Annotated in this window: 33 protein-coding genes and 1 pseudogene; 13 read left to right on the forward strand and 21 right to left on the reverse strand. The window is 41.0% G+C overall.

Annotated elements, in window-relative coordinates; genetic code table 11:
• Window positions 1–3,466, reverse strand: a 3,466-nt coding sequence (locus OGM63_RS23315; RefSeq protein ID WP_263748055.1) for a GAF domain-containing protein, incomplete at its 3' end; no start/stop codon positions are given.
• Between the two features lie 1,688 nt (window positions 3,467–5,154).
• Here OGM63_RS23315 and OGM63_RS23320 point away from each other — a divergent pair.
• On the forward strand, window positions 5,155–6,516 hold the full coding sequence (locus OGM63_RS23320) for a Sll1247 family protein (protein ID WP_263748056.1): 1,362 nt from the start codon (window positions 5,155–5,157) through the stop codon (window positions 6,514–6,516).
• A gap of 294 nt (window positions 6,517–6,810) precedes the next feature.
• On the opposite strand, the gene mutL is transcribed toward OGM63_RS23320, so the two are convergent.
• The 3 genes from mutL to OGM63_RS23335 all read right to left on the reverse strand — a co-directional run bounded on the left by mutL (window position 6,811) and on the right by OGM63_RS23335 (window position 12,440).
• On the reverse strand, window positions 6,811–8,562 hold the full coding sequence (gene mutL, locus OGM63_RS23325; RefSeq protein ID WP_263748057.1) for a DNA mismatch repair endonuclease MutL: 1,752 nt from the start codon (window positions 8,560–8,562) through the stop codon (window positions 6,811–6,813).
• Window positions 8,563–8,694: 132 nt separating this feature from the next.
• The gene (locus tag OGM63_RS23330) at window positions 8,695–10,854 is read right to left on the reverse strand and encodes a lipoxygenase family protein (protein ID WP_263748058.1); all 2,160 of its coding nucleotides are present in this window, start codon (window positions 10,852–10,854) and stop codon (window positions 8,695–8,697) included.
• 539 nt (window positions 10,855–11,393) lie between these two features.
• A complete protein-coding gene (locus OGM63_RS23335) occupies window positions 11,394–12,440 on the reverse strand; it encodes an adenosine deaminase (RefSeq protein ID WP_263748059.1) in 1,047 nt (348 codons plus the stop codon).
• Window positions 12,441–12,989: 549 nt separating this feature from the next.
• Between OGM63_RS23335 and OGM63_RS23340 the strand changes: the two genes are divergently transcribed.
• Window positions 12,990–14,273, forward strand: a complete 1,284-nt coding sequence (locus tag OGM63_RS23340; RefSeq protein WP_263748060.1) for a glutamate carboxypeptidase — start codon at window positions 12,990–12,992, stop codon at window positions 14,271–14,273.
• Here the strand turns inward: OGM63_RS23340 and OGM63_RS23345 are convergent.
• The gene (locus OGM63_RS23345; RefSeq protein ID WP_263748061.1) at window positions 14,250–15,989 is read right to left on the reverse strand and encodes a hybrid sensor histidine kinase/response regulator; all 1,740 of its coding nucleotides are present in this window, start codon (window positions 15,987–15,989) and stop codon (window positions 14,250–14,252) included. The two genes, OGM63_RS23340 and OGM63_RS23345, sit on opposite strands and share 24 nt — an antisense overlap.
• Window positions 15,990–16,098: 109 nt before the next feature.
• Window positions 16,099–16,233 (reverse strand): hypothetical protein, encoded by a 135-nt coding sequence (locus tag OGM63_RS23350; RefSeq protein WP_263748062.1) that lies wholly within the window; start codon window positions 16,231–16,233, stop codon window positions 16,099–16,101.
• A 532-nt stretch (window positions 16,234–16,765) separates the two neighbouring features.
• On the opposite strand from OGM63_RS23350, the gene OGM63_RS23355 reads away from it, so the two are divergent.
• From OGM63_RS23355 to OGM63_RS23375, 5 genes are all read left to right on the forward strand, one after another.
• Complete coding sequence (locus OGM63_RS23355; RefSeq protein ID WP_263748063.1) at window positions 16,766–18,109, forward strand: adenylosuccinate synthase; 1,344 nt, start codon at window positions 16,766–16,768, stop codon at window positions 18,107–18,109.
• 141 nt (window positions 18,110–18,250) lie between these two features.
• The gene (locus OGM63_RS23360) at window positions 18,251–18,850 is read left to right on the forward strand and encodes a 50S ribosomal protein L25/general stress protein Ctc (protein ID WP_263748064.1); all 600 of its coding nucleotides are present in this window, start codon (window positions 18,251–18,253) and stop codon (window positions 18,848–18,850) included.
• A 97-nt stretch (window positions 18,851–18,947) separates the two neighbouring features.
• On the forward strand, window positions 18,948–20,489 hold the full coding sequence (locus OGM63_RS23365; protein ID WP_263748065.1) for a bifunctional aminoglycoside phosphotransferase/ATP-binding protein: 1,542 nt from the start codon (window positions 18,948–18,950) through the stop codon (window positions 20,487–20,489).
• A gap of 10 nt (window positions 20,490–20,499) precedes the next feature.
• Entirely contained in the window at window positions 20,500–21,009 is a 510-nt protein-coding gene (locus OGM63_RS23370) for a hypothetical protein (RefSeq protein WP_263748066.1), read from the forward strand.
• Between the two features lie 304 nt (window positions 21,010–21,313).
• Entirely contained in the window at window positions 21,314–22,021 is a 708-nt protein-coding gene (locus OGM63_RS23375; RefSeq protein WP_445974567.1) for a YdcF family protein, read from the forward strand.
• Window positions 22,022–22,054: 33 nt separating this feature from the next.
• Here the strand turns inward: OGM63_RS23375 and OGM63_RS23380 are convergent, their stop codons facing one another.
• From OGM63_RS23380 to OGM63_RS23390, 3 genes are all read right to left on the reverse strand, one after another.
• The gene (locus tag OGM63_RS23380) at window positions 22,055–22,237 is read right to left on the reverse strand and encodes a hypothetical protein (RefSeq protein ID WP_263748068.1); all 183 of its coding nucleotides are present in this window, start codon (window positions 22,235–22,237) and stop codon (window positions 22,055–22,057) included.
• Between the two features lie 96 nt (window positions 22,238–22,333).
• Entirely contained in the window at window positions 22,334–22,513 is a 180-nt protein-coding gene (locus OGM63_RS23385) for a hypothetical protein (RefSeq protein WP_263748069.1), read from the reverse strand.
• A 7-nt stretch (window positions 22,514–22,520) separates the two neighbouring features.
• Window positions 22,521–25,112 carry a heavy metal translocating P-type ATPase gene (locus OGM63_RS23390; protein ID WP_263748084.1) on the reverse strand — a complete coding sequence of 864 codons (2,592 nt, stop codon included), beginning with the start codon at window positions 25,110–25,112 and terminating at the stop codon, window positions 22,521–22,523.
• A gap of 430 nt (window positions 25,113–25,542) precedes the next feature.
• Between OGM63_RS23390 and OGM63_RS23395 the strand changes: the two genes are divergently transcribed.
• The gene (locus tag OGM63_RS23395; protein WP_263748070.1) at window positions 25,543–25,956 is read left to right on the forward strand and encodes a heavy metal-responsive transcriptional regulator; all 414 of its coding nucleotides are present in this window, start codon (window positions 25,543–25,545) and stop codon (window positions 25,954–25,956) included.
• A gap of 131 nt (window positions 25,957–26,087) precedes the next feature.
• Here OGM63_RS23395 and OGM63_RS23400 read toward each other — a convergent pair whose 3' ends face one another.
• On the reverse strand, window positions 26,088–26,831 hold the full coding sequence (locus OGM63_RS23400; protein ID WP_263748071.1) for a hypothetical protein: 744 nt from the start codon (window positions 26,829–26,831) through the stop codon (window positions 26,088–26,090).
• Between the two features lie 249 nt (window positions 26,832–27,080).
• Here OGM63_RS23400 and OGM63_RS23405 point away from each other — a divergent pair, with 249 nt between their 5' ends.
• Complete coding sequence (locus OGM63_RS23405) at window positions 27,081–28,523, forward strand: RtcB family protein (protein ID WP_263748072.1); 1,443 nt, start codon at window positions 27,081–27,083, stop codon at window positions 28,521–28,523.
• 211 nt (window positions 28,524–28,734) lie between these two features.
• Window positions 28,735–29,901 carry a DNA polymerase III subunit beta gene (gene dnaN / locus OGM63_RS23410; protein ID WP_263748073.1) on the forward strand — a complete coding sequence of 389 codons (1,167 nt, stop codon included), beginning with the start codon at window positions 28,735–28,737 and terminating at the stop codon, window positions 29,899–29,901.
• 156 nt (window positions 29,902–30,057) lie between these two features.
• On the opposite strand, the pseudogene OGM63_RS29655 reads toward dnaN, so the two are convergent.
• From OGM63_RS29655 to OGM63_RS23435, 6 genes and pseudogenes are all read right to left on the reverse strand, one after another.
• Window positions 30,058–30,756, reverse strand: a pseudogene (locus tag OGM63_RS29655) (sensor histidine kinase); the annotation flags it as partial.
• Window positions 30,713–32,947: a GAF domain-containing protein gene (locus OGM63_RS23415; protein ID WP_318528535.1), complete on the reverse strand. Its 2,235-nt coding sequence runs from the start codon at window positions 32,945–32,947 to the stop codon at window positions 30,713–30,715. The gene OGM63_RS23415 and the pseudogene OGM63_RS29655, both read right to left, overlap by 44 nt.
• A 255-nt stretch (window positions 32,948–33,202) precedes the next feature.
• Entirely contained in the window at window positions 33,203–34,393 is a 1,191-nt protein-coding gene (locus OGM63_RS23420) for a TRC40/GET3/ArsA family transport-energizing ATPase (protein WP_263748074.1), read from the reverse strand.
• 42 nt (window positions 34,394–34,435) lie between these two features.
• The gene (locus OGM63_RS23425) at window positions 34,436–34,825 is read right to left on the reverse strand and encodes a C6orf136 family protein (protein ID WP_263748075.1); all 390 of its coding nucleotides are present in this window, start codon (window positions 34,823–34,825) and stop codon (window positions 34,436–34,438) included.
• Between the two features lie 26 nt (window positions 34,826–34,851).
• Entirely contained in the window at window positions 34,852–35,421 is a 570-nt protein-coding gene (locus OGM63_RS23430; RefSeq protein WP_263748076.1) for a hypothetical protein, read from the reverse strand.
• A 91-nt stretch (window positions 35,422–35,512) separates the two neighbouring features.
• Entirely contained in the window at window positions 35,513–35,680 is a 168-nt protein-coding gene (locus OGM63_RS23435; protein ID WP_263748077.1) for a hypothetical protein, read from the reverse strand.
• Window positions 35,681–35,869: 189 nt separating this feature from the next.
• On the opposite strand from OGM63_RS23435, the gene OGM63_RS23440 reads away from it, so the two are divergent.
• Window positions 35,870–36,358, forward strand: a complete 489-nt coding sequence (locus OGM63_RS23440) for a HugZ family pyridoxamine 5'-phosphate oxidase (protein WP_263748078.1) — start codon at window positions 35,870–35,872, stop codon at window positions 36,356–36,358.
• Window positions 36,359–36,507: 149 nt separating this feature from the next.
• On the opposite strand, the gene OGM63_RS23445 is transcribed toward OGM63_RS23440, so the two are convergent.
• Window positions 36,508–37,455 (reverse strand): RpnC/YadD family protein, encoded by a 948-nt coding sequence (locus OGM63_RS23445; RefSeq protein ID WP_263748079.1) that lies wholly within the window; start codon window positions 37,453–37,455, stop codon window positions 36,508–36,510.
• A 468-nt stretch (window positions 37,456–37,923) separates the two neighbouring features.
• Here OGM63_RS23445 and OGM63_RS23450 point away from each other — a divergent pair, with 468 nt between their 5' ends.
• Window positions 37,924–41,844, forward strand: a complete 3,921-nt coding sequence (locus OGM63_RS23450) for a CHAT domain-containing protein (RefSeq protein ID WP_263748080.1) — start codon at window positions 37,924–37,926, stop codon at window positions 41,842–41,844.
• Between the two features lie 210 nt (window positions 41,845–42,054).
• Here OGM63_RS23450 and OGM63_RS23455 read toward each other — a convergent pair whose 3' ends face one another.
• The 4 genes from OGM63_RS23455 to OGM63_RS23470 all read right to left on the reverse strand — a co-directional run bounded on the left by OGM63_RS23455 (window position 42,055) and on the right by OGM63_RS23470 (window position 45,403).
• Window positions 42,055–42,957: a tetratricopeptide repeat protein gene (locus tag OGM63_RS23455; RefSeq protein WP_263748081.1), complete on the reverse strand. Its 903-nt coding sequence runs from the start codon at window positions 42,955–42,957 to the stop codon at window positions 42,055–42,057.
• Window positions 42,958–43,236: 279 nt separating this feature from the next.
• Window positions 43,237–43,575: a cytochrome c6 PetJ gene (gene petJ / locus OGM63_RS23460; protein WP_263748082.1), complete on the reverse strand. Its 339-nt coding sequence runs from the start codon at window positions 43,573–43,575 to the stop codon at window positions 43,237–43,239.
• Window positions 43,576–43,764: 189 nt separating this feature from the next.
• Complete coding sequence (locus OGM63_RS23465) at window positions 43,765–44,259, reverse strand: GNAT family N-acetyltransferase (RefSeq protein WP_263748083.1); 495 nt, start codon at window positions 44,257–44,259, stop codon at window positions 43,765–43,767.
• A gap of 127 nt (window positions 44,260–44,386) precedes the next feature.
• On the reverse strand, window positions 44,387–45,403 hold the full coding sequence (locus tag OGM63_RS23470; protein WP_445974568.1) for an RpoD/SigA family RNA polymerase sigma factor: 1,017 nt from the start codon (window positions 45,401–45,403) through the stop codon (window positions 44,387–44,389).
• Window positions 45,404–46,349: 946 nt separating this feature from the next.
• Between OGM63_RS23470 and priA the strand changes: the two genes are divergently transcribed.
• Window positions 46,350–47,759, forward strand: a 1,410-nt coding sequence (gene priA / locus OGM63_RS23475) for a replication restart helicase PriA (RefSeq protein WP_263748086.1), incomplete at its 3' end; no start/stop codon positions are given.

Consider the following 47,759-nt stretch of genomic DNA (forward strand, 5'->3'; position numbering starts at 1 on the left):
ATAGCGCTTGACGAAAGTCTGGCATTTTTTTTCCTGGTTGTTTTACAGGGATGTCGATCAAAAACTCAGCCCCCTCTTCAGGTTGGGACAGACATTGTAATTTGCCTCGGTGCTTTTCGACAATTTGGTAACTAATTGAGAGTCCTAAACCTGTGCCCTTACCCACCTCTTTTGTTGTGAAAAAGGGGTCAAATAGCTTCGCGTTTACTTCTTGGTTCATGCCAATTCCATTATCTTTGATGGAAATTTGTAGCCAATCATTTTCTAAAAGCTGGGTTTTGATTGTAATGATCGGATGATGTTTTTCCTTAGCAGATTTAGCAGATTGACGGCACGACTCTTCTACTGCGTCAATTGCATTGGAGAGTAGATTCATAAAGACTTGATTGAGTTGTCCGGCAAAACACTCTACCACCGGTAACTCACCATAATCCTTGATCAAATCAATGCCTGAATGTAATGAATTAGGCTTAAGACGATGCTGCAATATTAACACAGTGCTATCGATTCCCTCATGGATATTAACGGCTTTTACCTCGGCTTGATCCAAACGAGAGAAGTTTCTTAACGAAAGAACAATCTCCCGAATGCGTTCAGCACCTAATTTCAGCGAAGAAAATAGTTTAGGCAAATCTTCCGCGATGAACTCTAAATCTGCCACTATTGCTTGTCGTTTAATTTCTGGTTCTGGTTCAGGATAGTAATGTTGATATAGATTGAGCATCTTAATCAAGTTTTGCGTGTACTCATGAATATGGGCGATATTGCCGTAGATAAAGTTGACAGGATTATTAATTTCATGTGCTACCCCAGCGACTAATTGTCCTAAACTCGACATTTTTTCACTTTGAATTAAATGAGTTTGAGTCTGCCTTAAATGGTCGAGTGTTTCGGAAAGTTGTGTGGCTTGCTGCTGTGTGTGTTTGAGCAGTACCGCATGTTCTAGGGCAACTCCTAACTGAGAGGCAATTTGGCTGAGAAATTCAATTTCAAATTCTTGCCACTCACGGGATTTTTCACATTGATGAATACACAATAAGCCCCATAGCTGATCTTGCTTAATCATGGGAACTACCAAGTTTGCCCTGATTCCGAAGCGAGACAGCATTGATATATAACACTCGTCTAGCTCGGAGTTATAAATATCACTAACAGCATGAATATGACCTTGGCAAAATTTCTCAGTATACTTCTCACCGACACAGCGATCGTAGACTTTTGCGGTTAAGGTTGATGGCAAACCAGAGACAACATCTTCGGCAATAACTTCCCCACCCTCATATTCAGAGTCGGAGTAGAAACGAAAAACAACAACACGGTCGGCATTGAGTACTCTGCGGAGTTCTTGCGTGGTGGTTTCAAAAATCTCGTTCAACTCAAGGGATTCCCGAACTTTGGTAATGACACTCGCTAGGGTTTGCTGCTGTTCTGCGACACGAGCCAATTGTATGGATTGCGATCGCACTTGTTCTAAATACTCAGCTTGCTGCACCGCTACTCCCAGTTGAGTTGCGATTTGCGTCAAAAACTCTACTTCCATTGCTTCCCAATGCCGACTGTCTGAGTGTTGATAAGCACTCAATAAGCCCCATAAATCTTGCCCGACAAAAATCGGCGCAATCATAAACGCTTTAACATGAAATTGTTCGAGTAAATCAATGTGACATTGGCTAAATTCCATGCTATGCACATCATCAACCACAAAGGGTTCATTATGGCGATAGCGTCCACCTTGGGTTTGTTGTAAGTAGGTGTCGTCCCATACTATGCCGACTTCAAGTTCGGTGCTTCTCTGCCATAGGGGATTTACAGATTCATAATCGCTGACAAATTCACCTCCCCAATCGGCATTAAAGCGATAAACTGCGACGCGATCGCTTTTGAGTAATTGACAAACTTCCTCTGTTGTGGTTTTGAAAATATTTTCCACATCCAGCGATTGGCGCATGTTGGCTATGATCCCAGCCAAAGCTTGTTGCCGTTCAACCGATCGCTGTAACTCAATAGTTGAGCGTTGCAAGTCGATGTTAGTTTGTTGCAGTTGGGCAGTGCGATCGCGTACTTGTTGCTCTAAATTTGTATTGAGAGTTTGTACCTGTTGGTAAAGTCGGTATTGCCTCACAGCAGTGGAAAAGCGCTCACCTAATGCTTGCGCTAGCTTGACATCTGATTCTCCCCACTGTTGTGCCTGCCCAGTTTTCAATTCGCGCCACGCTTCAAACGACTGACGCGCCATCATTTGGCGAGAATCAGTAGAAAAACAGCCAGCCCAAATCGTTTCAATATCTACCTCATCTCGGAAAATACTTAAGCAGCCAACGACAGTGGAACCATGCTGAAGCGGTACAATTAACAAGCCGCGAATTTGGGTTGCTTGGAAACAAGGAGTGAGCGAGCGAAATAAAGGTTCTTTATAAAGGTCGGCGATCGCCCACAAATTTGAGTCTGAAGTTAGTTCGTTGGGTGGAGCACTCAAAGCATAAACGGCTCTCATCCAGTTTACCGACCATGATTTAACACTGGGCTGTTCTGGATTGCCGACGGGCAACATAGAGGCAGAATAAAGATATTTCTGCCACAAGCGATGCTCCTCAATATATCTACCTTGTCCGCCATCGAGTTGGGTAGGCTGCACCCCGCAGGTGTAGATTTCTGCGCTTTGCTCGCCGTCTCTTAGCAAGTAGAGCCGTCCTCCAGAGCCAGCAAAGGCAGCCACCGTTTCTTCTAGGGCAGTTTCAAGCTGAACCATCGGGGTGGTATACAATTGCTCGGTAACTTGGTTAATAATGGCTTCTAGGCGGGCTTGCTGTCGCACTTGGTTGAGCAATATCGACTGAGAAATAGCGATCGCCACTTGATCGACTACAGACTGAATAAATAATAATTCCTGCTCTGTTACTATCCGTGGTTCTGAGTGGTGAGACACCAACAGCCCCCATAATTGAGATGATTGCTGTAAAGAAGGTAAAGAATCTTGACCGGTTTCCTTGCTTTCTAAAACAATCGGCACCACAACCGAAGATTTTACACCCATTGCCGTTAAATATTCTACATGGCAAGGATCGACCGGGCGATAGCGAATATCTTGCTGGTCTAAAAATTCGCCTGTTTCTGGGCAATTTAGAGGACTGATACCGATTTCGTGTGTTGTCAAATCGACTACTGTGCGCTGGCGTGCCCGAACATACAATTCACGCGCGTAGGGGGGAATGTCATCTGCGGGAAAATTCAGCCCTAGCAAAGGAGGTAAACGTCCTTCCTCAATTGATTCGGCAATTACTAATCCATGACTGTCAGGTTGAAACTGGTAAATTTTTACGCGATCGGTGCCGAGAAACGAACGTACTTCCGCAACCGTCGCCGATAAAATTTCTTGAAGTTCTAAAGATTGCCGAATGCGATTTGCAATGCGGTGTAAAAAAATCTCTTGAGTATGACCTACATGCTTAGTAAGCGGATCTCCCATACGTTTTAGTCTTATTGAATATCTAAAAATTTTGGGTTTGGATATATTACTATTTTCGTTATAAGTATTAATCTGAAACACTCGTAAAAATACGTATAATAAATTTGGAAATGAAACTACGGCTAATTTAAATTGCGTAGCTTTGGCATCAAATCGCGATCGCTGTAGAATTTACTTAGAACAGTGAAAGCCTTTGTCCTATATAGGTTTGATGATTTACTACGTGCCCATTGCCAAAAATCCCACTTACCACTATGACCGGAAGCCAGAAAAAAAAATTTTGAATTTGGTTGGACAAAAGACGCAATTGATGGTGGAATAGATAAGGAGCTTTCCTAAGTTGACAATAAAATAGACAAAAATCGACATATATCGAAAAATATTGACTATCTTTTGTTGCTAAAAACCAGGAATTAATGTATAATCATTAATTATCTCAAGTATTTAACAAAACTATTGCTGACGCGAAAACAAAGCTTGGATAGTGATAGTTTTTTGGGATTTAAACAACAAAGTTAAAATCGCGTTTGGCTAAAGCGTGAAAGCTTACTGAGGGATAACCGCTCCCATGCTCCCATTGAAGTAAGAAGTAAGTGTCTAGACTTGTCTAGTATTTATATAGCAGGCATTTGCTGCCTCAATAAAATAAGCAAATCCCAAATAGCTGATGGGGGTGTGGCGGAATGGTAGACGCTACGGACTTAGCTAACTGAGCCTTGAAGGAGAAATCCCTCAAGTGAACGCTCTCAAACTCAGGGAAACCTAAATCTGGCAACAGACATGGCAATCCTGAGCCAAGCCGATAAGAGTGCTGAGTGCTGAGTCATGAGTTAACTTTTAACTCTTAACTCATAACTCCTAACTCTAAAGGAAGGTGCAGAGACCCGACGGGAGCTACCCTAACGTCAAGTCGAGGGTAAAGGGAGAGTCCAATTCTCAAAGCCAAAAGGTAAAACAACCGATTAGGCAGTAGCGAAAGCTGCGGGAGAATGAAAATCCGTTGACCGTAAAAGGTCGTGTGGGTTCAAGTCCCTCCACCCCCACTAAAAAAACTCACTGTAGGATAGCCTTGTTCTGCAAGTCTATTCTACAGTGACCGTGGACATACATACTAATGTCCTTGTGAGTGTTTAGTTATGGTCGTGACAAATTAAGTCTCGCTTGGTTACTATACATAGAAAGTCAAAAACTCCTAGAGACGTAGCATTGCTGCGTCTCTAGGAGTTTTGAGTAATGCATAATTAATTTCCACATCGGCTGTCTACTGATGACAAATTAATATCATCAAGCTCATACACTCTGTAATTATCATACATTGTCGATGTGGCTCCTGTGTGCGAGTCAGAGTTAGTTGAACGCATCTCAAGCAGAAGTGGAAAGCTGAAGAAGACTTTGAAAACCTCCGATCGCAAGATGGGGATGCTTTAGAAATTCAATATCACCACATCTGAGAAAACCTGGGGAAAGAAAAAGGACTGCTGGGGGTTATCTTCCGTAAAATCCACTTATTTAGTATAAATACGTACTCATTTGTATAAATACAGAAGAAATCAAATAATTTAATATCCTGTTTATCAAATTTATGTAAAAAAATTACTTAATTTTTGAATAATAGATTGATCCTCTTGTTCACCAAGGTTAAGCTGATAAGAATATAGTCGGCAAACTTTTTGGTCTTGAGAACTGCAATGACCGCAAATATGTTACAGAAAAATCAGGTAAATAAGGATTTTATTAAGTCTAACTCTAAACAGATAAGTCTGCAAACTGCACAAGAGAAAACTTATAAGTTTTTAGTAGAAATTGTGCAAAAATGGTCACCAGAAGACGTGATCAAAGAATTTAAGCTTTTATTTATAGACTGTCTTGATTCAGTTGATTTAAATTCTGCACCAAGTATATATGCAATGTTTTCTGAGAATAACGAACAAGAGTTTCGCCATACACTTAAGCGATGTTGCTACATTATAGTTAATAACTGGGATTCTCAGAGAAAATATAAATATATCAAAGAATTAGTGGAATTATTTGTTAATTACCAAATCAAGATATGGGCTGCTAAATCTTGTTCAACTAAGATAAATATTTTCCAAAGATGGTTAATAAATTTTGTTAATAGTAACGATTATGAAGAATTAAAGTTGTTCGCTCTTAAACACAAAGAAGAAAACAAAACTCATTGGACTAATCGCTATACAACATATTTATTAGTTGCTCAATCTTTTGATAAAAATAATCCAAAAGAGCAACAAGAAGCGGCTTTAAAGCTCTCCAAGCAGATGAAAGACAAATTTAAGTTTGAACTAGCAATGTATCTTGCTCGTTCTCAGTGTGCTAACTCAAGCGAAACACGTTACAGAAATCCCACTATTTTGGAAAATAATGTTTTGCATTTAATCAAGACAATTGTTTTAAAAAAAGGTGCATTCAGTCATGAAAATATTGCAAATATATTTCTCAAACAGACTCAAAATCAAACTTTAAAAGAGTTTAAAGATAGCTTACAAAAATATCTGATTTTTTCTGTAGAACGTCAAGATTTTGTAGAAACGTTGAAACAGCAGTTGTCAGATAAACTATCGCTTTGGAAAAAAGAATATGATGAAGAAACTATCAGCAAAGAATTGTTATTGAGAACCTGTAATCGAGTGATTGATTGTTTAACAACAGAAAAGGGACGAGAACCTTCACAATTATTCGTTTTATTACTTTCTCAGGGTCATACATTCACATTGGTGATTGTACTGCTAAAAGTAATTTTGATTTGCAAAAATGCCCGCAGTCATTTAGAAATTAGGATGGCTGATTTGATTGGTTATTACGACAAATATCCAGAAGAAGAATGCCAATGGGTTATTAATTTTATAGAAATTTTTAATATCACTTTTGCAATTTATGCAGAAAACGTTGAGTATAACTTGATTAATATGAAACAAGATGAGCAAACATCTCAGCCAATGGTAAACTTAGATGCTTATCGTGTGTTTTCTCAGTTAAAAGTAGATGCACAATCAGGGGACAAGGGGACTACGCGATCGCATTCTCCATAACCCGATGATTTAATGCGATCGCTTATTTATAAGCTGTGAGACTTTTTATTTTATCGTTGAGGCACTAGAGGGAGAAGGGGAGATAGTTTTAAGCTGACTCTCCTTTGGTTGCTTTTAAGAAGCTGCTCTTGTTAGGTCTGTATTTCATGCAATTGAGAACCGCTACAAGTGGTCATATTCAATATTATTTGAAAATTTTTCTCTTGTACACAAATGTTCTGCATGGGTACGAGAATATAAGCTTACTTTCCTAGGCTTCGCTTGTATAGCCCTATCCTTCTAGAATAGGCAAAATCAAATTCCATGACTCTTGCCAATCACCCAATTACGACGGAAAAACCGCGCTAAGGCTGATTCTGACAAAGATAGATAAATCGGGCGCCCGTGGGGACAGGTGCGTGGGTTGCGGGTGCGTTGCCAATCATCTAAAAGTGTCTGCATTTCTGGTAAAGTTAGGGGTGTACCGTTGCGAATTGCACTGCGACAAGCTACGGCTACTTGCGCTGTTTGTAAATCACCACCCCAACTAAGTTCTAAAATAGCTTCTGCACAATCGTCTCTTTGCTGTAAAAGTGCAGGTATGTTACGAACTGCCCAAAGTTGTTCGCCAAAAGGTTCTATATCTATATTGATGCGTTGTAGTTGGGAAACTTGCGCCGGCGACAATTGATATAAAATAATCGCAGGTTCCACGGTAACAAGTTGCCAATTATCGTATAATTGCTCATATAAAACTCGCTCATGAGCAATATGTTGTTCTACTAACCACATACCACCGGCATGTTCGACAACTATATAAGTGTTGTTAACTTGAGCGACAGCTTTTAAAGAGTTAGGAGTCGGGTAGAGACGACCCGGTGGGTCGTCTCTACGGGAGTTAGGAGTTTTGTTTTCGTCAGAATTAGGACGTTGAACATGATAACCTCCTTTTTCTTCTGCGGCTTTGATTAATTTACTAACTCGGGTTGTGTGAATTGCTTCTTTGATATTGACAGAATCGATGCGAAGTGCTTGCTGAATTGCGCTGGATATTTGTTCTTGCCAATAGCTTAATTCATTGAGGTAAATTTCCGTTTTTGCGGGATTGCGGTTCCAGTTAATTTGATCGGGGGAAATATCAAGATGTAAAAAACAGATGGGATAGCGATCGCGTGGTAATGTTCTGTGAAATCCTGTAAAAATCGTTTGCTCTAATTCTTTTGATTTTACCATGCGTCCGTTGATCGCTACTCGCACCCAATCTGGACGATGACGATGACAGCGATCGGGCAATCCTATCACTAATGAGAGTGAGGAGTTAGGAGTGGGGTAGAGACGACCTGGTGGGTCGTCTTTACAAGAGTTAGGAGGGTTGGGTACTTCTAATTTTAGTTCTTGTAAATCGCCTTGTTTAACTTGATGTAAAATTTGCGGCAACAGTTTTCCCGTTGTGGCAGCCGGTGAAAGAGTGAACCATTCACGGTCATTTTGCCAAACTTGCCAGGTAACATGAGGATGACATAAGGCAATTTGATGAATCGAGGCTTGTACCGCTTTCATTTGAATAGCTGTGGTTGGCAAACCTTGACGCCGAGTTGAGTAATTTCCGAATAAATTGGATATTGTGACAATTGTACCAGGTGCGATCGCTGCTGCTTCCACTACCACAGGTTCCCCACCATAGCCATACACAACCCTGAATCCACCACTTGCAGAATTTGCCGGACGACTTAAAATTTCTAAATCTGCCAAAGTCGTCAAACTGTGTAACGCTTCACCCCGAAATCCTAAACTGTTAATTTGCCACAAATCTGCACAAGAGCGAATTTTACTGGTACTGTGTGCCGATGCTGCTTGTTGCAAGTCATCCAAATTCATTCCACAACCATTATCTGCTACTCGCACCCGCCACTGCTGTGCCCATACAGAAATTATAATCCGTGTTGCACCTGCATCTAGGGAATTTTCTATCAATTCCCGCACCACTGAAGCTAGAGAGTCAATAACCTCTCCGGCTGTAATGAGGTATACTACCTCCGTTGGTAAAGCTTGAATTGTAGAAGACATAAATTTCAGTATAGGCGAGTTGCCAAGCACTGAATAGAATAAAAAAATTTCTAGCGGGTTTATTCTTTGGCTATGTCGGGAAATACCCATTTCCCGACTATCCATCCCACATATACAACTACTCTGTATCTATTAAATATTGATGCTTTGAGGAATATTCGTAGGGAGCAAAAATTTGTAAGGTATTATCCTATCACCCTTACTATTACTATTTCTCTGGTTAATCTGTTGCTCAATGTCTTTTAGGTTTGTCTGGAATTTCTCCAAAGCCGATATTACATTTGGATCTGTAAAAGCTGATGCGGAATAATTGCCTAAATTGGTGTAATAGATAGAGCCAAGTAAATAAACTAAATTTATCTGATTTAGTGCTTGCTCTAGCGGTGGTAGACCATTTATGAAATTCTCTGGCTGCTGGGTATCTATAGGTACAGGTAAATAACGGGCTAAAGGAAATGCTGGTGTATACATCATCAGTTCCTTTTGCGGAAAATTAACAGCAGCGTGTTGAGCGCTAGCCGTAAAAATAATCGTCGAGACAGCTTTCACTAGATAATCTAGCGTTTTAATATGCCCTTGTCCATCGTCACCAAAATTTTTTAAGCGACCTCCTTCATGGGAAATCAATGTAGATGCCCAAGTCTGTAAATCTGGATCGTTAAGAACTGATGAATCACTGCTGTAGTAGAGACTAAAATATTCCTGAACCCAACTTTCAATAGCACCCCAAATCAATAACCCGTCATCTCTATAGGGGTAAGTAGGTAGTTTGCTCGCATCGTCAACACCCCGACTTGTTAAAGTATCAGGAAAGGCAATATCATTAAAGTTAAATAGGTAGCTTTGCGCTCCATGAGCACCTAGAGTTTGGTCACTGCCAATACTGCTAGCTAGCAGCTCATCTACACCACCCCCTGGGGCGATTAAGGTTGTATGGGCGCCATAATTAATCAGTATAGTACCCTCAAGATGAGGTTTCAGCAGGTTTCTTAGATTGTGGTTGTCAGGCAATTGATTAGTTGCCACAACAAAAGGCTCAACCACTAAGTGAGTACGACCTAAGTGACTGACTAACTCGTGATAGTTGCTATCTGCCATTTGTACAATATTCTTGGCAGTCATCCACGTATCTGCGTCAGTATCAGTAACTAAGGGTGTAAATAAAATCCAATTATTACTAATTGAAGTCTGCTGATAACTAATTGCTACTGGGAATAAAGAGCGAACTCTATAGCTACTTGGTGGTACTGCAAATAGCGCTAAAGGAGCAGAAATATACTTTTGTTTTTGAGGGAAAGTGCCATTTACTAAGCTATCTAACAGAGTATAGTCGGCTAAATAAATTCGACCCTCAGCTAGTGCGTTATTTAGAGTATCTGAAACTCCATAGAAGTTAGCAACATCAGAGTATTTATCTTCAGTAATTGGTAAACGCAAATCTAGTTGTGCTAGCTGCTGTAGCATAACTGGGTTGGAACCAGCCACCTGCATATAAGCAAAATATTTATCTTGTTGAAAGTGATAAGAAATATCCGGCTTGGCTATAACTTGAAATTGTTTGTTGTAATTTTCAAGGCTAGGAGAATTAGAAGCCGACTTGGAACTGGGGGTTTGATACTTAGCTAGTTCTGCTAACTTAGCCGTGGATTTAATTATTTCCTTAAGATTTTGGATTTGAGGCTTTTCACTTAATTCTTCTAAATTCAGGGTAACCCTTTCTGGATTTTCAATTAATAAATGAGCTATCTGTTTGTCAATTTCTTCAAATTCCTCATCAATTGAAGGGTGAGTAATGCTTTCTGGTTGTTTAGCAAGTCTAGCAAGCGCAAGTTGCTCATCAACTTTCTCTTCTTGGTTAATTTCTTCTAAACTTGATTTCAACTTCAAAAGAATAATGCTTAATTCTTCTTGAATTTCTGGCTTGTTTATTTTGTTACCAATTGCATCTAAGGAAACGCCAATTATTGATTTCAAGAAATCTGGTTGGGTAATTAAAGATTGGTTTAACTGAATAACAATTAATCGGATTACTACTGCAATAACCCATTTGAGGTTGGGAAGTTCTTCTTTAGGAAGAAGAGGTATAGTAATACGTCCAATCGGGTATTGAGGTACATTTGTTATGGCTAAAGGATTTAGATAATCGTGGTTGTATTTATATGTAAAACCTTTGAATGCGGCTTCACGTAATTTTATAAGTGAGTATAACAGTTTAAGCAAATCTACTGTATCTAAGATTGTATTTTTCTGATATGAGGTAGATGAAGAATCTTCAGTGTTAATCTGTGACATGATTTTACTGTTTGTTAATTTACCGAAAATTGTGGCTATTTTAGTCTTGAAAATAGGACTTGTGCATTGACACAGAAGCCTAAATAGCAGGTATGCCTTTTAAGGCTTTTAGCTAGATTTATTCAACTCCCTTTTTGCGATGCCTGCGGTTCTTGCTAGCCTAGGCAACTAACAAAGGATAGTTTATAAAAGTTTGAAATAACGAAATGCGCGTTAATACACAAGATAGCTCGTTTGAGAGCGTGCGTAAGTGCTATTACCATTATTCTGACAGAATTTGTACCACAAGTATACTCGTGTAATAAATTGAAATAAGTACGGTGAACTCATGGACTTGGGTATGGTTAAAACTCTCTGAAAGCCTGTCTCCAAGCTGGATTTATCGCCATTGGACTGCACCAAGAGTGACAAAGGGAGCAATTTCCTTAACCTGTCAAGGATGATTACGAACAAAGCCTGGGTAGGCAGGCTTCAAGAATTCTAGCCCACGCAGGCAGGCTTTGTACGCACAACGCCACACCCTTCTAGGGTGTTGGTGCTTAATTATCCCGCATCGATAAAGCTTTCATTGGTTCAGGTTTGAGCAACCCATTTAACAATGATGCCGGACGTTGATGGTAGGGCCAAGCAAAAGCATGACGGAAAGCTGCATCTTGACAAGCTTGTAGCTGTTGGAAGTTGATAATGTCGTAAGTCAAGAGATTTTCATACTCAAAGGGTAGACGGACATTATGCAAACCTGCATTATCAGTACAAATAGCGATATCTACCCCCGCATCAAAACATCGGTCAAAAACTAACTTGAGTTGACGTATATCGTCTAAAGTACCAGTTTTTAAGTATGTTGTCGGGCAGACCTCCAAACACTGCCCGCGTTTAGCTACATCTTTAAGTAATTCTGGATACAATAGGGGAATTTGGATGCCGTGACCAATCCGCATCAAATAAGGTAATAATTGTGGATAGCAACCAGCGGTGGTTTCGTAAACATGTCCGGTGGTTTTGACATTATGCGATCGCGCATAATCATACAAACTAATCCACTCATCCAAGCGATCGGCATAATAGCTATCACCACCAGCAACATCGATTCCACAGATATACTTGGTATTTTGCGCTGCTAAATCCACAATCGCTTTATTCACCTCATAAGGTAAACGCGAATGCATACAAAGTATTTGGCTAGTCACAATGGGATATTCTTGTAATTGACTGGCACGTCCGACAACTTCCACAATCTCTGCCATCTGGTCAATTCTCTTTGATTGACTTAAATGCTTTGGTGTACGGAGATAAGGAGTATAGCGCAGTTCCAGATAAGCCAAATTCTCAAAAATATAAGCACCCCGCATCAGACGATAGATAAAGTAAGGCAAACTTTCGGCATTTTGCACGCTTTCTACCAAGGTGTGCAATTCCAGATATTCATCTAACGTGCTGCGCGATCGCGTGAAAAACTCTTCAAAAGCCGAATAGTCAGCAAACCGTGAAAGTAAATCTGACGAATTGCGTTCTAGGTATCGCCACAGAACACGGGGTACAACCGAACCGCCCAGATGTCTATGCAATTCAGCGTATAAAGCCATAATGGTCTTTTCCCGGAAAATTTCTGAAAAAGTTTAATAATATTAACAATAACAAATAAAAACGTAATTGATGGCAGTAATCATTTTTGATAAAGCTAAATATAAGACGGGTAGAGAAAGCTAGATATCCTGAAAAAAAGAGTTTATTACTAGTTACTTTTTGTACTCACTATTCTCCGATGGTAAATTTTTGGTATGAATTTGTCTATGTAAAAAAAACTACAGACTCAAATCCAGAACTGTAGTATATTTTTGATTAAAGACCATTTATAAAGTAAATCTTAAGTAGGGTGCGTTAGGCTGAAGCCTAACGCACCCTCAGATAACATGGTGCGTTAGGCGCTCATATCATGTTTCTCGTGACAAACTAGATCAAAATATGCGCCTAACACACCCTACAATAACTTTATTTTTAGTTTATAAATAACCTCTTACTGAATAGACATCTCCAGAAAAGACGTAGAGACGTTCCGCCGGAACGTCTCTACAAGGGTTCGGGGGAACGTATAATTAATTTCTGGAGATGTCTAATGATGGATTGTAAGAAAAGTGATTCTTCGCGCTAGAACCAGTTTGTTAACTATAAGTTTGTTGTGTGTAATTATTACAATCTTTTTTCTATTCTCAACCTTAGATTTTGCTGTAGCAGTTCGCAATCCGGTACTATATGAAAAAGCACTGATTGCGAAATCTGAGTTTGTCACTCAACTTGAACCTCTTGTTAATATTGACTCTGGAACATGTGATGCACTCTTAATTAAATCTGGGACATGTCATGTGGAAGGAATTACTAAGGTCGAAAACCTTGTAATTGAGCAACTTAAGTTAGTCGGAGCGCAAATCGAAACAACAAACGCGACTCCTAGTGTTGGACGAAACATTCTGGCAACGATTAAAGGAACTGGCAAAGCTAATATTTTACTTCTTGCTCATACAGATACTGTTTTCAAAGAAGGAACCGTTGCTCAACGTCCATTTAAAATTGTGGGTAATAAGGCTTACGGTCCCGGTGTAATGGACGACAAGGGAGGAATTATTTTAGGGATCGAAGCATTGAAAATTTTGAAAGAAATGAATTTTCAAAACTTTGGAAAAATCACTTTTTTAATTAATCCAGATGAAGAAAAAGGGTCGCGTGGATCGCGAGATTTAATTAAAGAAGTCGCAAAACAACACGATTATGCTTTAGTTTTAGAATTTGGTTCGCCACAAGATAAAATTACCTCATGGCGTAAAGGAATTGGTCAGTATGGATTTGAAATCAAAGGTCGAGCTGCTCATGCTGGTGCGGAACCGGAAAAAGGCTGCAATGCTCTATTAGAAGCAGCACATCAAACCCTGAATGCAAGTAAACTCGGCAATCCTAGCAAACAGACAACTGTTAATTTTACTGTTTTGAGTGCAGGCGATCGCGTAAACACAATTCCCGATTTTGCCAAAGTTCAAGCTGATGTGCGGGTACTGGAAGTTCAAGAGTTTGATCGACTTGAGCGTGACTTTAGGCAGATATCGCAAAACAAGCTTTTATCATGTACTGAAGTCAAAGTCATCTCAGAACGAGGACGACCACCATTTCCACCTAATTCAAAAACTAATGCGTTAGTCAAAAAAGCTCAAGCTATTTACCGAGAAATTGCCCTGAATCTGGGAGTTGAGGGTAGTGGTGGTGGTACGGATGGTAACTACGCTGCTGCTGTTGGTACAGCTACTTTAGATGCACTTGGTCCTGTAGGTGGTGGCGCCCATAGTGCGGATGAATACATAGAATTGGAACGAATCGCTCCTCGGATTTATCTACTGACCAAGTTGTTAATCGATTTGGCAGCGAGTTGAGTCGATCGCTTGCAATAATTCTCTCGCTGTGCAGGGTTTAGATAAAAATCCTTTGACACCTGTGCCGGCGGATTCGGCAATGTTTTGATTTGATAACAAACCGCTCATGGCGATAATTTTCACATGGGGATTTATTTTTTGTAGGGTGCGGATAGCGATCGCACCATCCATCCAAGGCATCATCATATCCAACAATACTACACTAATTTCCTGCTGTCTTTGGGCATAAATTGCTACAGCTTCAATCCCATCACTGGCAGTTAGCACCCGATAATTATATGTTTCTAAAGATGATTTAGTCACATCGCAAATTGCAGCTTCATCATCCACCACCAAAATTAATTCGTTATTTCCCGTAAGTGGTTCTAGTTCAACAGAAGGCAGATCGATTTCCACTTTGGTGGAACAAGGTAAGTAAATCTGAAATTGCGTTCCCTGATTAACTTCACTGTATAAATTAACAAATCCACCGTGGTTTTTAATAATACCCAGTGCTGTGGAAAGTCCTAAACCTGTACCTTTACCCACCTCTTTAGTAGTGAAAAAAGGCTCAAAAATTTGCTCTTGAATTGTCTGCGGTATCCCTATACCTGTATCCGCAATGGTGATAGCAACATAACAACCGACTTGGGCATCGATATGCATTTTGGCATAATGTTCATCAATGAGGATATTTTCGGCTGAAATCGTCATTATACCCCCGTCGGGCATGGCATCGCGGGCGTTAACAACTAAGTTCATTAGCACTTGATGCAATTGGGTAGCGTTTCCCTGCACCTGCCAAAGCTTGTCTAATATGTGTGTATGGCAAGTGATGGATTTAGAGAAGGTTCCGGTGATAATGTCTTCAATTTCTGTTAGCAAAGACTTAATTTTCACAGTTGTCTGTCTGCCTTCGATACCCCGTGCAAAAGATAAAATTTGTCTAACTAAATTTGCTCCGCGTTTGACATTATTTTCTAACATTTTTAGCAGATGTTCGCTTTGCGGATCGGACAATTTCATCTGCAATAAAGGAACTGCTAATAAAATCGGTGCTAACACATTGTTGAGGTCGTGAGCAATACCACCAGCTAAAGTGCCGATACATTCCAAACGTTGCGATCGCAACAGTTGTGCTTCTAGTTGTTTCTTTTGGGTGATTTCTGTATTAACAATGAAAATTGATTTCGGTTGCCCAAATTCATCACGCACCAAAGTCCATCGACTTTCTACTAGAATTTCATCACCGCTTTTTTGTACTTGTTTTAATTCACCTTGCCACGAGGCGTTTTTAATTACAGTTAAAAGCGCTGATTCTGGCTGTGGTAAATCTTCGTACAAAAGCGTCAAAGCATCTTTACCAACAGCTTCTTCAACTTTCCAGCCGTACAAAAATTCTGCGCTTTTATTCCAGAATAAAATCTCATTCTGGATATTTATTACGAAAATTGCGTCAGTTGCTACATCTAGTAGCGCTGCTTGTTCGCGAATTTTCTGTTCTGCTTGTTTCAGTTGGCTGATGTAATGTATAAGCAATTTATACAGGATTGTAAAAAGCGCAAAATCTGCACTCTTGCTGATGAAAAATTTAGCGATCGCCTTTATGCTCCCAGAAAATTGTCTTTCTGGCAAGTTTTTTTTTGTCTCTTTCGGAAACAACTTAGGCAACATTTTCTGTGATAACTTTTGTGTTGACTCAATGTCGATAACTAGCATTTGAATATTATTTGTCATTTGTTTATCTCTTGGAGATATAATTGACTGCCAAGCGGCTTCAAACATGTGTTTCGACAACAAAATTTCTGATGGCTGTGGATGTTTTCTTATTGAGGTAATTTGCTGCTCAAGTTAAGAAGTACACTGCTATTTTCCGGATAATTTCGATAAAAGTGTGATTTTTTTTACTTCCACTTTCATCATCTCGACAAGAGAGTGCATCTGTAGCGATCGCGTAACCAGTCAGCGAAATTAAGTGCATCTTTGAGTGTAGTTCTTGCACTCCCAAAGGGAAAAGGGTCAGAAGTCAAAAAGTACGAAAAAGCATTTACCCAATGCCCAATGCGAGCGTGCACCATCCTTGATTTTCAAAGCTTAATAAATTTAATAGCAATTTCAACATTCAGAAAAATGTCACTTTAGTTACATTTAATCAAAATTGGTTTATTTGATTAAGCTACTGTTTTATTCTCTGAGATTGTATTTGGCACACTTTTTATTCGGAAATTTCTGGCTTTATTGTGACAATTTTTGATACATATACTGCTAGATAACAATCTGACGATTTTAATATAAATTAATAGTTATCAGTAATTATAAACTAGCTTTCGGGAAAAAGTTTACAAAAATTAAGATGAAACTCATAATTGAACGCTGATAACTGATAAATCCCTTGTAGTTGCCTTCAACATCTCAGTCAATTTTTCTCAAAATCCGATTAAATAACCTTGACATTAGTCACAGAATCTGTTGATAATTAGAGATTGTGAAAACTTTAGTTCTTTAATAAACGCTTGGCTAACGTCATTGTCATAGGCGCCCAGTGGGGCGACGAAGGAAAAGGTAAAATAACAGATTTACTCAGCCGCTCCGCAAACGTTGTTGTACGTTACCAAGGGGGTGTCAATGCTGGACACACGATTGTAGTTAACAATCAAACCTTTAAATTGCACTTAATTCCCTCTGGTATTTTGTACCCAGATACCGAGTGCATAATCGGTTGCGGAACGGTAATAGATCCACAAATCCTCATCGAAGAACTGGATCAACTTGAAAAACTAAATATATCTACTCGCAATCTGCTGATTTCCGAGACTGCTCATGTCACGATGCCTTACCATAGACTGATTGACTCCGCATCGGAAGAACGACGCGGAAATCACAAAATCGGCACAACAGGTAGGGGTATTGGTCCAACTTATGCTGACAAATCTGAGCGTATTGGCATCAGAATGTTAGATTTGATGGACCCAATCGGGTTGAAAGAACAATTGGAGTGGACGATTAATTATAAAAACGTCATTCTGGAAAAGCTTTACAACTTGCCGCCTTTGAATACCCAAGAGGTGATAGACCAGTATTTGGGGTATGCAGAACGGTTGCGACCTTACGTAGTTGATACCTCAATAAAAATATACGATGCGGTGCTGCGACGGCGCAATATTTTGTTTGAAGGAGCGCAAGGTACGCTTCTGGATTTAGATCATGGAACTTATCCTTATGTAACATCCTCGAACCCCGTAGCTGGGGGGGCTTGCGTTGGTACAGGGCTAGGACCCACAATGATAGACCGGGTAATTGGGGTATCAAAAGCGTATACCACCAGAGTAGGAGAAGGACCATTCCCCACCGAACTAGACGGAAAAGTGGGAGAATTGTTATGCGATCGCGGTGCGGAATTTGGCACAACCACCGGACGCAAACGTCGGTGCGGTTGGTTTGATGCTGTTATCGGTCGCTACGCCGCTAGAATTAACGGTATGGATTGTGTGGCGATTACCAAACTTGATGTCCTCGACGAATTAGACCAAATCAATGTTTGTGTCGCTTATGAAATAGATGGTGAACGTTGCGATCACTTCCCCTCTAGCGCTCGTCAATTTGCACGCTGTCGCCCCATTTATCAAACAATGCCGGGATGGCAGGTGTCAACAAGTGACTGCCGCACTCTCGAAGACTTGCCAAAACAAGCACTGGACTATCTAAAATTCTTAGCAGAATTAATCGAAGTCCCCATCGCGATCGTCTCCCTCGGAGCAAGCCGCGATCAAACTATCATCGTAGAAGACCCAATTCACGGTCCCAAACGCGGCTTATTGCACCCCAACGGCACACCAGCCACTTTGCTCAGTGCGTAATAGGGCACGCTCGCATGGGGCATAGGGCATGGGGCATGGGGCATTGGTAATAATTCTTTTCCTTTTCCCCTTCCCCTTTTCCCATTGCCCAATGCGAGCGTGCCCATTGCCCAATGCCCAATTACCTTTTTCCCAACTTGTATGGATCTCACAATTGAATCTCAAAAGCGCCCAGAAGGCAGCAAACCGAAGGCTTTGCGCCGTTCTGGGCGAATTCCGGCGAATTTATATGGTCACAAAGGTACAGAGTCTATTGCTTTGACTATTGATGCCAAAACCGTTGAGCGTCTGCTGAAAAAAGGTTCAGTCAACAACACGTTGATTGATTTAAAAATTACTGATATCCCTTGGCAAGGTAAAACTTTGTTGCGGGAAGTTCAGATTCATCCAGCAAAACGCACCCCCTTCCACCTCAGCTTTTTTGCGGTGGCAGGTCACGGTCCGACTACGGTAGAAGTACCACTGCGGTTTGTCGGAGAAGCGATCGGCGTTAAACAAGAAGGTGGTATGTTAGACACCGTGTTTAACCAATTGCAAGTCAGTTGCGAACCAGAAAATATCCCCGAAGCAATTGAAGTTGATGTTTCTAACATGAAAGTTGGTGACAGCTTGCAGATCCATCAGCTTTCATTGCCCCCAGGTGTGACAGCTTTAGCTGAACCAGAGCAACTTGTTGTCAGCGTTTTACCATCACAAGGGTCAGCTGAAAGCGAGTCTACAGACACTGAAACTCAGTCTTAAGCAAGCTTGAGTATATAATAATTGTCGATGATACCAGGAGGTAACTCCTGGTTTTTTTGTGTTTGAATTGCCAACTCACCAAGGACGCTAAAAAAAGATGACAGTTTCTGTTCCAGCTTTGATTGAGCAAATGTTGCAACCTGGGTTTTATCCCCATGCGGTAACTGAACCAATTCAACTGATTCAAACGCACATTTCTTATGTGCTCCTAACTGGGGATTATGCTTATAAAGTAAAAAAGCCGATGAATTTTGGCTTTTTGGACTTTTCAACTTTGGAAAAACGGCAGCATTTTTGCAATGAAGAATTGCGGTTAAATCAGCGGGGTGCAGCAGAACTGTATTTAGAAGTTTTGCCTATTACTCTGACGGATAATCAATATCATCTGGGAGGAACGGGAGAAGCTGTAGAATATGTGTTGAAAATGCAGCAATTTCCTCAGGAGACTTTATTTAGCGCTTTATTTGAGCAGGGTAAGTTGAATGAAACAGATTTGGAACACTTGGGACAAGTTGTAGCTGAATATCACGCGAAAACTGAAACTAGCGATCGCATTCGCACTTTTGGTGAAGTTGCTCAAGTTAGAGAAGCGTTTGACGAAAATTACCAGCAAACTGAAAAATATATCGGTGGTCCTCAAACCCAGATGCAGTTTGACGAAACAAAGCTATATACAGATAAGTTTTTTGCAGAACGCACAGAACTATTTAAAAGTCGCATTGCCAATAACTTCATTCGTGAATGTCACGGAGACTTGCACTTAAGAAATATTGCTTTGTGGCACGATAAAATTTTGCTGTTCGATTGCATTGAGTTTAATGAACCGTTTCGCTTTGTCGATGTCATGTTCGACATCGCATATGCTGTGATGAATCTGGAAGCAGAGCAGCGACAAGATTTGAGTAATGCCTACTTAAATACTTATGTTGAGCAAACCGGTGATTGGGAAGGGTTACAGGTACTACCGATATATTTAAACCGTCAAGCCTATGTCAGGGCAAAGGTGACATCGTTTTTGTTAGACGATCCAGGTGTTCCCGCAACGGTTAAGGAAGAGGCGGCTAAAACTGCATCTGAGTATTATAAACTGGCTTGGAATTATACTAAACCCAAGCAAGGAAAATTAATATTGATGTCGGGGTTGTCGGGTTCTGGTAAAAGTACCACAGCGCGGTTATTATCTCGTGAGCTAGGAGCAATTCTGATTCGTTCGGATGCCGTGCGGAAACATTTGGCGGGAATTCCACTTTTAGAACGGGGTGGGGATGATTTATATACACCTGAGATGACTGAGAAAACTTATGCACGCTTGCTAGAACTAGGAATTATACTGACAAATCAAGGTTACACGGTGATTTTGGATGCCAAGTACGATCGAGAGAAGTTGAGAAAAGAAGCGATCGCTTCTGCTAATAAACACCAACTTCCCCTACAAATTATCCAATGCACCGCACCAGTATCGGTTTTGCAACAACGGTTGCGCGATCGCACAGGTGATATTGCCGATGCCACAGCAGATTTATTACAATCACAACTTAACTCGGCTGAACCCTTCACCGAAGAAGAAAAACCCTACCTGAAAATTTTGGATACAACTCAACCACAACAGGCACAATTAAAAGAAGTAATTCGCCAATAGATTTAAGCTTATGGCACCAAAAAAGAACGACTTCGGCGGTTTGATTACCATCTCTCAAGCTTTCTTTTCTCAACTCGTCTTTGGGTTATTTTTAACACTCATATTTACCATGACGGGCGCCCCACCATCCCTAAGTATCTTCTTAGGTATATTGGGGGGTATAGCCTTAGGTGGGTTGACAACCGCAACTAGAACCAGTCCTCAAGCCCCTACTTTAGGTTCAGCTGATGGTATTGATGCCGGACTGAAATACTGGTTATTTTTCTTGCTGGGCTTTCTAGTTTTGGGATATCCAGCACCGATGAGTGTTTTCTTGAGCGCATTAGCCGGTTTAGGGGGGGGCTGGATTATTGCTTGGTGGGAAACCTCAGAAGAAACTAAAACTCAATTAGCTGCTGAAGGCTCAGAAGACGATCAAGGAGAACTCCCAAACGAAAGGGCAATCAAACGGAAACGCAGACCCACTCGTCGTTTCCGTCGCTCTCGTGGAGGTTTCAATTTGAGGTTTTGGGAAAGGTAGTCTAATTAGTTGTTGGTTGATGGTCAACAGTCAATAGTCAATAGTTAGGCTGCACCTGGTTGCCCTCAGGCTGGAAGCCTGGGGCTATACAAACAAAGCCCACCTGCGTGGGCTTTATTAGGCGCATCTTCATATAGAAATAGTATATCAACTATCAACTAACCACTAACAACTATCAACTAACCACTATCAACTATCAACTAACCACTAACCATTCCTAATGTTTTTATATCTTTCTAAGTTATTACCGCTGTTTTTTTACCCTTTAGGGTTAGCCTGCGTTTTTTTGCTGTTTTCACTTGTTATGCTGTGGAAAAGACCGCGCATAGCAGCAATGGCGATCGCATTAGCATTAACTATATTGCTTGTTTCTGGTAATGCTTGGGTTTCTCACTCTTTGGTGCGATCGCTTGAATGGCAAAATCTCCCCAGAGCGGAAATACCTTCTTCTGAAGCAATTGTGGTTTTGGGTGGTGCAACTAAATCAGCTACTCCGCCACGTCCAGGTGTAGATTTAAATGAAGCAGGCGATCGCGTTATTTACGCAGCTCAACTTTATCGCCAAAAAAAAGCCCCCATAATCATTCTCAGTGGTGGTCGCATCGATTGGCGCGGCAGCGGTTCCCCAGAGTCAGGGGATATGGCAACAATTCTGACTTCTATTGGTATACCAACAGAGGCAATTGTCCAAGAACCTGACTCTCTCAATACTCATGAAAATGCCGTAAATGTCCAGAAAATTCTCGCGGCTCGTGGTATTCGTCGCGTATTGTTAGTTACTTCGGCAATGCATATGCCGCGATCGCTACTTATCTTCAAGCGTCAAGGAATTGATGCTATTCCCGCACCTACTGATTTTCTCGTCAGTCAGGGCGAAATGCAAGAACTCGCCAGCACTCCCAAAGCCGCAATTTTAAACTTCTTTCCCGATAGTGGGAACTTAGAGCAATTTACCAGCGCTGTAAAAGAGTACATTGGTACTGTCGTCTATCGTTTACGTGGTTGGCTTTGAGAATACTTTTTAGAGGAAAGCTGCCTACAGTTTTTAGCTGTTGCGATCGCTTGTTTCTTCTATTGATTGGTTATCTTGTGAAGTTAAATCGGATAAGTTTGCTTTTTGCTCCCACGAGTAATTACATATTTTGGTATGAATCAGTGTGCCTAGTGTGAAATTAATCAGTGCTGCCACTGAATCGGTAAAAACCATATCTATAGCTTGGTTAAACATAATTTTTCGTGAAGTAAGTTTTTTAGTTGTAGTTGGACGTAAAAATTACTTCACAAGACAAAACGCCTTTTTCAGATAAAAATTAAAATTTCACCCTCAGAATTTACACTTATTTGTCGGAAAAATTGCTGCCTGGATGCGATCGCGTAGTAAATAAATCACAGGTATCACTCTACACCGTATTCCCGGCATTTTTTCAACCACACGGATGCATCGAGCAGGCAAGTTTTGTTTGTGTAACCCCACCCTTGCCTTGGTGAGGATGCCTTTTTTCACGAGAGGATTAATTCCGAAAATTCCGCAAACGTAAGGCATTAGTCACTACAAAGACAGAACTAAATGCCATTGCACCCCCAGCAATCATTGGGTTGAGTAACCATCCAAAGATTGGATAGAAAACCCCAGCAGCGATAGGAATACCCGCGACGTTGTAGATAAAAGCAAAGAAAAGATTTTGCCGGATATTGCGGATGGTAGCACGACTAAGTTTAATCGCCGTGACAATGCCTTGTAAATCTCCCGAAATTAAAGTAATGTCACTGGCAGCGATCGCTATATCTGTTCCCGTCCCAATCGCAAACCCCACATCAGCTTGTGCTAGCGCTGGTGCATCATTGATACCATCACCCACCATCGCAACAAGAGAGTGGGGAAGCGTGGTGTGGGGGAAGCGTGGTGTGGGGGAAGCGTGGTGTGGGGGCAATACGGTTCGGTTAAGAATATTTGTGAACCCAAAACCCTTGTAGAGACGTTGCACTTGGTAGTCTCTACATACGTTAACCGAACCGTATTGGGAAGCGTGGTGTGGGGGAAGCGTGGTGTGGGGGAGTGGGGGAAATATATTCTTCCTAGTCTCCTTGTCTCCAAGGAGTCCCCTTGTCCCCCCATCTCCCCATCCCCCCCTCTCCCCATCCCCCCCTCTCCCCCTCTCTCCTTGCAACGACTTAATCACCGCTACTTTTTCATCGGGTCGGACTTCGGCAAAGATGTTAGTGATATTAACTTGAGAAGCGATCGCTTGTGCGGTTTGTCGATTATCTCCGGTAAGCATCACCACTTCTAAACCCATCTTTTGTAGTGCTTTCACCGCATCTTGTGATGAAGGTTTTAAGGCATCAGCAATGCCCATCAACCCCTCTATTTTGCCATCAACAGCAATCAAGACCACTGTTTTACCAGCGGCTTCCCAGACGGGTTTAAAATAATCTAACCTCTCCCCCACACCCTCTCCTACAACAAGAGGGGAGTCATTCTCCCCCTTCCCTCCCAGGGAAGGGGGTAGGGGGGTTAGGTTCTCTTCCAACCAGCGCTGTGTACCGATTTGTACTAGCTGATTTCCCACAAAGCCTTGGACACCGCTACCGGCGATCGCTTGAAAATTCTGGGCTTCGGGGAAATTAACTTGTTGCGATCGCGCATAATTTACAATAGCTTCACCCAAAGGATGTTCAGAATTACGTTCCACCGCTGCGACTAACTGCAAAAGCTTCATTTCATTGTTATTCGCAGTCCCATTAACAGTTACAAAGTCGGTAACAGTCGGTTTTCCTTGAGTCAAAGTCCCGGTTTTATCCAGCACAATCGTTTTAATTTTGTGTGCCATTTCTAAGCTGGTTGCATCCTTAATTAAGATGCCATTTTCTGCACCTTTACCAGTTCCCACCATCACAGAAGTTGGTGTAGCTAAACCTAAAGCACAAGGACAAGCGATAATCAACACACCAACGGTGGTAATTAAAGATAAACTCAGATTTCGTGTGACACTAAACCAAATAATAAAAGTAACAACAGCAATAATAATTACTGCCGGCACAAACCATTCAGTTACCCGATCTGCTAATCTTTGAATTGGTGGGTTGCTTCCTTGCGCTTGTTGAACTAGTTGAACAATTTGCGCCAAAAACGTATCTTTACCAATTCTTGTAGCCCGAAATTTAAAGCTACCTGTTTTATTAATCGTCGCTCCAATTACCTCATCACCTGGGACTTTTTTATTCGGTAAACTTTCACCAGTCACCATCGATTCGTCAACTGTAGAATTGCCTTCAATAACTTCCCCATCAACCGGAACTTTTTCGCCTGGACGCACTAAAATGACATCATCAATTATTACTTCTTGAATGGGAATATCAATTTCTTTGCCATTGCGAATTACTCTCGCATCTCTAGCTTGCAAGCCGATAAGTTGGCGAATTGCCTCGGAAGTTTGTCCCCTAGCGCGACTTTCTAACAACTTTCCTAAAGATATTAAGGTAATAACTACTGCTGCTGTTTCATAGTAGACTTCTGGCATCAAGCCTTGATTGACGAAAAAGGCAGGAAAAATAGTAGCAAACAACGAATAGAAATAAGCTGCACTTGTACCCAGAACAATTAGCGTGTCCATCGTTGCAGAACGATTTCTTAAAGCTTTCCAGCTATTTATATAGAACTTATAACCGCACCAAAATTGTACAGGTGTAGTTAAAATTAATTGCAACCAAGGATTATGCAACCATGCAGGAATGAAAGGTAAATGTAAGCCAATCATCATTGGCAACGAACCAATTACCAGTAAAATACTAATTACTGCTGCAACTGCTAGTTTAATTTTCAAGTTGCGTAATTCTGCAAGACGAACGGCTTTTTCGGCATCATCTTCCCCAGTCATTATGCCTTCATCTTCTAGAGAATAAGCCGAGTATCCTGCTGCCTCTACAGCTGATTGAATTTGCTTTAAGTTAGTTTTGCGGGGATTATATTTAACTAGGGCTTGTTCTGCACCAAAGTTGACGCTACATTCACTTACACCTGTAACGGAAAGAATCGTTTTTTCGATTCTTTTAGCGCAAGAAGCACAACTCATGCCTCTAAGTTTGAGTGTGAGGGTATCCATATTCAACTTTTTCATAATCCAAAATGCCTAAGTCGTAGGATATAAAGGCATTTACGCATGTATCATGATTCCGATTATTTCAGTACGTTAAACTAGATTAAAGTACCACTCTTTATGTCAGCTTTACTAAAACTATTATAAAATCTCTAGTTAGGTGGAGAGTCAAGCAATTCTGAAAAAACAAGATTCCCGACTTCTTAGAGGATACAGAAGAGCGAATCAGGGGTATTACCCCTTATTTCACGATTTTTCGTCATTATACACAATTGTAGAGACGTTCCGCCGGAACGTCTCTACGAGGTTTTTTAATAAAATGAGGGGTCAGACTACCATTCACCAACGGTATCCTTAGAGAAGTTGGGGATCTGAGCAAGGTAAATTTTCAGAACTTTTTTATCTATCTGTAGTGTGATAAGTTGAGAAATCTACCATGTTAACTAAAGATAATCAACTGCTGTTAATTGGTCAGGTAACAGCCAAAAGCAAAGTCCCCATTAGGACGATTCGCTATTACGAAAGTCTCGGTTTACTCAAGTCATCAGGACGAACCGAGGGAAACTTTCGGCAATTTACCGCAGATGTACTGACTCGTTTGTCATTTATTAAACGCGCTCAAAAACTGGGGCTGAGTTTGGAAGAAATTGGCGAAATCTTGCAAGTATATGATGGTGGGAAACCAGCGTGCGATCGCATTCAACAAAAGCTCGAAGATAAAATATCAGACATTGACCATCAGATAGAACAATTGTTAACCTTGCGAGACGAATTAAAAGGAGTACTATCAGGATGGGAAAGTTTGCCAATTAAGTCAGAAAATACAATTTGTCCTTTGATTGGCAACTGAAAATCTCAAATATTAACTAAGTAGATGAGCATAAATAAACGCTCCTTAACGTAGTAACGGCTTTAACCGTTAAAACCGAAGCTTGAGCGGTTTACCGCTCACTACGATATTTTACGTTTAATTTCGCCCACTTACTTAATTCTGTTTAATTTGCGCTTTAGCGTCACTGCACCTAAAGCTATTAACCCAAAAGTGAAACTTGGTTCAGGAACAGCCGTAATACTTAATTTATTAATTCCAAAAGGACGATTTGCAACAGAACTACTAAAAACTAGCCGCTTAATATTAGCAATATCGCTGCTAACACCAAGAAAAACAGCAGAATTATCCAACGCTAACGAGGAAACCGCATCTAAAGAAAAAGTCCCCAATTCTTGATTTGCGTCATCAAAAGCTGAAACAAATGCTTTATATGGATTTAGTTCAAAAGCTACAGCTAGTTGAGTACCAGCGCTTTTCACAGGTTTATCAAAGGTAATACTTAAAGGACCCGCATTGCCATCTAGGGGAGGATTGAATTTAGCTCCTGTTAACAAGATATAATCACCACTAGCAAAATCAGTTGCTATACCGGGTGTAGGTAAAGTATGAAAAACTAATGGTGCGCTAACACCCGGTTGAGGAAGCGGAATATCTACATTTAAACTTAAACTGCGTTGAGATTTAGCTGAAAAAGAATTGGGTAAAACTTTGAAAGGATTAGTTTCACCGAGACTAGACCAATCTATTAAGTCATTACCTTTTAAAGCAGTCCTATCAGTAACAAATGTTAAGGCTTTAGCTGGTAGTGGTAAAACTGCAACTAAAGCTGTAAGTGCAGCGATTATAATCCCAGACAAACCTTTATTTGAAAAGTTGATTAATTTGGTTTCCATATTAAAGTCTTTAGTAAATCCTTTTCAAAAAGGAAAAGATGTATAAAGACATTACTACACTTGTCACTTGAGATAAATATGTGTTAAAAAGGTTATTGATAACTTTACTAAGACTTCATCTATAATTCGTCTTCCCCCAAAACTCCGGGAACCGACTTATCACATTACTTGAGATGCGGCTGCTGAACCCAAGTCTCCCCAATCTCTTCACAACCAAGAGTCTTTTATAAGGCTTCCATTGGAGTATTCATGCAGCCAAAAAATCTCAAGCGTCTCCTGCGTGCTTTAGCACGGCAGGGTTTAGATGTAACTTACAACAACAAAACTTATTCGGTTCGTTTACGTGATAATTCGGATACGCCTGTAGTGGAAGTGCTGCTACCAGAAGGCTTACCCGTAGAAGCGAAGGCACTGAAGCAGTTAGCAAATCTGGCAAGCGTTCGTCACCCAGCAGGGGGCTGTGTTTGCCGTGCCTGTGCTACACCTGACTTCCACCCAGGTGATGCGGGGATTGCCATTGGTTCAGTAATCGAAACTGAAGGTCAAATTATTCCTGCGGCTGTCGGGAGTGACATCAATTGTGGGATGCGTTTGCATGTCGTCGATTTGACAATCGATGAATTTTTAGCGAAACGCGATCGCTTTGTAGAATTGATGAAGGGTGATTACTTCTTCGGCACCCGTGATGTCACCATGACAGCGAAAACATCCCGCGCTATGTTTCAATACGGAGTTCCCGGTTGGTTAGATGCGATGTTGGAAGCACCTACAGGCAGTTTTGTCAAATCTAATTTGCAACAAATTGTTCAAGAAAGCGAACGCATTTTCTTAGATGGTTCAATGGATGGAAATTGGAAACTTGCACCGGAAGAACTTGTACCAGATGAAGGACTGGTGCGTGATGGTGGATTGGCTACGATTGGTGGGGGGAATCACTTTGTAGAAGTGCAGCGAGTTGATCGAGTTGAAAATCGCGCTCTTGCTCACGCTTGGGGAGTGCGAGAAGGACAACTTGCATTTATGATTCACTCAGGTTCTCGCAATGTGGGTAAATACATCGGCGGAATGTGGCAAGATAAAACTAAAGCCGCTTGGCAAAAAGGGTTGAAGTATCCTGACTCGCACATTTTTCCCCTTTCTGTGCATTCCCACCCCGAACTAGTTGCTAGTTATCTGCAAGCTGAGGCAACAGCTGCTAACTATGGCTTTATCAATCGCTTGATGTTAGCAGAACTATTACGTCTGCGTTTGCGAGAAGTTTACAAAAATGTAGAAGCACCACTAGTTTATGACTTACCCCATAACATCACCTTGTCTGAGAAATCGGGTTCTTGGATAACTCGCAAAGGTGCTTGTCCCGCTTATGCCGGACAACCTGTAATTATCCCAGGTTCAATGGGTGATTATTCTTATCTTATGGTGGGTAGAGGGAATCCAGCTTTTTGCAATTCCGCTTCACATGGGGCAGGAAGAGTGCGTAGCCGTTTTGACCTCACCCGTCAAGGTGCATCGCAAAGTGAGTCAGAACTGAGATTAACGGGGGTAGACTGCATCACACTGCGTCAAGAACGCAGAATTGAGGAAGCACCCGCTGCCTACAAGTCGATTCAGTCAGTAATTGATGTGCAAGTAGAGGCAAAAATGGTGGATATTGTAGCGCGTTTGAGTCCGGTTTTGACCTTTAAGGCTTAAAGCGTTAAATCTAACAGCGTAGGGTTGGTAACTAATATTATCAGTTGTCGGGTGCGTTACGGCTCCTCCCTAACGCACCGCTAAGGCTGAAATGGTGCGTTATGCTTCGCTAACACACCCTACGCTATCTTATATTTGTTTTCGCCTACCTACATGGTCACATTGTTCGCAACAATGGTGCTAACATACTTCTTCACCAGTTAGCCTGACCATGAAATTAGTTTGCTCCCAAAGCGACCTCAGTACCAACCTCTCAATTGTGAGCCGTGCAGTTCCATCACGTCCAACTCATCCAGTACTTGCTAACATTTTACTGCAAGCGGATGCTCAAACTAACTCGGTAAGTTTAACAGCTTTCGATCTCAGCTTGGGTATCCGCACAACCTTTAGTGCTGAAGTTATTCAATCCGGAGCGATCGCACTTCCTGCTAGACTACTCGTAGATATTACCTCTCGTCTTCCCGAAGGAGAAATCACCTTAGAAGATGAATCTGCAAGCACTGCCGAAACCCCAGGTGGTGAAGGTATAATTGTTACACTCACACCCAAAAGTGGACGTTATCAACTTCGAGCAATGGGAGCGGAAGAGTATCCCGAACTACCTATAATCGAAAATATCGAAGCAATTCATCTGACCAGCGCTGCATTAATTGAAGGATTGCGGGGTTGTTTATTTGCCACCAGTAGCGATGAAACTAAGCAAGTGCTTACGGGAGTGCATTTAACACTTAAACAAGACGCGCTGGAATTTGCAGCGACAGATGGACATCGTTTAGCAGTTGTAGAAACACTCAACGAAAGTGCGATCGCTAGCAGTGAAAATCAACTAGAAGTAACAGTACCAAACAGAGCCATGCGGGAACTAGAGCGGATGTTGGCTCATAGTTCCTCTGAAGAAGAAACTGTAGCCTTATATTTCGATCAAGGTCAAATTGTCTTTCAATGGCAAAATCAACGCTTAACAAGCCGAATTTTAGAAGGACAATATCCCGCTTATCGGTTACTCATCCCCCGTCAATTTGAGCGACAATTAACACTCGATCGCAAACAATTAGTTAGCACCTTAGAGCGAATTGCTGTCTTAGCTAATCAAAAAAATAATATCGTCAAAATTAGCATGGACGGTGACGCCGAGGAAATTACCTTATCTGTAGAATCTCAAGATGTGGGTAGCGCTATTGAGTCGATGCCGGCACAAATATCCGGAGAAGATATAGATATTGCCTTTAATGTCAAATATTTAATGGAAGGCTTAAAAGCATTGCCATCTCAAGAAATTCAAATGCAGCTAAATGGAAATCTCACTCCAGTCATTTTTACACCACTGAGCGGTTTAAAGATGACTTATTTAGCAATGCCGGTGCAATTAAGAAGTTAAAAGTGCTGAAGAAGTCTCAAGTATGAAGGATAAAAAGGAATACAGTTGGTGCTAAAAAATGGTATGTCTGTAGAGACTATTCTGTGCTACGTCTCTACGAGGATTTGGGACTGATAGCGTTTCCTAGTCTGCTTTGGTTTTTTCATCGTTTATCCTTCATACTTTATTTGTAATCGGAATTTGAATTGAAAATTCCGTACCAGAGTCAGGTAGCGAATTACATTTGAAGACACCACTATGCTTGCATACCACAATTTGGTAACTAATTGATAGACCTAAGCCAGTACCCTTTCCTACTGGTTTGGTGGTAAAAAACGGGTCAAATATTCGCGTTTTGATGTGTTCGGGCATTCCCGAACCATTATCAGCGATGCGAATCACCACTTGATGATTGTTTATAACTTCGGTACTAATCCGAATTTGGGGACGATCGCTTCTAAGTCGAGGTTTTTTTGACAATGACTCTTCTAAAGCATCAATGGCATTGCTCAAAACATTCATAAACACCTGATTTAATTGTCCGGCATAGCATTCTACTAAGGGTAGGTTGCCGTATTCTTTAACTACCTCAATACCGCGACTGTTTGGCGTTGCTTTCAAACGATGCTGTAAAATCAGTAAGGTGCTATCAATACCTTGGTGAATATCAACCTGTTTCATCTGGGCTTCGTCAAGCCTGGAGAAATTCCGTAAAGACAGGACAATCTGACGAATGCGATCGCTTCCTAGTTTCAACGACGACAGTATTTTGGGCAAATCTTCGGCAATAAATTCTAAATCTATCTCTTTTGAGCGATCGCAAATCTCACGGCTAGGGTTCGGATACTGCTGTTGATAAAGAGTGACCAGCCTGATAGATGTCGTTTACTGCAAATGTTTGATTGTGGCGATACCTTCCACCTTGGGTTTCTTGCAAATAACTATCTTCCCACACCATCTTGATCTGGGAACTAATTAATTTGACCCAATCCTCACCAACAAACTCGGCAAGAAACTGACCGCTCCAATCAGCGTTAAAGCGATAAACTGCAACTCGATCCGCTTGTAGTGATTGACAAACTTCTTGGGTAGTCGTTTGAAAAATCGCATCCAAGCTGAGAGATTCCCGAATCTTGGCAACAACTTCAAACAATACTTGTTGTTGTTCTGCTGCCTGTTGCAAATCTAATGTCTGCTGTTGTGTTTGCTTGAGTAATTCAGCTTGCTGGAGTGCTACCCCGATTTGGGCAGCAATCTGACTAAAGAAATTAACTTCAAGGTCTTGCCATTGTCGAGATTCAGAGTGTTGATAAGTTGCTAGCAAACCCCAAAGTTTTTGTCCGACAAAGATCGGAGCAAGCACAAAAGCGTGAATCTGAAAGTGCTCTAGATTATCGATATGACACTGAGAAAATCCCATCTTGTAGATGTCATCTACTGCAAATGTTTCATTGTTGCGGTAGCGTCCTCCCTGTGTGTCTTGTAAGTAAGTGTCGTTCCAAACAGTATTAATATCTAGTTTGTACTCATCATTCGACCAGTTAAGACTAGCATCAAAATCACCGACAAATTCACCACCCCAATCAGAATCAAAGCGATAAACAGAAACGCGATCAGTTTTTAATAGTTGACAAACCTCTTTAGTAGTTGTTTGAAAAATCGTATGGGTGTCAAGAGACTCACGAATCTTGGCAATGACTCCAAACACAGCTTCTTGCTGTTGACTTGTCCGTTGCAGTTCAATTGTGCGCTTTTTAACTTGATTTTCTAAGTCGATATTAAAGGCTTGTACGTGTTGGTATAATTCATACTGCTGACAGGCTGACGCAAAATGTTTACCAATTTCTTCAGCCAATTCAATCTCTTTAAACGTCCATTTCTGAGCCTGTGCTTTTTTAAATTCACGCCAAATATCAAATGATACACGCGGGTAGAGTTGCCGCTGGTCGCGATCGCATTGACCAGCCCACAGAGTTTCTGTGTCTATTTCATCTCGGAAAATACTTAAATAGCCGAATAATTGCTGACGATAATAAAGCGGAATCATCAAGATGCTGCGAATTTTGGTTGGTTGAAAAGCAGCTTGTAAATTTCGTAAATTTGGAGTTTTATATATATCTGAAATAGCCCAAACATTATAGTTACCAGACTTGTAGTGTTCCTGCCAAACGCTATACTGCTCCATCAATGGATATATTGTTTGTTCTGGTATTGCAGGTTGCTTTCCACTAATATAAAGTTTGACAGCATCGCTTCTTGATATCAAACATTCTGCGAAACTTCTGAAGCCGCAATTTTGATAATTAAAAGCTTCATTTCTAATACAAAGTCTGCCACCAGAACCACCAAAAGCAACAATGGCTGCTTCTAAAGCTGGCTGTAATATAATTGTCGGGAGTGAATGCAATAAAGTAGCAATGCGGCTAACGATCGCTTCACGTTCAGCTTTTTCACGAACTTGAGTCAGAAGAGCACTGTGAGCGATCGCGATCTCTAGTTGATCTACCACAATCTGTAGCACTTCCAGTTCATCTTCCCCAACAGAACGCGGTTGCGAGTGGTGAGATACCAACAGTCCCCAGAGTTTTTTGTCTTTTAGAATCGGCACTACCAGAGATGATTTTACACCCATTGCCGTCAAATATTCAACATGACAGGGGTCTACAGGACGATAACGAAAATCTTCAGAGATAATTTCTTTGGTTTGGGTGTCACACACAGGACTTTGACCAATTTTGTGCTCGTTCACATTTACAAGCGATCGCACTCGTGATTTCATAAATAATTCCCGTGCATGAGGGGGAATATCATCTGCCGGAAAATTAAGCCCTAACAAAGATGGTAAAGAGCGATCGTTTATAGATTCAGCAATGACCTGACCGCTACTATCCACATTAAATTTATAAATCATCACTCGATCTGTACCGAGAAACGAACGCACCTCCCCCACTGTCGCTATCAGAATATCTTGCACTTCTAGCGTCAGACGGATACGGTTTGTTATGCGATGTAGCAAATTTTCTTTATTTCCACTTACCCGCAAGTCTTCTTCTGTGGTAGAGGTCATTGCTTTTAGTAAAATTACTAAGATAATTAATAGAAAATATATATTATTGTCTTATTTAATTATTGATTTAGTCCTCAGGAAAATTACTGATTATATTTATATAAATCTGATTAATTGCTAATATTCACAAGACAACATCCTATCAATTATTATATATACCAATCCTAAATAAGAGCGTAAAAATTGAAATTGTAGAGACGCGAAATTTCGCGTCTCTACACAGATGTAGAGACGTTCCGGACGGAACGTCTCTACCTAACTAATTTTTGCAGCATCAGCAAAGCGAATTTTCAGATAATCATCTTCCATCTTTGCACCAGATGGTTGCAATGCTGCCAAAGCTTGCGGTAATACTAAATTACGGCGATGATTGCCAATTGTAATATTTAATTCGTCTCCACTTTTACTGAGTTGTACCTGATTTTTGGGAATCCCAGGTAAATAAAGTTCCAAACTGTATTGATTCTGATCTTGCACTATTCTAATTGTCGTTTCTTTGTAATAAACTTGAGTTGGGTCTTCATCTTTATACAGCGTTTCCTTCAATCTTTCTAACGCTGCTAAACCGCAAAGTTCCTCAGAAAAAAGCGGTGCTTCTTTCACAGGCAGAGGAAGGAAGTTATCATGAATTTCTTGACGATATTGCTGCTGATTTTCTTTCCAGCGTTGGAAAAATGGATCTTGTACTTCGTCGGGAATGATGCGATTAGCGATAATTAAATCCGTTGCCACATTATACAAACTCAAATAAGCATGAGCGCGAAGAGACTCTTTAATCACCATCTTTTCTGGGTTGGTAATCAGCCGCACTGAAGTTTGAGTATTATCAGTTAATACTTTTTCTAAAGCTTCAATTTGCTCATAAAATTCATATGGGGCATCCATCACCTCTTTATCTGGCAAAGAAAAACCAGCGATCGGTCTAAAAAAAGGTTCAACTATTGGTCTAAGTGCGACAGAGATGTTTTGAAACGGTTTATAAAATCGGCGCATATACCAGCCACTGATTTCTGGTAAACTCAATAGTCGTAATGCTGTGCCTGTGGGGGCTGAGTCAATAATCAAAACATCATACTCGCCTTCATCATAGTGGCGTTTCATCCTTACCAAGCCAAAAATCTCATCCATGCCTGGTAAAATTGCTAATTCTTGCGCTTGTACCCCATCCAAACCCCGTGCTTGCAAAACTTGGGTTATGTAGCGTTTGACGGCACCCCAGTTTGACTCTAATTCTAACAGCGCATCGAGTTCCGCACCCCACAAATTTGGGAGAATTTGTCTGGGTGCATGTCCTAGTTCTAAATCAAAACTATCTGCCAAGGAGTGTGCTGGATCTGTACTTAAAACAAGTGTGCGATAGCCTAGTTCTGCACAACGCAGTCCAGTCGCTGCGGCAACGGAGGTTTTGCCTACACCACCTTTGCCTGTCATCAAAATTACACGCATGGATTCAGTGTCCTAGCTGAGGATTTTTTACATTTATTTACATTATCGACTTTTTAAGGGAAATAAATGCTGTTTCAGCACGTCTAAACGCGAACAATTCCAATAATCAATGTGAGAGACAATCAGACTATCAGAGTTAAGGCGTAACTCACTCCAGCCAGGGATAGAAATGTGTGGTTTCCAGGGTAGAGGTGTATTCCAATTGAGTGTCCACTTAGTTTTGATTGTGTCTCCTTCTTTTTGGATATCGTGTAAATCCATTTTTGGATTTAAAAAGAAAGTCTCGATGAATTTAATCATCAGTTTGTACTGCTTGACACCACGAAATTTGTTCAGCGGATCTTGAAAAGAAACATCTTCAGCATAGATGCTGTAAGTTTGATTTGCCGGAAATCTTTGATAGTCTTCTTTGAGGATTTGAATAATATCCATTTTGAATGCGTGAATGCGTGAATTTTTTATGGTTCTACTTCGTTCCAAAGACGTTCTAACTGACGTTGCCAAGCTGCGATAACTTCTGCTTGTGCTTCTGAAGTTTGTTCTATTTCACCTAACAATCCTTCAGCGTAAAAGCGTTCTAAAGTTTGCATAGTAGCTTGTAGAGATTGTCCTTGCTGTTTTGCTGCGAGGATAATTTGCCGAATGCGGCTTTCAATTAGCTGATTGAAGACATCATCTAAACCAGCTTCATATAAAGATACTAGTCTTTTGATGGCACCCTCCAAATCCGCACTTACCAAAGTGTTACTATTATGATGAAATACTCCCCAGACTACGCCTTCGTACACGGCGTAGCGTACTTCTTGAGTCTCATCAAAATTCGCTTTTAGCAACTGTTCTAATAAAGGTTGAGCTTCTTGTACTGGCACAATTGGCAGCAACACTCGCAACCATGTATTATCTTCGCTAAGTAGCACCAATAGCCGAAAGCCAGAGGTTTCTACTTGCCAAGATCCCAGTGCGATCGCGCTTACAGCAGCTTCACCAAATAAGTCTGTCAGGGTTACCGCTATTTCATCAGATTTCATAGTTTTTTCTCATCTTTAGCCTCTAGGGTAACGTTTTGCGGTTCCAGGCGATAACAAACTATGTACTTACAGGCAAAAATCACTGAAAAATCTATCTATCAGTCTGCTGTACTGCCTGCTGAACTACTTCTAAAGGTAAATCTAACAACCAGAGCGATCGCATCCTTTTTCCCCGATCAGCCCAGGTTGGACAGAAGCGATCGCACCTGGGCTTGTGGCTTTGTTGAGTCCACATTGCTCTGTAATCACGATACAACATTACCCCTCAAAATTAATGAGACAGACCACTAGGACTTATGCATTGACAGGAAATACCAAATATGAGATATCGGTTTCAGGCATTAAAACCTGATTTTTCGCTCTTTCATCAGCCCAAAGATCGCTCAAATAGCATAGTACATTAGGAATAAATAGCCCTCTTTGCCCTAACTACAAACTATAATCAACCATGAGCAAAATAGAAGAAGCACAAGCTGCATATCAAAATTTTACAGATGGATTTCAAAGTCTAATCCTCAGCACCGTTAGCGAAGAAAATCAACCTAACGCTAGTTATGCACCTTTTGTGATGGATGAGGCAAAAAACGTTTATATATTCGTTAGCGGTCTTTCACCTCACACCCGTAACTTGTATGCTAAATCTCAAGCTTGCATTCTGTTTATTGACGATGAATCGAAAACCGAGCAAATCTTTGCCCGTCGTCGTCTAACTTTTGATTGTTCTGCAAGTTTAATTGAAAGAGAAACTTCAGAGTGGAATCAAATTGCAGATAGATTTGAAGAACGTTTTGGAGACATGATCCAAGTCTTTCGTGGCTTGGCTGACTTCCGCATCTTTCAGCTTACACCAACTGAAGGACGTTTTGTAGTTGGCTTTGGTGCAGCTTATCAAATAACTGCTGATGATTTTAATAGTTTAAAGCATATTAAAGGTTAGTTTGTAGTTAAAGTTACGTTATTGTATAGGCGATCGCTCTTATTGCTTCACACAATATACATCTCCAGAAAACAATGTAGAGACGCGAAATTTCGCGTCTCTACAAGGGTTTTGGGCAACGCATAGTTCATTTTTGGAGATGTCTAATCTCAAGAGGAGCGAAATCTTGCCAACAACTCCTCACGAGATGATTGCAGCAAAAAACGAGTAAACTCTTCTGGTGGTAATACAACCATCGGCTCAATAATTGCTGCTAACTCCTCATCCAATGTCCCAAAGCGGACACGCAGCAAGTTTTCTATTGTGATCCGACGTTCCCTCTGAATACCTTGCTGTGCTGCCTCTGCTAGCCGTTGCTGAGAAATCTGCATACCCTGCTGGATACCTTCTTGTCTTGCCTCTGCTAGCCGTTGCTCATAAATGGGTGATAAGCGCATAATTAAATCCCTATCCTCTTGATCTACATTTTGACCGACTTCTAAGGTAGTCTTCAAACTAACTAACAAATCTATCGCTTTGGAACGTAAAGGATTATTTTCTGAAAGTGCCTCTAGTTCAGCTATTGCCTGTTGCTGAACTCTCCCTTTACCTAGAATTCTCAACCAGAGAGTTTCTTCAGTACATGGTAACTGGTGAATTGCGACAATAGCTGTTTTGAGAAAGTCTCCTAAAAAATAGACTCCAGCACCCCAGTTATCTTCATCAATTCTAGCTCCAAATCCATCTAAAATCGACACAGAAGCGGTAGGCGATAAAATCCACAAACGCGGTAATTCAATCTCAGAAACGCGAGTATTATTACGTTTAGTCTGACGTTCCAAATCAGCAAAAACATCAAACAATTTGTGTATACAACCGCGAATTTCACTTATGCTTGCCGCATTTCTAAACGGTTCAAACAGTGCTGCTGTAGCAGCAAATCGCCCTAATAATCCTAATAGCGTTGTGTTGCTTGAAGGTTGAGGTGACGGTGCAAAATAAACATCAATCTCCCGCACTTCTGCCGCAACCTGACGGCTTGTTTCTACTTTTCCTAATGGCAATAACAATTCTTGGAGATAATCTTTGGCAAACTGGTCGTAGGGAAATCTGGTCATTTATTCTCCCACTCACATAAGCGCTAGCAATAGCCACCAGATAATTTAGTGTGTCAACATTGTAATATTCTAGGTTAGACTTTTTGCACTTATTCGCCTAATCTGGTTTATAGCGATTTTCAGGTAAATGAACCACATTATTTTTATCTCACGCAAAGCCGCAGAGGCGCAAAGGAAGAAACAAGAGTGTGGTATAAATACATGAAAATTGCTGTAAAAACACGTCCTAGCCGTATTTTCAAGGCAAATCTATTGTGCCCCAACGACTTACAGTTTTTTTCATTGAGGGCAATACTGTTACAAAAACCGAAACAGAAGTAGATTTTTCCCAGTAATACCCGTAAGATAATAATCAAACTTCAGTAATTTCTCTGAAGTCAACTAAATAATTTACTTGTATTCCAAAACAAGATCCCCGACTTTTTTAAGAAGTCGGGGATCTGAAGAATAACTTGTTGAGGCTTGAGGATGAAGAAAAGTGCAAGGTCTCAGCGGACTTTCTGGTGCTTGCTACCCAGTTTTACCCGAAGAAGTTTAATTTTATTACTCAGTGGCGTCTTGGTGTCTGAGTCGGTGGGAGCAACATCTGAAAGAAGGTTGCAAATAGCACAGTTGCCAGCCACAAAACCACAAAACACAAAACCTGCGCTAAGTCCGGAAGAAGCGAAAATAAAGCCACTGAAGGATAAAGCATCTCAACTTTTGAAAGAAGCAATTGAGCTATCGAAGCAACCATCAGCAGCATCACAGCGACAAGCAATTACAAAATTAGAAGAGGTGCTAAAAATCTGGAGATTACCAGAAGTACGTGCGGTAATACCTCAAGAAGCTCGATCCAACGAAGCTTCTATACTTAATGCGATCGCCAGTACTTACGGTGATCTGAATGAAAACACCAAAGCTCTGGGATATCTGGAGCAAGCATTAGCTATCTCGCGGGAACTAAAGGATCGTCTTGGTGAAGCTCGTACACTTATGACGTTCGGCAATATCTACGGCATCAACCTGACTCAATACACAAAAGCTGTGGGATATCTCGAACAAGCATTAGCTATCTTGCGGGAATCTAAAGAACCAAAAGCTCGCTCCCCGCAAGGTGTAACGCTCATACTACTTGGTGGATTTTACGAAGAATTAGGCGAAAAGCAAAAAGCGATTGATGCTTACAACCAAGCCCAGTCACTATATCATGCTGAAAATAAACCAAAAGAAGAGGCTCAAGCACTATCTGGAATTGGTGGAGTATATGGTAAATTCGGCGAACGGAAAAAGGGGCAAGAATATTTAGATAAAGCCTTAGCGATTCACAAGGCAAATAAGGATTTACCAGAACAAGCACATACACTGACATCCATCGCATTAAACTACCAAAATTTAGGCGAAACAGAGAAAGCCCTTGATTATTACCAGCAAGCATTAGAAATCTATCGCCAAACAAAAGATTTATCAGAACAAGTAGAGACACTCATTGACATAGGCTTAGTCTACGGTACAAGAGGCGATCGCCCTTCAGCAGAAAAATATATCCAGCAGGCTTTAGAGTTACAAAAAACAATCCAAAGCCAATTAGGACAGGACGCAAAATCTCAAAGAAATCAAATCATTATTCTCAAGCAAATTGCCTCCAGCTATTCTGGGTTGGGCGATACACAGCAGCAAATCTTCTACTTAAACCAAGGACGAATTATAGCTCATGAGCTAGGTCAAACCCAGGATGAAGCACAGTTGATTTCCAGTATTGGTGACGCTTACTACAATCTAGGTGAGACACAAAAAGCCAAAGATAATTTTACTCAAGCCCTAAAGCTGCAACGTGACATTAAAGATTCTAAAGGAGAAGCTAACACACTTCAAAGCATTGCCTCTATTCATACAAAATCAGGAGAATTTCAGCAAGCCTTAGATATACTCAACCAAGCACTGGAGATTTCTAAGCAAAAACAAAACTCCGGTCTAGAACCATTGATTCTCTTTTACATCAGCAATGTTTACGGAGATTTAGGGGCTTATGAATTAAGTATCGAAAAAAGCAAAGAAATTTTGGCAATATATCAGAAAAGCAATCCCTATTTAGTAGGAAGTGGTCTCAATTATATAGGTACTGTTTATCTACGAAGCTGCTTTTATCAAGAAAAACCAGAAGATTGTCGTCAATCATTATACTATTACAACCAGGCTTTAAAGTACGCCCGTGAACAACGTTCTGTTTCCACGGAAGCCGGCATCCTTGGAACCATTGCCAAGGCTTATGAGTTATTGGAGGATTATCAGCAAGCAATTACCAAAGCCAAAGAAGCTTTAGAATTATCTCGCAAATATAACCTTAAACATAACGAAAGTGGTAGCCTTCTTATTTTAAGCGCTGCCTATGAACGCGCTGGCGATTATCAAAACGCCCTTGATGCTAGCAAACAAAGTTTGTTGCTATCACAGCAACTAGGAGATTTAACATCACAAGCCGCCGTTTACAAAATCCAAGGTAAGATTTACAGATCCATGAAGCAGCCGCAACTGGCTATAGAAGTTTACAATCAAGAACTAAAGCTAGCGCAGCAAATAGGTGACATATCACAACAAACTTATCCACTTTATAAGATAGCCGTTATTGAGCGCGATCGCGGCAATTTCAACCAAGCCAAGACGCAGATAGAAACAGTCATCGGCATTGTTGAGCAGACACGCAGCAAAGTCAACAGCCAAGACTTACGTTCTTCCTACTTTGCTACAGTGCAGGATTATTACAAATTCTACATTGACTTGTTGATGCAACTGCACAAAAAAGACCCTTCAAAAGGATACAATGCCGAAGCACTGCACATCAGCGAGCGATCGCGCGCCCGTGGTTTAATTGAACTTTTAACTGAAGCTAGAGCAAATATCCGTAAAGATGTTGATACCCAACTTTTAGCAGAAGAAAAGCGCTTACAGCAGTTAATTGATGCGAGAGTAAAACTGTTACAAGAGGCATCTGGCAAACCAGCACAAGAAAAGCTTCAAAAAGAAGTCGAAAATCTCCTCACTCAACAGAAAGAACTGCAAACCAAAATCCGCACTTCAAGTCCCAAATACGCAGCGCTAAAGTATCCCCAACCATTGACTCTACCGCAAATTCAGCAACAATTAGATAAAGACACGCTGCTGTTAGAGTATTCCTTAGGCAAAGAACACAGTTATCTCTGGGCTGTAACTCCCAACTCTATCGACACCTACGAACTCCCCAAACGCGAAGAGATAGAGAAAGCAGTCACCGAATTTAGAGAAACTTTAATTAAATGTCAGAAATTAAGAATATGTAACCAATTCTCCCCATCAGAAAAAGCTCAAGCTCTTAAAAATACGGCTTTATCTGCAACTAAACTTAGTCAAATCATCCTTGCACCTGTAGCTGAGAAGTTGGGGAAAAAGCGTTTGGTGATTGTTGCTGATGGGGAATTGCAAACAATTCCCTTTGCGGCATTGAATGACCTAACCCCCCAACCCCCTTCCCTACAAGGGAAGGGGGAGCAAGATAAACTCCCCTCCCCTCATAGGGGAGGGGTTGGGGGAGAGGTCAGTTATCAACCTTTGATAGTCAATCATGAAATAGTTAATTTGCCTTCGGTTACAGCGATCGCAACCCAAAGACAAGACCTCAAAGGACGCAAAACCGCACCCCTCACTCTCGCAGTGCTTGCCGATCCGGTGTTTGAAGCGAATGATGAGCGAATCACTGGCAAACCTGCAAGTCCCGTTCCTAACTCAGACTTTCGCGGTCAAATAGAACAATCTGACTTGAAGCGAGGAGCAAAAAATCTTAATCGCAATGGCTGGGAAAGAATTAAAAGTACACGCACTGAAGCAAACGGAATTTTAAATATCATACCCAATTCTAATAATCTCCAAGCCTTCGATTTTGATGCTAACTACAACTGGGTAACAAATAAGCAACTTTCACAATATCGCTTTTTACATTTTGCTACACACGGCTTTGCTGACCCTAAAAATCCAGAACTATCAGGAATCGTTTTATCTCTTGTAGACAAACAAGGTAAACCCGCTAATAAAGGTTATCTACGATTAGGTGATATTTTTAACCTTGACTTTGCAGCCGATTTAATCGTACTTAGTGCTTGTGAAACCGGTTTAGGCAAAGATGTCGATGGTGAAGGTTTAGTAGGCTTGACAAGAGGATTAATGTATGCTGGGGCGGAACGTGTGGGTGTGTCTCTTTGGCAAGTTGATGATGCGGGGACGGCAGAATTTATGCAACAATTTTACACGCAAATGTTGAAGCAGGGGAAATCACCTACAGTTGCTTTGCGTGCGGCTCAATTGAAACTATGGGAAAATTCAACTTGGAAAAATCCTTATTATTGGTCTGCCTTCACTTTACAGGGTGAGTGGCGATGAAGTTAATAAAAATTTTCGTAGTGAGCGCTGAAGCGCTCAATTTCAAAAGCTTATAGCGTTTCCTAATAAGAGTAAGGTACAGTTTAACCTCACCCCGATAAAGCACAGCTTTATCTCCCCTCTACACAGTGCAAAAAGAGGGGTTGGGGGTGACGTGCGTGATATGTGCTTCTATAAGCCAATGATATTGAGCGATAAATCGCTCACTACTTAAAGCAGGGCAATCTCGGCTTCGGATGGTATCTGTTGTTGGACAGATTTAAGTAGATCGAGAGTTTTTTGGTAAGCTACTTTCTCTCTCTTTCCAAAACGTTGAGCCGCTTTTTCTAAGTCAGCGATCGCTGCTTGATGATATCCTAACCAATGTCGGGCAACTCCGCGATTAACATAAGCCTGAGCATTGCTGGGATTAAGTCTAATTACTTCCGAAAAATCGCGCACTGCACCGGAAATATCCCCGGTTCTCGTGCAAGCGCAAGCTCGGTTAAAGTATGCTCTATCATCGTTGGCATTGAGACGAATTGCTTTGTCAAAGTCGAGCATTGCTGCTTGCAAATCTGCCAACTCTAACCGCGCTAACCCTCTGTCATTATATATATCCGCTTGTAGAGATTGCAAGTTCTGCGGAATTATTGACAAAGCTTTATTGTAATCGCCGATCGCCTGAACTTGATTCCCCAACATGGCAGTTGCGATGCCGCGATTGTAGTAAGCTCGAAAATCATCCGGTTTGAGAGCGATCGCTTGTTTATCATCAGCGATCGCATCCAAATAATTACCTTGTCTGTAGTGTGCTAATCCCCGATGTAAATAAGCTTCAGCATTTTTCGGAGCCAAATTTATTGCTTTTGTACAATCTGCGATCGCACTATGGTAATCTTGTAATTGAAGATACGCAAGACAGCGATCGCTATAAGCTGCGACAAAATTACTTTCAAGCTGAATTGCCTCACTTAAATCTTGAATTGCTTGTTGATAATTGCCGCGTTGCATCTTGTCTACACCCAACTCCAAGAAGTCGCTAGCAATCGGTGTTGCCTCAGCGCTGAAAGTGACAAAATTGAGAGCGATCGCCATCATAAAACTGAGAATGAATCGATAGCAGCGATTCATAAACAAATCTCCCAATTTGATTTTTTTTGCAAAACATGCAGCAATAGGTAAGGCATATTTACCAAGAAAGGATTGAGGAGCCAGAATCCAGCATTTTATATTACGCTTTGCGTAATATAAATAACCATGTTTTTGCACCCCATTCCCCAACATAAATAAATGTCAACGTCAACTACCTATGGTAACAAAATCCCCAAACGTTGCATTCTGACTCTTGTACAGACGCGAAATTTCGCTCCTGTAGAGACGCGAAATTTCGCGTCTCTACAACTCCTAACTCTACTTCTTCCACTCTTTATTGTTAGCCTGATCCAAGACGTAAGCAGCTACGTCTTCAATCTGAGCTGGTTTTAAACGACCTTTAAAAGCCGGCATAGCACCTTTACCCTTTGTAACTTGGGCAATAATCGCTTCTTGTGAGTTCATCGCATACTTCTCTAAAGCTTCTTTCTTCAGAGTTTTTTCAGCTTTAACTAAGTTTTTACCACCAGCATGACAAGAGGCGCAATTAGCGGCAAAAAGTTTCTTTCCACTAACTGCGTCTGCTAAAGCTGGACTGTTGAAGGCAAAGGTAAAGATTGTTACGCATAACAACAATACCGAAAGAATCTTTTTCATCCCGTGTTCTCTCTGCAAAAAAAGGACTGTTTAGTGCAATATCCTTCATAATTGTGAGCTTCATGGTTATTGTAGTCAAATGACAGCCTGTCAAACTTCGCGGTTTTGTTGGTTGTCAAGAACTACTCCTAACCACACCACGCTTCCCCCACACCACGCTTCCCCCACACCACGCTTCCCCCTCTCCCCCTACTCCCCACCCCCCAATTTATTCAACCCTTCTTCTGCAACCCGACAAATTCGCCAATCATCTAAAATAGAGGCTCCCATGCTGCGGTAGAATGCGATCGCAGGCTCGTTCCAATCCAAAACACTCCACTCTAACCGTCCACAATTTCTTTGGACAGCTATTTGAGCCAATTTTTTCAATAAAGCTTTCCCAATACCTTTTCGTCGATATTTCGGTAAAACAAACAAATCTTCTAAATAAATTCCTGGCTTAGTCAGAAATGTTGAATAATTATGAAAAAACAGAGCAAAGCCGGCAGCTTGCCCTGGGTATTCTGCTAATATCGCCTCAATATATTTATTAGAGCCAAATAAATGCTCTTTCAGAGATTCAGCATTACCAGTGACCGCATGAGATAATTTTTCATACTCTGCCAAAGCCTGAATTAACTCAAACAGCACAGTGCAATCTGCTGGTTCCGCAAACCGCAAAATCAAATCGTTATCAAAAGTCATTAGTAAATAGTCCAATAGTCCAAAGTCAATAGTACAATGACCGTTGACTCCTAACTCCGTACCTGTAGTACAGACGTTCCGCCGGAACGTCTCTACTTGTACAGACGTAAAGCGTGGAACGTCTCTACTACACCAACCAACCTTTCAAACGTTTGGCTATGTGAGGACGCCGCAATTTTCGCATGGCTTTGCTTTGAATTTGTCGCACTCGTTCTCTCGACAAATTAAACATATTGCCTACTTCTTCTAAGGTACACGGTTCGCTGGTAGTCAAACCATACCGCAGAGAAATCACGTCTTTTTCTCGTGGTGTCAACACATCACCCAAAACTTCCCAAATCTCCTGACGCATCATGTTTTCGTTCATTTTTGCTTCGGGAGATTGATTATCCTCGTCTTCTAGCAAATCCATCAATTCCGTGTCTTCTTCTTTACCGACACGGTGGTTGAGAGAAAGTGCTTGACGACGTAGTTGTTGTAGTTGGCGTAGTTGTGGCAAAGGTATTTCTAATACTTCTGCCATTTCGGCTTCTGTTGGGTTGCGACAAAGTTTTTGTTTAAGTTCGCGTTGCGCTTTTTTGAGTTTGTTAAGTTTTTCAACAATATGGATTGGTAAGCGAATTGTCCGTGCATCGTTAGCGATCGCTCGTGTAATTGCTTGTCTAATCCACCAATAAGCGTATGTCGAAAATTTATATCCCTTATCGGGATCAAATTTTTCTGTAGCGCGATTTAACCCCATTGCCCCTTCCTGAATTAAATCCAAAAAAGGTACTCCCCGATTCAGATATCGTTTCGCTATTGACACTACCAACCGGAGATTTGAGCGAATCATTTTCCGCTTCGCTACTCTACCTTGATACAAGCGACTTTCTAGTTGCTTTTCTGTCAACTCTAGTGAGGATGCGACTTTTTCCTTACTAGCTTGTTCACCCAATGTTTCGCTCAACGAAACTTGTAATTCCCTTACTTCTTCATTAAATCGCACTCGCCGCGCTAATTCTACTTCTTCTTCGGCTTTAAGTAAAGGATAACGCGCCATTTCTTTAAAAAACGCGCCGACAGCATCATCATGCTCGGTTTTATTATATCCGGATGGTCGCGCTGCCGCCATTTTATCGCCATCGCGTTCCAAAGTTTCCATTTCGGCTATGGCAGTATATTCATCTCCTACTGCTTCTAGCTCGAGTGGTACTTCACTCTCAACAGCATTTTCTACTAGTATCTCCATTGTTCCCAATTCAGCAATATTCATAGTTTCCTTAAGGGATTGTTGCTTTGTTTGGTACATAATTAAATGACAGCTGCTTTTTATTGAGGTTTGGTAGTTTTACCATCAGAACAAATACACCTGTCTTATAGCAAAATATAGGTTTCTGCTAATGTCTCATTGAAAGCGACATTCAGTCTGTATCTTTCATTTCATACTTCCTGTTATATATAATTCAAAAATCAATACTGGTATTTCCATTTTCAAATATCTGCTTCCACTCTCAACATATATATTCCTCATTCTTTTCTTTCTTAGCAAATCTGTCAATTTTTCAAACTTTATCAACTTTAACAAATATAAATATTTTCGGTAATCATCCTTAAACCTTAAATGTTCCTATATTTTTTTGTCTACATTTTTATTTTTTCTGTCTGAGTACTGATTATAGACTTCAGAGTCTTCTTTTTCGGTTAATGTAACCGCCGCCAACTTCCGAATGAAAATACCAATATATCGGCTGTCTAAACTTGAGCTATATTTATCTAAATTCCAGCATCCCATATACTGACAGGGCTGAATATCTATCAATAGGTGGAAAAGCCCTGTACCTTACTTAGTATATGAAGACAGCTTTTAGGAGTAGGCAAAGATGATTTGATTTTTTTTTAGATTGAACATTAAGTATTTATTTCTGCCTTGAGTTGAGATTAGTTTGACCGATAAATTACATAAAAGGAAACTTATCAACTATTATAAAGGATAAAAGTATTCGGAAATACAATTCGTCTTCGTAACTTGGAAAAGTTAAAGTTAACTTAGAAGAGTGAATTCTAACCAAAACGCAGATGCGTTATCACAGTCTATTAATTCAAAAGCTATGTATAGTAATGGCGTAAGTTTATCTCCATTGGTAGTAGCCGAACCAGGTAATTCATACGAATCGGGCAGAGTTGTTGAGCGGTGGATCGAAGTGCTGGTTGACTGTCCAGGAAGCTCAGGGTTATTTATTTACCGATTGCCACCTCAGTTACTTTGTCAACCAGGAGATATTTTAAGTGTGCCATTCGGAGCGCAACAGTTAGGAGCTTTAGCCATTCGATTATTAACACAACCCAGCGCTGACATACCACGAGAAAAAATTAGAGATGTCGAAGATGTAATTCATAGCGGTTTTTTTCAAGATAATTACTGGACATTGATCGAAAGGGTGTCGCAGTATTATTACACACAACTGATCCAAGTTATACGAGTTGCATTACCGCCCGGATTATTAGGGCGATCGCAACGGCGTATCCGTTTAGTTTTAAAAGACACATCCCTCGATTCTTTGGCTACTGAAGCTTTCTTGTCGAATGCAGCGCGACAAATTGTAGAGCTTCTGCGTTCCTCAGCAGCAGGAGATTACAGCTTTACCTACCTTCAACAAAAAGTCAAGGGAGCATATCGAGGAGTACGCGAATTGTCGCGATGCGGTATGGTACAAAGCTATTTAGAACCGCCGCGCCCTTCTCGACCAAAGCGGCAAAAAGCAGTCACAATGGTAGGAAGTAGCTTTGATCGTGACTTAACAACTCGCCAAAGAGAAATTTTAGAAGTATTGCGGCGACATGGCGGTGAGTTATGGCAAACTGAATTATTACAAATTTGTAGCACGAGTTCTTCTACCCTAAAAACGCTGGAAATAAAGGGTTATATTGTTATTCAAGAACGGGAAATTTTGCGAAGCGAAACTCCTGCGAGTGGAATATTAGCCGACCAAGCAAAATCATTAACAATAGCTCAATCCCAAGCGTTAGCGACAATAAATCAACTAAATGGATCTGCTCAAGTTTTATTGCATGGGGTGACAGGTTCGGGAAAAACCGAAGTATATTTGCAAGCGATCGCACCCCTACTCAATCAAAATAAATCTGCCCTCGTTTTAGTTCCAGAAATTGGATTAACACCGCAATTAACCGATCGCTTTCGGGCTAGATTTGGTAACAGAGTCAGTGTTTATCACAGCGCTCTAAATGATGGTGAACGTTACGACACCTGGCGCCAAATGCTCACAGGAGAACCGCAAGTAGTTATCGGCACCCGAAGCGCCGTTTTTGCCCCTTTACCAAACTTGGGTTTGATCATTTTAGACGAAGAACACGACAGCAGCTTTAAACAAGACTTACCCATCCCCACCTACCACGCTCGAACCGTCGCTCAGTGGAGAGCCGAATTAGAAAATTGTCCCTTAATTTTAGGTTCTGCCACCCCTTCCTTAGAAAGTTGGTTGAGCGTCAGGGAAGGGGGA

Origin of the sequence: Plectonema radiosum NIES-515, from assembly GCF_025753815.1 — a bacterium.
Taxonomy (GTDB): Bacteria; Cyanobacteriota; Cyanobacteriia; order Cyanobacteriales; family Nostocaceae; genus Hassallia; species Hassallia radiosum_A.

Coding starts and splice junctions, on each gene's coding strand:
- OGM63_RS23320 (WP_263748056.1), top strand. CDS start 5,155: ATGACCGCAAATATGTTACAGAAAAATCAGGTAAATAAGGATTTTATT.
- mutL (WP_263748057.1), bottom strand. CDS start 8,562: ATGTCTTCTACAATTCAAGCTTTACCAACGGAGGTAGTATACCTCATT.
- OGM63_RS23330 (WP_263748058.1), bottom strand. CDS start 10,854: ATGTCACAGATTAACACTGAAGATTCTTCATCTACCTCATATCAGAAA.
- OGM63_RS23335 (WP_263748059.1), bottom strand. CDS start 12,440: ATGGCTTTATACGCTGAATTGCATAGACATCTGGGCGGTTCGGTTGTA.
- OGM63_RS23345 (WP_263748061.1), bottom strand. CDS start 15,989: ATGACAAATAATATTCAAATGCTAGTTATCGACATTGAGTCAACACAA.
- OGM63_RS23350 (WP_263748062.1), bottom strand. CDS start 16,233: ATGCACTTAATTTCGCTGACTGGTTACGCGATCGCTACAGATGCACTC.
- OGM63_RS23360 (WP_263748064.1), top strand. CDS start 18,251: ATGGATCTCACAATTGAATCTCAAAAGCGCCCAGAAGGCAGCAAACCG.
- OGM63_RS23365 (WP_263748065.1), top strand. CDS start 18,948: ATGACAGTTTCTGTTCCAGCTTTGATTGAGCAAATGTTGCAACCTGGG.
- OGM63_RS23370 (WP_263748066.1), top strand. CDS start 20,500: ATGGCACCAAAAAAGAACGACTTCGGCGGTTTGATTACCATCTCTCAA.
- OGM63_RS23375 (WP_445974567.1), top strand. CDS start 21,314: ATGCTGTGGAAAAGACCGCGCATAGCAGCAATGGCGATCGCATTAGCA.
- OGM63_RS23380 (WP_263748068.1), bottom strand. CDS start 22,237: ATGTTTAACCAAGCTATAGATATGGTTTTTACCGATTCAGTGGCAGCA.
- OGM63_RS23390 (WP_263748084.1), bottom strand. CDS start 25,112: ATGGATACCCTCACACTCAAACTTAGAGGCATGAGTTGTGCTTCTTGC.
- OGM63_RS23395 (WP_263748070.1), top strand. CDS start 25,543: ATGTTAACTAAAGATAATCAACTGCTGTTAATTGGTCAGGTAACAGCC.
- OGM63_RS23400 (WP_263748071.1), bottom strand. CDS start 26,831: ATGGAAACCAAATTAATCAACTTTTCAAATAAAGGTTTGTCTGGGATT.
- OGM63_RS23405 (WP_263748072.1), top strand. CDS start 27,081: ATGCAGCCAAAAAATCTCAAGCGTCTCCTGCGTGCTTTAGCACGGCAG.
- dnaN (WP_263748073.1), top strand. CDS start 28,735: ATGAAATTAGTTTGCTCCCAAAGCGACCTCAGTACCAACCTCTCAATT.
- OGM63_RS23415 (WP_318528535.1), bottom strand. CDS start 32,947: ATGACCTCTACCACAGAAGAAGACTTGCGGGTAAGTGGAAATAAAGAA.
- OGM63_RS23420 (WP_263748074.1), bottom strand. CDS start 34,393: ATGCGTGTAATTTTGATGACAGGCAAAGGTGGTGTAGGCAAAACCTCC.
- OGM63_RS23425 (WP_263748075.1), bottom strand. CDS start 34,825: ATGGATATTATTCAAATCCTCAAAGAAGACTATCAAAGATTTCCGGCA.
- OGM63_RS23430 (WP_263748076.1), bottom strand. CDS start 35,421: ATGAAATCTGATGAAATAGCGGTAACCCTGACAGACTTATTTGGTGAA.
- OGM63_RS23435 (WP_263748077.1), bottom strand. CDS start 35,680: ATGTTGTATCGTGATTACAGAGCAATGTGGACTCAACAAAGCCACAAG.
- OGM63_RS23440 (WP_263748078.1), top strand. CDS start 35,870: ATGAGCAAAATAGAAGAAGCACAAGCTGCATATCAAAATTTTACAGAT.
- OGM63_RS23445 (WP_263748079.1), bottom strand. CDS start 37,455: ATGACCAGATTTCCCTACGACCAGTTTGCCAAAGATTATCTCCAAGAA.
- OGM63_RS23450 (WP_263748080.1), top strand. CDS start 37,924: ATGAAGAAAAGTGCAAGGTCTCAGCGGACTTTCTGGTGCTTGCTACCC.
- OGM63_RS23455 (WP_263748081.1), bottom strand. CDS start 42,957: ATGAATCGCTGCTATCGATTCATTCTCAGTTTTATGATGGCGATCGCT.
- petJ (WP_263748082.1), bottom strand. CDS start 43,575: ATGAAAAAGATTCTTTCGGTATTGTTGTTATGCGTAACAATCTTTACC.
- OGM63_RS23465 (WP_263748083.1), bottom strand. CDS start 44,259: ATGACTTTTGATAACGATTTGATTTTGCGGTTTGCGGAACCAGCAGAT.
- OGM63_RS23470 (WP_445974568.1), bottom strand. CDS start 45,403: ATGGAAACTTTGGAACGCGATGGCGATAAAATGGCGGCAGCGCGACCA.